This is a genomic window from Stenotrophomonas sp. NPDC078853 (assembly GCF_044901215.1).
GTDB classification, from domain to species: domain Bacteria; phylum Pseudomonadota; class Gammaproteobacteria; order Xanthomonadales; family Xanthomonadaceae; genus Stenotrophomonas; species Stenotrophomonas lacuserhaii.
The window spans coordinates 1-57,671 of sequence record NZ_JBJDOQ010000014.1; the positions used below are offsets into that span (position 1 = coordinate 1).

Annotated in this window: 44 protein-coding genes (1 of these 44 running past the window's edge); 14 read left to right on the plus strand and 30 right to left on the minus strand. The window is 67.0% G+C overall.

What is annotated here, in order from left to right:
• Positions 1-161 precede the first annotated feature (161 nt).
• Both ACI2JH_RS14215 and yihA read right to left on the minus strand, forming a co-directional pair.
• Positions 162-1,526, minus strand: coding sequence for a glutamate--cysteine ligase (locus tag ACI2JH_RS14215; RefSeq protein WP_320504806.1), 1,365 nt, complete (start codon positions 1,524-1,526; stop codon positions 162-164).
• A 487-nt stretch (positions 1,527-2,013) separates the two neighbouring features.
• Positions 2,014-2,613 (minus strand): ribosome biogenesis GTP-binding protein YihA/YsxC, encoded by a 600-nt coding sequence (gene yihA, locus ACI2JH_RS14220; protein WP_042614138.1) that lies wholly within the window; start codon positions 2,611-2,613, stop codon positions 2,014-2,016.
• A 124-nt stretch (positions 2,614-2,737) separates the two neighbouring features.
• Here yihA and ACI2JH_RS14225 point away from each other — a divergent pair, with 124 nt between their 5' ends.
• The 5 genes from ACI2JH_RS14225 (at position 2,738) to fhuE (ending at position 8,393) form a co-directional block, all read left to right on the plus strand.
• Positions 2,738-3,535, plus strand: a complete 798-nt coding sequence (locus tag ACI2JH_RS14225; RefSeq protein WP_404736536.1) for a c-type cytochrome — start codon at positions 2,738-2,740, stop codon at positions 3,533-3,535.
• A 102-nt stretch (positions 3,536-3,637) separates the two neighbouring features.
• A complete protein-coding gene (locus ACI2JH_RS14230) occupies positions 3,638-4,285 on the plus strand; it encodes a thiol:disulfide interchange protein DsbA/DsbL (protein WP_101098947.1) in 648 nt (215 codons plus the stop codon).
• 100 nt (positions 4,286-4,385) lie between these two features.
• Positions 4,386-5,207, plus strand: a complete 822-nt coding sequence (locus ACI2JH_RS14235; RefSeq protein ID WP_182657305.1) for a thiol:disulfide interchange protein DsbA/DsbL — start codon at positions 4,386-4,388, stop codon at positions 5,205-5,207.
• A gap of 52 nt (positions 5,208-5,259) precedes the next feature.
• Positions 5,260-5,997, plus strand: coding sequence for an endonuclease/exonuclease/phosphatase family protein (locus ACI2JH_RS14240; RefSeq protein ID WP_191769632.1), 738 nt, complete (start codon positions 5,260-5,262; stop codon positions 5,995-5,997).
• 236 nt (positions 5,998-6,233) lie between these two features.
• Positions 6,234-8,393, plus strand: a complete 2,160-nt coding sequence (fhuE, locus tag ACI2JH_RS14245; protein ID WP_182657306.1) for a ferric-rhodotorulic acid/ferric-coprogen receptor FhuE — start codon at positions 6,234-6,236, stop codon at positions 8,391-8,393.
• Positions 8,394-8,471: 78 nt separating this feature from the next.
• Here fhuE and ACI2JH_RS14250 read toward each other — a convergent pair whose 3' ends face one another.
• Positions 8,472-11,345 (minus strand): TonB-dependent receptor, encoded by a 2,874-nt coding sequence (locus ACI2JH_RS14250; RefSeq protein WP_182657307.1) that lies wholly within the window; start codon positions 11,343-11,345, stop codon positions 8,472-8,474.
• 209 nt (positions 11,346-11,554) lie between these two features.
• On the opposite strand from ACI2JH_RS14250, the gene ACI2JH_RS14255 reads away from it, so the two are divergent.
• Together ACI2JH_RS14255 and ACI2JH_RS14260 are read left to right on the plus strand one after the other, a co-directional pair.
• Complete coding sequence (locus tag ACI2JH_RS14255) at positions 11,555-13,531, plus strand: transglycosylase SLT domain-containing protein (protein WP_182657308.1); 1,977 nt, start codon at positions 11,555-11,557, stop codon at positions 13,529-13,531.
• A gap of 145 nt (positions 13,532-13,676) precedes the next feature.
• Positions 13,677-14,897, plus strand: coding sequence for a multifunctional CCA addition/repair protein (locus tag ACI2JH_RS14260; RefSeq protein ID WP_404736537.1), 1,221 nt, complete (start codon positions 13,677-13,679; stop codon positions 14,895-14,897).
• A gap of 37 nt (positions 14,898-14,934) precedes the next feature.
• Here ACI2JH_RS14260 and ACI2JH_RS14265 read toward each other — a convergent pair whose 3' ends face one another.
• The 8 genes from ACI2JH_RS14265 to ACI2JH_RS14300 form a co-directional block, all read right to left on the minus strand.
• Positions 14,935-15,369 (minus strand): SseB family protein, encoded by a 435-nt coding sequence (locus tag ACI2JH_RS14265; protein ID WP_042614147.1) that lies wholly within the window; start codon positions 15,367-15,369, stop codon positions 14,935-14,937.
• 102 nt (positions 15,370-15,471) lie between these two features.
• A complete protein-coding gene (locus tag ACI2JH_RS14270; protein ID WP_182657309.1) occupies positions 15,472-16,509 on the minus strand; it encodes a S41 family peptidase in 1,038 nt (345 codons plus the stop codon).
• Positions 16,510-16,647: 138 nt separating this feature from the next.
• Positions 16,648-19,539: an autotransporter outer membrane beta-barrel domain-containing protein gene (locus ACI2JH_RS14275; protein WP_182657310.1), complete on the minus strand. Its 2,892-nt coding sequence runs from the start codon at positions 19,537-19,539 to the stop codon at positions 16,648-16,650.
• Positions 19,540-19,856: 317 nt separating this feature from the next.
• Positions 19,857-20,924, minus strand: a complete 1,068-nt coding sequence (locus ACI2JH_RS14280; protein ID WP_182657311.1) for a heparan-alpha-glucosaminide N-acetyltransferase domain-containing protein — start codon at positions 20,922-20,924, stop codon at positions 19,857-19,859.
• A complete protein-coding gene (nagA, locus tag ACI2JH_RS14285; protein ID WP_101098937.1) occupies positions 20,921-22,069 on the minus strand; it encodes an N-acetylglucosamine-6-phosphate deacetylase in 1,149 nt (382 codons plus the stop codon). The genes ACI2JH_RS14280 and nagA overlap by 4 nt, the downstream gene beginning before the upstream one ends.
• On the minus strand, positions 22,069-23,097 hold the full coding sequence (locus tag ACI2JH_RS14290; protein WP_404736538.1) for an SIS domain-containing protein: 1,029 nt from the start codon (positions 23,095-23,097) through the stop codon (positions 22,069-22,071). Before ACI2JH_RS14290 ends, nagA begins: the two co-directional genes overlap by 1 nt.
• A gap of 8 nt (positions 23,098-23,105) precedes the next feature.
• Complete coding sequence (locus ACI2JH_RS14295) at positions 23,106-24,173, minus strand: LacI family DNA-binding transcriptional regulator (RefSeq protein ID WP_042614153.1); 1,068 nt, start codon at positions 24,171-24,173, stop codon at positions 23,106-23,108.
• 42 nt (positions 24,174-24,215) lie between these two features.
• On the minus strand, positions 24,216-25,505 hold the full coding sequence (locus ACI2JH_RS14300) for a sugar MFS transporter (protein WP_182657313.1): 1,290 nt from the start codon (positions 25,503-25,505) through the stop codon (positions 24,216-24,218).
• 363 nt (positions 25,506-25,868) lie between these two features.
• Between ACI2JH_RS14300 and ACI2JH_RS14305 the strand changes: the two genes are divergently transcribed.
• The 3 genes from ACI2JH_RS14305 to ACI2JH_RS14315 all read left to right on the plus strand — a co-directional run bounded on the left by ACI2JH_RS14305 (position 25,869) and on the right by ACI2JH_RS14315 (position 32,131).
• Positions 25,869-26,888: a glucokinase family protein gene (locus tag ACI2JH_RS14305; RefSeq protein WP_317450765.1), complete on the plus strand. Its 1,020-nt coding sequence runs from the start codon at positions 25,869-25,871 to the stop codon at positions 26,886-26,888.
• A 166-nt stretch (positions 26,889-27,054) separates the two neighbouring features.
• The gene (locus ACI2JH_RS14310) at positions 27,055-29,685 is read left to right on the plus strand and encodes a TonB-dependent receptor (RefSeq protein WP_182657315.1); all 2,631 of its coding nucleotides are present in this window, start codon (positions 27,055-27,057) and stop codon (positions 29,683-29,685) included.
• Positions 29,686-29,806: 121 nt separating this feature from the next.
• The gene (locus ACI2JH_RS14315) at positions 29,807-32,131 is read left to right on the plus strand and encodes a beta-N-acetylhexosaminidase (RefSeq protein WP_404736539.1); all 2,325 of its coding nucleotides are present in this window, start codon (positions 29,807-29,809) and stop codon (positions 32,129-32,131) included.
• Positions 32,132-32,227: 96 nt separating this feature from the next.
• Here ACI2JH_RS14315 and ACI2JH_RS14320 read toward each other — a convergent pair whose 3' ends face one another.
• Positions 32,228-32,614: a VanZ family protein gene (locus ACI2JH_RS14320; RefSeq protein ID WP_182657317.1), complete on the minus strand. Its 387-nt coding sequence runs from the start codon at positions 32,612-32,614 to the stop codon at positions 32,228-32,230.
• Positions 32,611-33,795 (minus strand): class I SAM-dependent methyltransferase, encoded by a 1,185-nt coding sequence (locus ACI2JH_RS14325; protein ID WP_182657318.1) that lies wholly within the window; start codon positions 33,793-33,795, stop codon positions 32,611-32,613. The genes ACI2JH_RS14320 and ACI2JH_RS14325 overlap by 4 nt, the downstream gene beginning before the upstream one ends.
• A 57-nt stretch (positions 33,796-33,852) precedes the next feature.
• Between ACI2JH_RS14325 and ACI2JH_RS14330 the strand changes: the two genes are divergently transcribed.
• Complete coding sequence (locus ACI2JH_RS14330) at positions 33,853-34,590, plus strand: pteridine reductase (protein ID WP_101099032.1); 738 nt, start codon at positions 33,853-33,855, stop codon at positions 34,588-34,590.
• 129 nt (positions 34,591-34,719) lie between these two features.
• Here ACI2JH_RS14330 and folK read toward each other — a convergent pair whose 3' ends face one another.
• Complete coding sequence (gene folK / locus ACI2JH_RS14335) at positions 34,720-35,220, minus strand: 2-amino-4-hydroxy-6-hydroxymethyldihydropteridine diphosphokinase (RefSeq protein WP_404736540.1); 501 nt, start codon at positions 35,218-35,220, stop codon at positions 34,720-34,722.
• Positions 35,221-35,308: 88 nt separating this feature from the next.
• Between folK and ACI2JH_RS14340 the strand changes: the two genes are divergently transcribed.
• Positions 35,309-36,049: a 20S proteasome subunit A/B gene (locus ACI2JH_RS14340; RefSeq protein ID WP_404736541.1), complete on the plus strand. Its 741-nt coding sequence runs from the start codon at positions 35,309-35,311 to the stop codon at positions 36,047-36,049.
• Between the two features lie 152 nt (positions 36,050-36,201).
• Here the strand turns inward: ACI2JH_RS14340 and ACI2JH_RS14345 are convergent, their stop codons facing one another.
• Together ACI2JH_RS14345 and ACI2JH_RS14350 are read right to left on the minus strand one after the other, a co-directional pair.
• Positions 36,202-37,716, minus strand: coding sequence for an ATP-binding protein (locus tag ACI2JH_RS14345; protein ID WP_101098926.1), 1,515 nt, complete (start codon positions 37,714-37,716; stop codon positions 36,202-36,204).
• Positions 37,717-38,245: 529 nt separating this feature from the next.
• Positions 38,246-38,626: a BON domain-containing protein gene (locus ACI2JH_RS14350; protein WP_042614161.1), complete on the minus strand. Its 381-nt coding sequence runs from the start codon at positions 38,624-38,626 to the stop codon at positions 38,246-38,248.
• Between the two features lie 171 nt (positions 38,627-38,797).
• On the opposite strand from ACI2JH_RS14350, the gene ACI2JH_RS14355 reads away from it, so the two are divergent.
• A complete protein-coding gene (locus ACI2JH_RS14355) occupies positions 38,798-39,835 on the plus strand; it encodes an oxidoreductase (protein WP_404736542.1) in 1,038 nt (345 codons plus the stop codon).
• A gap of 88 nt (positions 39,836-39,923) precedes the next feature.
• Here the strand turns inward: ACI2JH_RS14355 and gnd are convergent, their stop codons facing one another.
• From gnd to ACI2JH_RS14395, 8 genes are all read right to left on the minus strand, one after another.
• Positions 39,924-40,829 (minus strand): phosphogluconate dehydrogenase (NAD(+)-dependent, decarboxylating), encoded by a 906-nt coding sequence (gnd, locus tag ACI2JH_RS14360; protein WP_404736543.1) that lies wholly within the window; start codon positions 40,827-40,829, stop codon positions 39,924-39,926.
• A 5-nt stretch (positions 40,830-40,834) separates the two neighbouring features.
• Entirely contained in the window at positions 40,835-42,127 is a 1,293-nt protein-coding gene (locus tag ACI2JH_RS14365; RefSeq protein WP_404736544.1) for a hypothetical protein, read from the minus strand.
• Between the two features lie 2 nt (positions 42,128-42,129).
• Positions 42,130-42,735, minus strand: a complete 606-nt coding sequence (locus ACI2JH_RS14370; protein WP_404736545.1) for a DUF2242 domain-containing protein — start codon at positions 42,733-42,735, stop codon at positions 42,130-42,132.
• Positions 42,736-42,855: 120 nt separating this feature from the next.
• Positions 42,856-45,033 (minus strand): carboxy terminal-processing peptidase, encoded by a 2,178-nt coding sequence (locus ACI2JH_RS14375; protein WP_404736546.1) that lies wholly within the window; start codon positions 45,031-45,033, stop codon positions 42,856-42,858.
• Positions 45,034-45,377: 344 nt separating this feature from the next.
• Complete coding sequence (gene lipA / locus ACI2JH_RS14380; RefSeq protein WP_182657325.1) at positions 45,378-46,391, minus strand: lipoyl synthase; 1,014 nt, start codon at positions 46,389-46,391, stop codon at positions 45,378-45,380.
• Positions 46,392-46,432: 41 nt separating this feature from the next.
• Complete coding sequence (gene lipB / locus ACI2JH_RS14385) at positions 46,433-47,122, minus strand: lipoyl(octanoyl) transferase LipB (RefSeq protein ID WP_319277337.1); 690 nt, start codon at positions 47,120-47,122, stop codon at positions 46,433-46,435.
• Positions 47,123-47,133: 11 nt separating this feature from the next.
• Complete coding sequence (locus ACI2JH_RS14390) at positions 47,134-47,412, minus strand: DUF493 family protein (RefSeq protein ID WP_101098918.1); 279 nt, start codon at positions 47,410-47,412, stop codon at positions 47,134-47,136.
• Positions 47,413-47,626: 214 nt separating this feature from the next.
• On the minus strand, positions 47,627-48,619 hold the full coding sequence (locus ACI2JH_RS14395; protein WP_042615460.1) for a CsgG/HfaB family protein: 993 nt from the start codon (positions 48,617-48,619) through the stop codon (positions 47,627-47,629).
• Positions 48,620-48,971: 352 nt separating this feature from the next.
• On the opposite strand from ACI2JH_RS14395, the gene ACI2JH_RS14400 reads away from it, so the two are divergent.
• A complete protein-coding gene (locus ACI2JH_RS14400) occupies positions 48,972-50,033 on the plus strand; it encodes a lipid A deacylase LpxR family protein (RefSeq protein WP_101098917.1) in 1,062 nt (353 codons plus the stop codon).
• Between the two features lie 218 nt (positions 50,034-50,251).
• Here the strand turns inward: ACI2JH_RS14400 and ACI2JH_RS14405 are convergent, their stop codons facing one another.
• The 6 genes from ACI2JH_RS14405 to mreD form a co-directional block, all read right to left on the minus strand.
• Positions 50,252-51,463, minus strand: coding sequence for a D-alanyl-D-alanine carboxypeptidase family protein (locus tag ACI2JH_RS14405; RefSeq protein ID WP_182657326.1), 1,212 nt, complete (start codon positions 51,461-51,463; stop codon positions 50,252-50,254).
• Between the two features lie 107 nt (positions 51,464-51,570).
• Positions 51,571-52,902, minus strand: a complete 1,332-nt coding sequence (locus ACI2JH_RS14410; protein WP_404736547.1) for a septal ring lytic transglycosylase RlpA family protein — start codon at positions 52,900-52,902, stop codon at positions 51,571-51,573.
• Positions 52,899-54,047: a lytic murein transglycosylase B gene (gene mltB, locus ACI2JH_RS14415; protein ID WP_404736548.1), complete on the minus strand. Its 1,149-nt coding sequence runs from the start codon at positions 54,045-54,047 to the stop codon at positions 52,899-52,901. The genes ACI2JH_RS14410 and mltB overlap by 4 nt, the downstream gene beginning before the upstream one ends.
• A 444-nt stretch (positions 54,048-54,491) precedes the next feature.
• Positions 54,492-55,604, minus strand: coding sequence for a rod shape-determining protein RodA (gene rodA, locus ACI2JH_RS14420; RefSeq protein ID WP_101098912.1), 1,113 nt, complete (start codon positions 55,602-55,604; stop codon positions 54,492-54,494).
• The gene (mrdA, locus tag ACI2JH_RS14425) at positions 55,601-57,652 is read right to left on the minus strand and encodes a penicillin-binding protein 2 (RefSeq protein ID WP_404736549.1); all 2,052 of its coding nucleotides are present in this window, start codon (positions 57,650-57,652) and stop codon (positions 55,601-55,603) included. The genes rodA and mrdA overlap by 4 nt, the downstream gene beginning before the upstream one ends.
• Position 57,653: 1 nt before the next feature.
• Positions 57,654-57,671, minus strand: the final stretch of a protein-coding gene (gene mreD, locus ACI2JH_RS14430) for a rod shape-determining protein MreD (protein WP_101098910.1). It continues 468 nt past the right edge of the window; 18 of the gene's 486 nt are visible here — the last part of the coding sequence; its start codon lies beyond the right edge, outside the window; its stop codon occupies positions 57,654-57,656.

A 57,671-nucleotide genomic window follows, 5' to 3' on the forward strand; every position in this document is an offset into this window, starting at 1 on the left:
AGGGGTTGGTGGGGGCGTTTAGCGCCATGGATGGCGCGAAACGAGGCCCGCAGGAGCGGCTTCTGCCGTCCCCCACCAACCCCTCCCGCCCGGCCCGGTCCAGCCCCCGTAAGCCGCTTCCAGCGACCCACCACGAAGGGCTCCGCCGTTCGCCGCAACGATCAGTACGCGAATTCGCGGAACACGTGGTCCACGTCGCCATTCCAGCGCCCATGGAACAGCGCCAGCTTGCGCTCGGCCGGCGTCAGGCCGGACTCGACGATTTCCTGCAGCACGTCCAGGTAATGGCTTTCATCCATGCCATCTGCGTTCAACGCAGCGCGGCGCTTCAGGCCGCCCACCGCGATCTTCACCGCCTCGCGCGAAAGATCACGCACCGTGCCGTTGCGGAACGGCAGGTTCATCGCATGCTTGGGCACGCCATCGCGCAGCGCGTGGCGCTCGACCAGGGTGAAATCACGCACCAGGTCCCAGGCTGCATCCAGGGCCTCGTCGTCATACAGCAGGCCCACCCAGAAGGCCGGCAGCGCGCACAGGCGACTCCACGGGCCCCCGTCGGCGCCGCGCATTTCCAGGTACTTCTTCAACCGCACTTCCGGGAAGGCGGTGGTCATGTGGTCGGCCCAATCGGTCAGGGTCGGCAGCTGGCCCGGCAGCACCGGAAGCCTGCCGGCCATGAAATCGCGGAAGCTCTGGCCGCTGGCATCGTGGTACACGCCATCGCGGTAAGAGAAATACATCGGCACATCGAGCAGGTAATCCACGTAGCGCTCGTAACCGAAGCCGTCCTCGAACACGAAGTCCAGCATGCCGGTGCGGTCGCCATCGGTATCGGTCCAGATGTGCGAGCGATAGCTGAGGTAGCCGTTCGGCTTGCCTTCGGTGAACGGCGAATCGGCGAACAGCGCGGTGGCGATCGGCTGCAGTGCCAGCGACACGCGGAACTTCTTCACCATGTCCGCTTCGGATGCGTAATCCAGGTTGACCTGCACCGTGCAGGTGCGGGTCATCATGTCCAGGCCGAGCGAGCCGACCTTGGGCATGTAGTTCTTCATGATCTGGTAGCGGCCCTTCGGCATCCACGGCATCTCATCGCGCGTCCACTTGGGCTGGAAGCCCATGCCGAGGAAGCCCAGCTGCAGCTCACCGGCTACCTGGGCCACTTCATTGAGATGGGTGCCGGTCTCCACGCAGGTGTGGTGGATGGTTTCCACTGCCGCGCCGGACAATTCCAGCTGGCCAGCCGGTTCCAGCGTCACCGAAGCGCCATCGCGCAGCAGGGCGATGGTGCGGCCTTTTTCCTGCACCGCTTCCCAGCCGAACCGCTGCAGGCCCTGCAGCAGTGCTTCGATACCGCGATCACCGTCGAAGGTAGGCGCACGCAGGTCGTCCAGCCGGAAGCCGAATTTTTCATGCTCGGTACCGATGCGCCAGGCGGCGCGCGGCTTCTCTCCCGAGGCGATCACCTCCACCAGCTGCGAACGGTCAGTGATGGGCGTCTGCGCGACGTGGCTGGGGCTCGACAAGGGACAGGCTCGCTGGTGGGGTGGCGGATGGAATGGGGCTGCGACCCCGTCATCACAAGGGCGCACTATAGCGTGAGGCCTGCCTGCGTCACGCCCCCGTGACGGACTTCAGCATCCCACCGGCGGGGGCTTGACCCCCGTACACTCGAGGGATGACGTTCGTCCCGACCGCCATGGCCGATTCCGACATGCGTGTCGAGGGTTGTGCCGGCGCGCGCGGCGGCAGGCACAAGCGTGACGACCAACGGTCGTCACCCACGAAGACCAACGGTCGTTGCCTGCCAACCGCCGAAGCAGACGGCCAGCGGACCCGGGCGGGGTCGAGGACCGGTAGCGCCGAGCCATGCTCGGCGAGCGCAGCGGCAGGCACAAGCGTGACGACCAACGGTCGTCACCCACTAAGACCAACGGTCGTCACCCACTAAGACCAACGGTCGTCACCCACCAAGACCAACGGTCGTCACCCATCAAAACTACCGCGCCGGGGTCAGAGACCCAGCCAGCCGCCGATGATGCCGCGCGCTTCGTCCACGCCCAGCCGGCTTTCGCCGGAGAACACCTGCACGCCGACGGTATCGCCGAAGGCCTCGTGCAATTCCTTCTTGACCTTGTTCAACGAGATCATCTGCTGGCTGCGGCTGAGCTTGTCGGCCTTGGTCAGCAACGCATGCGCCGGCAGGCCGCGCTGCACCGCATAGGACAGCATCTGCCGGTCGTATTCCTTCAGCGGATGACGGATGTCCATCACCACCACCAGGCCGCGCAAGGCTTGCCGGGTGCGGAAGTACTGGTCGATGAAGGCCTGCCAGTGCGCCTGCAGGTCCAGCGGCACTTTGGCGTAGCCGTAGCCGGGCAGATCCACCAGGTGCGCTTCGGGGGTGACCCGGAAGAACACCAGCTGCTGGGTACGACCGGGGGTCTTGGACACACGGGCCAGCGCGTTCTGGCGGGTAAGGGCGTTCAGGGCACTGGACTTGCCGGCGTTGGAGCGGCCGGCAAACGCCACTTCGGCACCTTCATCAGGCGGCAGCTGCCGCATGTTGTGGGCCGAAACGAAGTAGTGCGCGCGTTCGATGAGAAGAGACATGGCGCATAGGATCGCATGTTGCGCTGCCGCGCGCCCGACCATTGTTTGACCGTGCCATGAACCGGCGTTGATAATCCGGCGTATCCGGGCGGAGGGCCTGGCCGGACCAGAACGGAGCTTTAGCATGCGCCACGCTCGCGTTATTGCCGTTTCCGCTGTCGCCATATCCATCCTGGGCGCTGCCGCCTGGGCGCAGACCAGCATCACCCCGCTGCCGGACAACGGCCCGATCCAGACCGCATCGCTGGAAATCGACTTCAGCAAGACCCAATGGGGCGATGCCAAGGCCGGCCAGACCAAGGCCGCCGCCTGCGCGGCCTGCCATGGCGCCGATGGCAACGCGAGCATCGAGATGTATCCCCGCATCGCCGGGCAGAGCGAACGCTATTCCGCCCAGCAGATGGCACTGATCGCCACCGGGCAACGCACCTCGGGCGCGGCGGTTGCCATGGTGCCTTTCGTCAAGGATCTCACTGCACAGGACATGCGGGATATCGGCGCGTTCTTCGCCACCCAGAAGGGCGCCGCAGGGATCGCCGATGACACCGTCGTCGCCGATGGCCCCTACAAAGGCCTGAAATTTCACGAGATAGGCCAGCAACTGTATCGCGGCGGCGACGTGGCGCGCGGGCTGCCGGCCTGCATGGCCTGCCACGGCCCGACCGGCGCGGGCAACCCCGGCCCCGCCTATCCGCACATCGGCGGCCAGCACGCCAGCTATGTGTCCCGTCGCCTGCAGGAGTACCAGGCCGGCCGCACCGGGGAGACGGACAAGACCCACTTCCAGATCATGGCCAGCGTGGCATCCAAGCTCACCGAGCAGGAAATCCAGGCGCTGGGCAGTTACCTGCAGGGCCTGCACGACCGCGCCGACGATGTCGCCGCGCAGGCCACCGCAACGGCGCCGACCGCTGCTCCCTGACGACCGTCGATCACCTGCGGTATCCCCCGCAGGCGCTGGCTGAGGTATGTTCATCTCCGCGCCGGCACCCGCCGGCGACTGTTTTCATGGAGATGCGTGTCGATGAGGTTGATTCCCCGTCTGTTGCTGTCCCTGCTGGCGTTGCTGCCGCTGGCCCTGTCCGCCGCGCCCGCCGCGACCGACCTGCAGGAAGGTCGCGATTACGAGCGCATCGCCCAGCCCGGCCCGTTCCAGCCGCTGGCCGGCAGGATCGAGGTCGTCGAAGTGTTCGGCTATACGTGCTCGCACTGCGCGCACTTCGAACCGCAGCTGGTCGCCTGGGTCGCCAAGCTGCCCAAGGACGTGCGCTTCACCCCCGTTCCGGCCGCCTTCGGCGGGCCGTGGGATGCGTGGGCCACCGCCTACTACGCCGCCGACCAGCTGGGCGTCGCCAAGCGCAGCCACGGCGCGGTGTTCAAGGCCCTGCACGAAGATCGCAGCCTGCCGATGCAGAACGTATCGGCCGACGAACTGGCGACCTTCTACAAGCAATACGGCGTAACCGAGGCCGCCTACGTGGCCGCGCTGAAGAGCGAGGCGGTGCAGGCCAAGGTCAGCGCCGCGCGCGATTTCGCCCGTCGCACCCGGGTTCCGGGCACGCCCAGCCTGGTCATCAACGGCCAGTTCCTGGTCAAGGGCAACAGTGCCGAAGACCAGCTGCGCATCGCCTCGGCACTGATCGCACAGGCCCGCTCCGGCAAGGCCCGCTGAACCACATGCCATCCACACGCGGTGCCCATGCACCTGCGTGTCATCATTCGTTCCTGGCTGGCGCTCGACGCCGGCCTCAACCATTGCTGGAGAAGCTTTGATGAAGACCCGTTTCGCCCTGACCCTGCTGGCCCTGCTGCCCGTCCTCGCTGCCTGCAAGGCCGACGACGGCACCGCCAATGTCGCAGCACCGACCGAAGCCACCCCGGCCGCCGAAACCGCTCCGGCAGCCGATGCCGCCGCACCGGCCACCAGTGAACAGGCTGCCGGCACCGAGCAGGCGGCGGGCAGCGAAGCCGCACCGGCGGCCGCCAACGATGCGCCGATGCGCCTGACCGGTCCGGAACCGGTGGCCGGCACCGACTACGTGGTGATCGAGAACGGCCAACCGTTCCAGCCGGTGGCAGGCAAGGTCGAAGTGGTCGAGATCTTCGGCTACGTCTGCCCGGCCTGTGCGGCGTTCCAGCCGCTGGTGGGCCCGTGGAAGGCCGGCCTGCCGGGTGATGTGAACTTCATCTACGTGCCGGCCATGTTCGGCGGCACCTGGGACGACTATGCGCGTGCGTTCTACGCTGCGCAGACCCTGGGCGTGCAGGAGAAGACCCATGAAGCCGTCTACGCCGCCATCCACGCCGAGCAGACCCTGAAGGGCGAGCGCGGCCGTGATTCGGTCGATGACATCGCCGCCTTCTACGGCAAGCATGGCGTGGATGCCAAGCAGTTCAGCGCCGCGATGAGCAGCTTCGCAGTCAATGCCAAGACCAACGCCGCCAAGCAGTTCGCCCAGCGCAGCAAGATCTCCGGCACGCCGTCGCTGATCATCAACGGCAAGTACCTGGTGAAGGGCAACTCCTTCCCGGACTACCTGCGCATCGCCGACCACCTGATCGCGCGTGAGCGTGCGGCCAAGGCCGGCAACTGATCCTGGACAAGCGCATTCCGTCGTGAATTCCCCCACATCACGCACCCTGCGCCTGCTGACGGCCAATATCCAGGCCGGCTCGAGCACCCGCCGTTACAGCGACTATGTGACCCGCAGCTGGTCACATGCGCTGCCGGCGGGTCGCAAGCGCAGCAGCCTGGATGCGATCGCCACGCTGGCCCGCGGGCACGACATCGTCGGCCTGCAGGAAGCCGACCCGGGCAGCCTGCGCTCGGGCTTCACCAACCAGACCCACTACCTGGCCGAACGCGCTGGCTTCAATTACTGGAGCCATCAGCCGAACCGGCGCATGGGCGGGGTGGCCTCCTCGGCCAACGGCCTGCTGAGCCGGCTGGAACCGGTGGAAGTGCAGGACCACGCCCTGCCCGGCCGGATCGGCGGGCGCGGCGTGCTGCTGGCCAAGTTCGGCGATGGTGCCGACGGGCTGGCGGTGGCCGTGGCGCATCTTTCGCTTGGCGCCGGGTCGCGGCTGTCGCAGCTGTCGTTCATCGCCGAGATGCTGTCCGACCACCCCAACGCAGTGCTGATGGGCGACTTCAACTGCCTGGCCGAACGCCCGGAAATGCAGGTGCTGTACCAGAAGACCACCCTGCAGCCCCCCGGCTGCGTAGTGCCCACCTTCCCCAGCTGGCGCCCGGACCGGGCCATCGACCACATCCTGGTCAGCAGCAACCTGCAGCAGCGCAGCATCGAAGCCGTCCCCGCGGCGTTCTCCGATCACCTGGCGCTGGCCATGTCGATCGACGTCCCGGCCAGCGCGCTGCGCTGAAAAAGGGGACGGAGGGGATTAAGTCGTTTTCGGCCAAGCAAGCGAGCCGAAAACGACTTAATCCCCTCCGTCCCCTTTTTCTGCCATTGAAGATGCGAATCAGTCCCATTATCATAGTGTGATCGTGATCGCACAGGATGGTGCGGACGCGCCTTAGCTCTTCCCCACTTCCCGCTCCGCCTGGCCACCAGGGATCCCCGGCCAGGCGCCTGTAGCGACCTGCCTGGTTGATGCCGATGACCCGTCCCGCCCCTCTCGCCCTGCGCCGCCTGCCGCAGGCCCTGATGGTTGCCCTGTGCAGCCTGGCTGCCGCACCTGCGTTCGCGCAGAACACCGACACGCCCGATGGCAGCGCCGCCACCACGCTGGATGGCATCGTGGTCAAGGGTGAGCGCGCCGAAGGGTATTCGGTCCGCCGCACCTCGGCCGGCACGCGCTTCGACCTGGCCCCGCGCGAGATTCCGCAGTCGGTCAGCATCATCAGCCACCAGCGCATCGAGGACCAGAACCTCGACGACATCATCGACGTGCTGGCCAACACCACCGGCGTCAGCAGCACCCAGTCCGACACCGAGCGCACCGAGTTCTACGCGCGTGGCTTCTACATCGACAGTTACCAGTTCGACGGGCTGCCCACCCAGATGGTGCAGAACTGGAGCTACGGCGATTCGGGCCTGGACCTGGCCCTGTACGACCGCGTGGAAGTGGTCCGCGGCGCGACCGGCCTGCTGAGCGGCGCCGGCAATCCGTCGGCTTCGGTGAACCTGATCCGCAAGCACGCCGACAGCGCCGAACTGACCGGCAACGTATCGGTCAACGTTGGCAGCTGGGGCCGTACCCGCAGCACCGTGGACGTGACCACGCCGCTGAATGCCAGTGGCTCGGTGCGCGCGCGCGTGATCGGCAGCTACCTGGACACCGAATCGCAGATGGACCGCTACAACCAGCACAAGACGCTGGGCTATGCGGTGATCGATGCCGACCTGACCCCGGACACCCAGCTCAGCGTGGGCTACGACTACCAGCAGAAGCGCGCCAACGGCGCGACCTGGGGCGGCTTCCCGATGCTGTTCTCCGACGGCAGCCCGACCCCGTTTGACGAATCGTTCAGCGCCAACCCGGGCTGGACCTACTGGGATACCACCAGCAAGCGTGCGTTCGCCACGCTGGAACATGCCTTCGCCAACGACTGGAAGGTCAAGCTCGGCGCGACGCATGACACCACCAAGGCCGACGACAAGCTGTTCTACCCGGCCTACAACGACTGGACCACCGGCGCCTCGCTGCTGGACAGGAACACTGGCGCCGGCGTGACGCCCTCGGCCGGTTTCTACAACACCGAGCGCAAGGTCAACGCAGTTGACGGCTTCGTGGAAGGCCCGTTCCAGCTGTTCGGCCGCGAGCACCAGTTCATGGCCGGCCTGAGCTACAACAAGCGCGAGTTCGCCAATTACGGCGACTACCAGGTCGGCTGGGCGCCGCTGGACAACTATCTGGCCGGCGTGGGCAGCTTCACGGAGCCGAACTGGGCGGCCACCCTGCCGTTGCAGAGCGAAGGCACCATCACCCAGAAGGCCGGTTATGCCGCCACGCGCCTGTCACTGGCCGATCCGCTCAAGCTGATCCTCGGCGCCCGTTACACCGACTGGAAGAGTGAAGGCGAAGGCGACGACCGCTCGCACACGGTCACCACGCCTTACGCGGGCCTGGTGTTCGACATCAACGACACCTACTCCACCTACGCCAGCTACACGGAGATCTTCCAGCCGCAGACCGCGCGCGACCGTAGCGGCGGCTACCTGGATCCGGTGGACGGCAAGAGCTACGAGATCGGCGTCAAGGGTGCGTGGTTCGACAATCGCCTGAACGCCTCGGTCGCGGCCTTCCGCATCGAACAGGACAACGTGGCGCAGGTCACCAGCGAGCCGATCCCCAGCCGCCCGGGCGAGTTTGCCTACGTCGCCGCGCGCGGCACGGTGAGCCGTGGTTTCGAGTTCGAGCTCAACGGTGAACTGGCCCCGGGCTGGAATGCCACCTTCGGTGCGTCGCGCTACGTGGCCAAGGACATCAACGACGCCAACATCAACACCAACCTGCCGCAGACCACGATCAAGCTGTTCACCAGCTACACCCCGCAGTCGCTGACCGCACTGACCGTGGGTGGTGGTGCCAACTGGCAGAACGGCATCTACTACCCGGTGCCGGCTTACGGCCGCATCGAGCAGGACGGCTACGCGCTGGTCAGTGCCTTCGTGCGCTACCGCCTCTCGCCGGAGTTCAGCGTGCAGGCCAACCTCAACAACCTGCTGGACAAGACCTACTTCTCGCAAATCAACGGGTATGGCGCGTATGGCGATGGGCGTAACGGCTCGCTGACGTTCACCTACAACTTCTGAGTCTGGCAAGTGACGACCAACGGTCGTCACCCACCGATGTAGAGCAGGGGCGGATCGAAAGATCCGCCCCTTCCTGCATCAGAAGCGCAGGTCCGCCCTTGCGTACCAGTAACGTCCACGCGGGATGTCATACGTGGAAGCGTCGTAGCCGTTCAACGAGCACGACAGGCAGATCGGCGGATCCTTGTCGAACACGTTGTTCAGTCCCAGGCTCAGCTGCAGGCCCTTCATCCAGTCCACCTTGTAGCCCACCTGCATGTCATGGAAGGTGGTGGCGGCCAGCTTGTTGGTACCAGCGACCTGGTCACTGCAGATCGGGAAGGCGGAGGCGTCGCCGCACTGTTCAGTGAGCTCGGAGATGTGCCGCACCGTCCACGAGGCATTCCAGTTGTCCAGCGCCCACGACACGCTGGCATTGCTGGTCCATTCCGGGATTGAACTATCCGCCACCTCCACGCCCGGCTCCTGCGGCTGCCGCTGGCCGGCCGCGCCGAGTGCCTCGTAACGGCCAACGAAGGTGTTCTGCCAGCCCAGCTTGAACTGACCGATGTCGGTCTGCGGCAGGGTGTAGAACAGGTCCACGTCCCAGCCATCGGTCTTGATCGAACCGAGGTTGGTCAGGCGGTTGTTGAAGCTGCTGATCGCACCGGTGTTGGCGCGGGTGATGCCGTTGCAGTACAGCGGGTCCAGCGAATCCACGCACAGGTCCAGCTGGGTCTGCGCGTTGATGGCCTGGATGGCGCCCTCGATGGTATGGCGGTAGAACGTCACCTCCACGTCGAAGCGCTCGGACCATTCGGTGTTGTTGGCAAACCACGGGCTCCACACGAAGCCGGCACTGAAGCTGCGCGAATGCTCCGGATCCAGCTCGAGATTGCCGCCGGTGGTCACCGAGATCTGCGAATTGGCCGATTGGAACCCGGCCGGCACCCCGAGCGCAGCACAGTTCGCTGCATTGCCGCGCGGTGCATCACCGCCCAGGCCGATCGAGCACGGATCGAAGAGCTCCAGATCCCCACGCGCAGCCGAACCGTACAGTTCGCCGATCGACGGCGCACGGAAGCCTTCGGCATAGCTGGTGCGCAGCACGAAGTCATCGGTCACCTGCCAGCGCAGGCCGTACTTCGGCGTGAACTCTCCACCGAAGGTGGAATAGTCCGAGTAACGTCCGGCCAGGCTCAGGTCCAGCTTCTCGCCCAGCGCGCTCTTGGCGAAGATCGGGATGCTCAGCTCCAGATAGGCTTCGTTGACGTCGTAGGAGCCGGATGTCGGCAGTGACGGAACGCCGTTGTAATGGCCGATCACGGTCAGTGGATCGGGCTGGTAGGAGCCCTCGTACTTGCGGTACTCGTAGCCCGTGGCGAAGGCCACCGGACCGGCAGGCAGGGTGAACAGCTCGCTGGACAGATTGGCAGTGAACAGGCTCAGCTCGTTCTGGCTGCGGTCGCGTACCACCGGCTGGATCCACTGCAGCATGGCGGGGGTGATGCTGCCTTCCCCACTGAAGATATCCAGCGGAACGCACCCGGGAGTGGCCGCGCAGATCGCCGGATCGCCGAGCGCAAGATTTACGTTGTAGATGTTGTAGCTGCCGTAGTTGGTCTGCTCGGCCTTGTTCTTGCTGTACATGCCGTTGACGTCCCAGAACCAGCTTCGGTCAGCCGCTTCGAAGTCACCGACCAGGCCCGTTGCAACGTAGCTGGTAGTGACCTCCTGCTCGAACACGCGCGCACCGCCCTCCACCGGGCGACGGCCAATGAACTGCAGGTTGTCAGAGGAAACCAGATCGAAGCCGAACGGGTTGTAGGGATTCAATGCCGAGACGGTGATGTTGTCCGCCAGCGCGTTGCCAGTACCCGCGTTGGGACCCAACCCGAGTGGCTCCGGCGCGGCCTGGTTGGTCGATTCACGTCGGTTGCCCAGCGCCTTCACATACCACTGCATGTTGTCGGTGATGTCGAAGCGGAACTGACCAAAGATGCCCTTGCGCTCAGAGGGCGTCAGCAGCAGGTTGTACTGCGCGTAGTTGAATCGATCGGCGCTGGTGAAGCAGTGGTAATCATCCGTGCGGCTGCAGCCAGCGCTGCCGTCGTAGGTCGGCGTGCCCGAGCCCACGTTCGGGACCAGATCCTGCGCCGCCCCGGTGTTGGGATCAACGAACTGGAAGCGCCCCTGCGGAATGCTGCCACTGCCGAACGACAACCCTGTGCCCGGCTTCGGCAAGCGTGACTGGTCGCGCGTATTCGCATACACCGGATCCTGCTTGGTATAGCTGGCTCCCAGGAACAGACTGTAACGGTCGCCCTGCGTGCCCCAGGCCAGGTCGATGCCCTTCTGCGTGCCATCGCCCTTGCTGTACTCGCCGTAGTTCATCGTCACCTGGGCGCCATCGAAATTGCGGCGGGTGATGATGTTGACCACACCGGCGATGGCATCGGAGCCGTACAACGACGATGCGCCGTCTTCCAGCACTTCGATGCGTTCGACGATGGCCAGCGGAATGGTGTTCAGATCGGTCGCCGAGCCGACGCCGGAGGCGGACGATTCGTTGACCCAGCGGATGCCGTCAACCAGCACCAGCACGCGCTTGGCGCCGAGGTGACGCAGATCAACCTGTGCCGAGCCGGCCCCTACGCCGCTGCCATCGGGCGGGAAGCCGAAGTTGCCCGACGAGTTGAACTTGGCATTCAGCGCCGAGCCCGATCCGGTGAGCTGCTGCAGCACCTCGCCGATGGAGGTCAGGCCGGTGCGTTCGATTTCAGTGCGGGTGAGGGTCTGGATCGGTAGATGGCCTTCGACCTCGGCACGCTTGATGCGCGACCCGGTCACTTCAACACGATCCAGGTCAGTGGCGACACGAGGGGTCTCCTGCGCCATGACGCTGACGGAGGACATCAGGCCGACGCACAGGGATACGGCGACCGCCAACGGGCGGTAATGCAGGTTGTTCATTCGCTTCTCTCTCTCCAGATGGGCGTGCTAATCAACTGCGGAAATCACACAGCGTCCTAGTTGTAAACAACTTGTAAAACATACGGCGTGACCTGGTCCTCGCTTTCACCTCGGCTGCACAAAACCCACTTGGGAGATGCGATGGCTGGCAAGACCCGACGCGGTTACGTGAACAGCAGAATTCAGGCGTCAGCGGCTATGCTCCCCGGATGACTCGACACTCTCGCCCTGCCCTGTCCCTGATCGCGCTGGCTGCCCTGCTGCCTGCCGTATCCCCGGCTTCTGCCCAGTCCTCCGATGCCCAGCGTGCGCAGCTTAAAGCGGCCATCGCCGATGCCGAGCGCGGCCAGTTCAATGCGGCCCAGGCCGGCACCCTGAGCCGCAACCCGGCCTACGGCTGGCTGGAATATGCCAACCTGCGACGCAACATCGAAACGGTCAGCAACGACCAGGCCCAGGCCTTCCTCAAGCGCTACGACGGCCAGGCCGTGGCCTCCACGTTCCGCAGCGTGTGGCTGCCGGCGGTCGCACGCCGCCAGGACTGGTCGACCCTGCTGGCCAACTGGGCCCCGACTGAGAACGTCGGCCTGCGCTGTGCCCAGCTGACCGCGCGCCAAGCCACCGGCAAGGCCGATGCGCAGTGGACGAGCGAGGCGCAGGACCTGTGGCGCAAGGCCGGCAAGTCGCTGCCCGATGGCTGCGATGCGGTGTTCGCCGTATTGCAGACCCAGGGCGGCATGACCGACGCATTGCGCTGGGAGCGCGTGGACGCCGCCGCCGATGCCGGACAGCCGGCGGTGATGCGCAGCGCCGCGCGCGGCCTGCCCGCGGCCGACCTCGCCCTGGCCACCGATTACGCCGCCTTTGTCGATGCACCCAGTGCCAAGGCCCTGAACTGGCCACGCAACGAACGCAGCCGCCGCATTGCCACCGATGGCCTGCAGAAGCTGGCCAAGGCCAATCCCGACGCCACCGAACAGCAGCTGCCGCAGTACGCGCAGGCGCTGGGCCTGAGCGCGGACCAGCAGGCCCAGGTGCGCTACCAGATCGCGCTGTGGACGGTGGCCTCCTACCTGCCCGATTCCGCGCGCCGGCTCAACGCCGTACCGGATTCGGCGTATGACGAACGCCTGCACGAATGGCGCGTGCGCGAGGCGATGTCGCGCGGTGACTGGCCGGCCACGTTGGCCGCGATCCGCAAGATGGGCCCGACCCAACGGGCGGACTCGCGCTGGACCTATTTTGAAGCCCGCATGCTGGAAAAGACCGGCCAGACCGCGCAGGCCAAGCCGGTATTCGCGCGCGCCGCCAGCTCGCCGACCTTCCATGGTTTCCTGGCCGCCGACAAGCTGGAACAGCCGTACATGCTGTGTCCGTGGAAGCCCAACGACAGTGCATCGGCGCGTGCGGCCGTGTCGGGTGATCCGGCCATCGTGCGTGCGATGGAGCTGTACCGCATCGACCGCGCCAGCTGGGCAACGGCGGAGTGGAACAGCGCGCTGGCCAAGTTCGACGACACCCAGCGCCGCCTGGCGGTGGAAGTGGCACAGGAAAACGGTTGGTTCGATCGCGCGGTGTTCTCCCTCGGCAAGCAGCCGGACGAACAGCGGCTGTACCACCTGCGCTTCCCGCTGCATCACGACGGCAGCATCCGGCGTGAGGCCGCACGCAATGCGATCGACCCGGCCTGGGTGGCGGCGGAAATCCGTGCCGAGAGCATCTTCAGCCCCAATGCGCGCTCGCCCGCCAACGCCATGGGCCTGATGCAGGTTCTGCCCACCACCGGCGCTGCGGTCGCCAGGAACATCGGGCTGACCACCTACGGCGGGGCCGCCAGCCTGTACGACCCGGACACCAACATCGCCATCGGCACCGCCTACCTGCGCCAACTGATGAACAAGTACGACGGCCTGCCCTACGTCACCATCGCCGCGTACAACGCCGGTCCCACGCCCACGGCGCGCTGGCAGACCCAGCGCCCGGGCTTTGATCCGGACCTGTGGATCGAGACCATCAGCTACAAGGAAACCCGCGAGTACGTGGCCCGCGTGCTGGCCTTCAGCGTGATCTACGACTGGCGCCTCAACGGCGATGCGCTGCCGCTGAGCGACCGCCTGATGGGCAAGCTGGTGGACACCCGCAAGAAGTTCACCTGCACCGCCGCGGCGGCTGCCAAGGCGGATTGACCTGCGCCCGGTAATGACGGCCAGTGTCCGCCACTACCGAAGGCGGGGTAGCGCCGAGCCATGCTCGGCGAGCGCAGCGGCAGGCAGAAGCGTGACGGCCAGCGGCCGTCACTACCTGCGGCGAACCCGCCGTATCATGGGGGCCATGAAGATCTATCTCGTCGGCGGCGCGGTGCGCGACCGCCTGCTGCAGCGCCCCGCCGGTGACCGCGACTGGATGGTGGTCGGCGCCACGCCCGCGCAGATGGAAGCCCAGGGCTTCCGGGCGGTCGGGCGCGACTTCCCCGTGTTCCTGCATCCGGACACAGGCGAGGAATACGCCCTTGCCCGCACCGAACGCAAATCCGGCCGCGGTTACCGCGGCTTCGTGGTCGATGCCGATCCATCGGTCACGCTGGAAGAAGACCTGCAGCGGCGCGATTTCACCATCAACGCGATTGCCTGCGACGAAGACAGCGGCACCCTGGTCGATCCGTATGGCGGTGTCGACGATATCGAGAACCGCGTGCTGCGCCACGTCGGTCCGGCCTTCGTGGAAGATCCCCTGAGGGTGCTGCGTGCGGCGCGCTTCATGGCCCGCTTCGCCCCACTGGGCTTCACCATCGCCGATGAAACCATGGCACTCATGCGCGATGTCGCCGCCAGTGGCGAGCTCGACGCGCTGGTGCCCGAACGGGTGTGGCAGGAACTGCGTCGTGCGCTGGCATCGGAGCGTCCGTCAGCCTTCCTGCGCACGCTGCACGATGCGCACGCGCTGGCGCCGATCCTGCCCGAGCTGGACGCGCTGTACGGCGTGCCCCAGCGCGCGGAGTACCACCCGGAGGTGGATACCGGCGTGCACCAGGAAATGGTCAGCGACATGGCCGCGCGACTGGCACCGGGCGATGATCTGGTCGGCTTCGCCGCGCTCACCCACGACCTGGGCAAGGCGCTGACTCCCCAGCAAGAATGGCCGCGCCACATCATGCACGAGCAGCGAGGGTTGAAGCCGCTGAAGGCGCTGTGCGCGCGGTTGAAGGTACCGGCCGAGCACCAGCAGCTGGCCGAGGCCGTATGCCGCGAGCACCTCAACGTGCATCGCATCGACGAGCTGCGCGATGCCACCGTACTGGAGCTGCTGGGCCGCTGCGATGCGCTGCGACGACCGGAGCGCATCGCCCGCATCGCGCTGTGCTGCGAAGCGGACAAGCGCGGCCGGCTCGGCTTCGAAGAAGGCGACTACCCGCAGGCCGAAACCCTCAAGCGCCTGCACCAGGCTGCGTTGTCCGTGCAGGCCCGTGTCCTGGACACCACCCACCTGCAGGGCCCGGCGATCGGCCAGGCGCTGGCCAGGGCGCGCATCGCAGCGATTGCGGCGGCACGCTGAGCCGCCAGCACCGGCCAGCGCCAGCCAGCGGCGATCCTCAGCGGGCTTCGCCGCGGGTGAACGCGTCGGCGCGCTGCTTCAACTGCACCACCGCATCGGGAATCATCTCCATGCCCAGGTCGAAACCGGGATTGAGTACGATGCCGACGCCATCTGAAATCGCGCTCAGCAGCCAGCGCACTTCCACCTGCAGGGCGTTCTCGAACTGCGGCAACTGTTCGCTCCACGCGCTGGCACGTTCGACGGCGGAGAAGATCGCGAACATCGGCTCGTCCGCTTCGCTGGTCAGTACCAGCGGATTGATCGATTCATCCCAGTCCGCGTCCGGGCCGACCGGCTTGTCCAGCAGCACGAACACCTGGTCGCCCAGCAGGCTGTCCAGGAACGCCGGCGCCTGCAGGGTGCCGTCCTGCGCCTGCACCAGGCGCACTTCCAGATCGTTCAGCGGTTCAAAGGGGGCTTCGGCTTCCACGGTTACTCCTGGTTGCGTGCTGACACGCGTGATCGATACCGCGACTTTAACAGGCCGTGACGTTGTCATCCTGTGGACTGGCGCCGCCCCGCGCCGATGACCTCACCCAGCACGCGGAGCCGCCTTGGCCTGTGCGACGCAGCCCGGTTGCGAGAGCAGCCAACGCTGGGCCGCGGCCAGCGTCGCGGCATCGCCGTCGGTGACCTGGTCCGGCACGATCGGTCCACCATCGCCCACGCCATTGCGGTCGGCCATCAGCGTGTCGGTCAGCAGGAAAAGAGTGCCATCGGGCAGGCGGATGGAGGAGTTGGAGGTGGCAAAGCCGGCGGTCGGCGCGCCGAAGCTGCGCGAATCCGGACGCCCACGAAAGGCCAACGCCGTGGCTTCGCCGGAACTGGCCGTGCGTTCTCCCAGCAGCACGGCCACCGGCCCGCCCGGCTCACGCAGGCGGTATCCGGCCTGGCCAAACCCGAGCATGGGACGGCCTTTCACCATCAGCGTGCCGTCGTGCGATTCCCACGGCACATTCGGCCCCGCGCCACGCAGCATGCCAAGCACCTGGATGCCATCGCCGGGGATCCGCAGCAGCGGCTCCACGCCCAGCAGCATCGGCCACATGTTGCCGCCGCTGTTGTTGCGCAGGTCGACGATCCAACCACAGCGCGGGCTCGAATCGCCATCGCGCACGCGCCGCTGCAGGTCCACCGCGCGCTGCACCGACTGCCGCGCCTGCTCGGCCGGGGAGCTGGCCAGGGCCGGGGAAAAGCGGTCGACCGCTACCCAGCCAAGCCGGCGATCCAGCGTGGCAGGCAGCCCGCCGCGCCCTGCTGCGGTGCCCGCGCCAGGCACCGCGTCGAGCGGCACGGGCAGCTGCACGGTGTCGGTGGCCAACCAGCGTCCATGGCCCTTTGAACTGCGCTGGATGGCAGCATCCAGCAAGGAGCGCACCCGTGCGGGATCGCCGTGCGCGCGGGCGATATCGGCGCGCGCGGCCTCCCAGTCCACGGCTTGGCGGTACAGCGCCCGCTGTTCCATCAGGTCAAGCATCTTCGCCTGTGATTCGGCGGAAGGAAGGTCCACCGCCTGCGCGGCGGCAGGCACCAGCATCATCGCAACCACCCACGCATGCCTACCGGCCATCGCGCTACATCCATGTAGAGGAAGCCGGATGATACGTGAACGCAGGGCGGGACCGCGATGGCTGGGGGATCCCGCCGAGCATGGCTCGGCGCTACCGATATGCCCATGGCAACGCCGGGCCGTGCCCGGCGGAATGCCTCACCAGTCGAAGCGCAGGCCGATATTCCCCTCCACGCTCCTGCGTTCGCGGTTGCGGTCCTCCAGGTCACGCGTGTAATCAGCCACTGCGTACGCGCTCACGTTGCGGTTGAATCGCCCTACCACGCCCACGCCGACTTCCCACGCGCTGGTCTCCTGCCCCGCCACGATGCGGTTGCTGCCGAAGTCCACGCGGTTGTCACCGTCCAGGGTCTTCCAGTAATTGAGCGTGAAATACGGCTGCCAGCCGTTGTCGGCCAGTCCATGATCGCCGGCCAGGCGCAGGCCGATACGGCCGGTCCAGGCGTTGTCGGCACCGAAGCGGATCGCCGCCACCGCGTCGGCCGCATCGTCCAGCGACTGCCGCTGCCAGATGACCTGCAGCTGCGGTTCCAGCCACCACGACGACTGCCCCAGGCGCAGCAGCGGCTTGCCCGCTTCCAGCGAGGCACTGGTGCCATCGCCGCGGACGTCGATGCCCAGCCCGCGGGTCGACCACGCCTGCCCGCGGTAACGGCTCTGCATCACCACCGCATCCAAGTAGCCACCGGCAGTGCCGACACCCGTCCAGCTCAGCCCCACGTGCTTGTCATCCAGCCGGGTCTGGCCCACGTGCACGTTCTCCCAGCCCAGCGCCAGGCCGGTGATGCGCCCGGTGGCGCGGGTGCGGCCGACGAATACGCCCCACTGGCTGCGGAGGGTGCCAGCGTCGCTGGCATGCAGATCGATGCCGGCCTGCAGTCCCTGCAGGTCGCCGTCGAAGCCGGTCAGCGCATCGCCGTTCCAGTGCTGCTCCTCGCTGCTGCCGATCAAGCGGCCCCAGGCGGCGCGCGCGACGCCCTCGCCCGCCAGCAGGCGCTGTTCGCCCTGGCGCTCGTGGAAGGTTCCCAGCGAGGCCTGCGATACCGTGCGCAGCAGCGACGGAACCACCGTGTACGCCGGTGTTTCCAGCCGGTAGATCGGGGTCACCTCGGCCTGCGACGGGCGCGCGCCGGGCGTGGGCGGGCTGGCCAGCGGGCCGGGCACCACAGCGACCTCATCGGGCACCGGCGGCGGCGGGGTAAGATCCGGCGGGTCGACCGGCTCCGGCTCCGCTGGCGGTGCCGGCGGTGCCGGTTCGGGCGCCGCCGGGTCCGGATCCGGCGCACCCGGATCGACCGGCACATCGGGCGGCGGCGGTGGCGCCGGCGGCAGGACCGAGGGCGGCGTGCCGAGGTCTTCCGGCGGCGGCGGCTCCGGCAGTGGCGGTGTGGTCGGCGCGGGCGCCGGGGCAGGATCCGCGCTTGCCACGAGGGTCGAGCGCAGGTACCAGTTTTCCGCGGTGCCGCCGCTGACGCCGCCCTTGAACAGGAAGTACTCGTAGGCACCGGCAGCCACCGGCGAGAACAGCGCGAAGGCCTCCGCGCTGGTGGTGGCGCGGTTGCCTGCCTGCACCAGCAGGATGCCATCGGCGATCGTCGCCCCGCCGGCGCCACCGGCGTTGATCACGCCGATACCGGTGGTGCCGGTACCGGCGCCACCGGAGATCACCAGGCGGTCACTGGCCGAGCTGTCATCGCCCAGCACGGTGTTGAGGTACAGGCCACCGCCGTTGCCGGTGTAGTTGCCGTTGATGGTGAACACATCGCCGGGCGCATCATTGCTGCTCATGTCGATGCGCCCGGCATTGAGCACGCTTGCCAACGACCCGGCAGCGAAGGCGGATACGCCGTTCGCCCCGCTGGAAAACAACGCACTGGTGGCATCGATATCCAGCGCCCCGGTGGCGGTGCCCGCATCGCCCAGCACCAACGTGCCATCGAACGTCATCTGGCTGTCGTTGGCCAGCGCGATGCGTTCCCAGCCGGTGTAGCGCGCTACTGCGGAGGTCTTGACGTTGTCCATCGCCAGCGCGTCGGTGCCGCTGCCTCCGTCCAGCCGCGGCACCGCGCCGAGGTGCGATTCGTTGAGGTCGGACAGACGCGCGGTGTCGTCGCCCTCGCCCATGTCGATGAGGTCGTGCACAACCCCGCCACCACTCCAATCGAGGACGTCGTTGCCCACGCTCATGCGGATTTCGCCGCGCACCGTGCCGCCGGTAAGGGTCACCCTGTCATCGCCGCCACTGACACTGATGTTGCCGCCGATGTAGCCATCGGACAGGATGATCGTGTCGCGGCCGAAGCCGGTGACCAGGTTGCCATCGATGGTGCCGCCGGACATGTCGAACACGTTGTTGTCCAGCTTCATGTTGACCCGGCCGATGCGACCGCCGGTCATTTCGGCGTAGTCGCCATCTTCGAACGCCCCGACGATGCGGCCACCGGTCATGCGGAACGAATCGAAATTGTCTCCCTGCAGCAGCGCCCCGAGGCTGCCATCGGTCATCAGGAAGCTGTCGATGCCGTTGCCCTGCTGCACGGTGCCGGTGATGCTGCCACCGCTGACCTGCAGGCTGTCGGCACCGTCGCCCTGGTCCAGCGAGGCGAGGCTGCCCGCACTTATCGCCGCCACATCGTCACCGCTGCCCTGCGTGGCCGCGCCTGTCAGCGTACCTCCCCGCAGCTCCAGCCGGTCGTTGCCGGCACCCTGCGCCAACGTGCCGCTGATGCTGCCTCCCGCACGCAGGATGGCGGTGTCGTTGCCACCGCCCTGGGCGACATTGCCGATGATGGCCCCGGAGAGGTCGACCAGGTCGTCCCCTTCGCCCATCACCACGGCATCGGCGTTGCCCACATCGACCACCGCACCGGCCAGCAGTCGTACCGAGCCGCTTGCGGTGGCGCTGCTGCCGGTACCCAGCGTGCTGGTCCACGGCGTGGGCGGGGCCGCGTCGCAGACCGTGCTGGTGCCGATGGTGATGCAGTCGGCACTCGCATTGAGCGTGACCAGCAGCAGCGCGGTGCCTGCCATGGCCCGCGAGTGGAGGAGATCTGAGATGCTGAATGCAAGCCGGGAAGGTGCGGGAGGGTGCAAGGGACGTTCTCCATCATCATGATCGGAAGATACGAAATGCCGCTGGATGTATCGGCACCGACACCCATCCCGTGTCCGCCTGGATGCGGCGGTTGTCCCGGAATGTCCCCTGCGTCAGGTGCCGCCTTGAATGCACTGCAACCGCAGTCTGCCACCGGGTTCTACGTATATTCCACATTTTAAATGCGAGGCCATTCACACATTGGATGTGGACAGGCCTTGGGCTCCCGCGCCGCGAACATGACTTAACAGGTTCAGATCTTCAGGTAGATGCGGCGTGCGTCCAGCCACCACGCCACCGCCCACCATGCAGCGACAAAGGAAACCGCGATCAGCAGCGAGGCCGTCGCCAGCTGCGTCGGCATTGCGCCAGCGGCAGCGTTCCAGGCCGCCTGCCAGAGCCCGCTGGCGCCCAGCAGCACCGACATCACTGATGCGCCGAGATAAACGGTAATGGCGTTCACGCCGAAGCGGCGCCCCAATGCCGGCCAGCCGCGCTGGTCGATCAGCCAATGCGCGGCGAGCAGGGCGATGATCGCCAGGCCCCCCGTCCAGAGCACATACGGGGGCGTCCACAGATTCTTGTTGAGTGGCAGCCACACTGCCGCCGCCAGGCCGATGGCCAGCAGCAGCGCGCCGCAGATGGCCAGCCGCAGCGCCGCGGCGGCACGCAGCATCTGCCCCGCCAGCAGCCCCAGCAGCGTGGTCGCCAGCGCACCCAGCGTGCTCATCAATCCTTCTGGATCATGGCCCAGTCCGCTGGCCGCCTCGTACTGGTAGATCCATGGGGCGAACAACGCGGTGTCCAGCCGGCTCACCGGGTTGAGCAGCGGCACCAGCGTATCGGCGCCCAGCAACAGACCGGAATAGCCTGCAAGCAGCAGCACCAGCGCCGCCCACTGCAGCCGCTGGCGCGCGTACACCGCCAGCAACCCCACCAGCGCCGAGCACACCGCGATGCGCTGCAGGACGCCCCAGAGGCGGTAGTGCGGCAGCTCCAGCAGCCACCACGCAAGCGCGTGCAGCAGCAGGCCGGCCAGCAGGATCCGCAGCGCACGGGTCAGCACGCCGCGCGCCAGCGCAGGCCGTGCCGCTGCATTCGCTGCGCGTGGCACCACGCTGAACGCCATCGACACGCCGACCAGGAACAGGAAAAAGGGAAACACCAGGTCGGTCGGCGTGCAGCCATGCCATGCCGCATGCAGCAACGGCGCATGCACATGGCCCCAGTCACCCGGGTTGTTGACCAGCAACATCGCCGCCACCGTGATCCCGCGCAGTGCATCGATCGATGCCAGGCGCGTGGCGGCGGCCGTGCTCATGCCGCTTCGTACTGCCCGGCAATCCAGGTGCCGCGCACCTGCAGGGCATCGTCCAGCAGCACCAGGTCGGCCTGGAAGCCCTCGGCGATATGTCCCATCCGGTCATCCACGTTGAGGAAGCGCGCCGGGTAGGTGGAGGCCATGCGTGCGGCTTCGGCCAGTGGCTCGCCGAGCAGCTGCACGGTGTTGCGCACCGCCGTGGCCATGTCCAGCGCGGAACCGGCCAGCGAACCGGCCGCGTTGCGCACCACGCCGTCCACGGCGGTGATGATCTCCCCGTACAGCTCGTAACTGGGGTCATCCGCACCGACCGGCGGCATCGCATCGGTCACCAGCAACAGGCGGCCGCGCGGCTTGGCGGCCAGCGCCACGCGCAGGCTGCCCGGATGCACGTGCACGCCATCGACGATGATCCCGACCCAGCTGTCCCGGTCTTCCAGCGCAGCGCCCACCGCACCCGGCTCACGGCCCTGCAGCGGTGACATCGCGTTGTACAGGTGGGTGAAGCCGCGGATACCGGCATCCAGCCCGGCGCGTGCTTCTTCGTAGGTGGCCGCGGTGTGCCCGGCCGCCACGATCACGCCACGCTCCACCAGCGCGCGGATGGTCTCCAGCGGCACCCGTTCCGGCGCCAGCGTCAGCAGGGTCACGCCATTGTCCAGCGATGCCGCCAGCGCGACCTCATCGGCGTCCGGCACGCGGAACTTGCTGACGTCGTGCGTGCCTTTGCGGGCCGGCGCGATATAGGGACCTTCCAGGTGGATGCCGATCACGCCGGGCACCCCCTGCGCGATGGCATCGTGGGTGGCAGTGATCGCAGCGCGCATCACCTGCAGGTCATCGCTGATCAACGTCGGCAGCAGCGCGGTGGTGCCGAAGCGGCGATGCGCCGCGGCGATCGTGCGCAGGGTCGGCACGTCCGGCGTGTTGTTGAACAAGGCGCCGCCGCCGCCATTGACCTGCACGTCGATGAAGCCCGGCAGCAGCCAGCCGCCACCGAGGTCCACCTGTTCGTCGGCCGGTCCCAGCTGCGGTGCCGCATCGGGCAGCACCGCGCTGATGCGGCCCTCTTCGATCACCAGCGCGAGGTCATCGCGGAACTCTTCGCCCACCAGCATCCGGGCATTGCGCAGCACCTGCTTCATCAGACGGTCTCCGTGACCTTGTTCAGATGCGGCGGCAGGTCCGGGTTGTGCCCGCGACGCAGCGCCAGCGCGTTGATTGCGCGGTAGAAGCTCTGCACCGTCAGCAGCGGTGCGCACAATGGATGCGGCGCGGCGGCCAAGGGCAGGTCTCCGCCGGCGCCTGCCAGCCACACCTGCGCACCCCGCGCGGCGAATTCATCGGCCACCGCGCGCGTACCGGCGCCTGTTTCGTCCGGCTGGGCGAAGGCCAGCACCGGGAAGCCCGGCCCGACCAGCGCCATCGGTCCGTGCTTGACCTCCGCCGAGCTGTACGCCTCGGCATGCAGGCCACAGGTTTCCTTGAACTTCAGCGCCGCTTCCTGCGCCGCACCAAGACCGAGGCCACGCCCCAGCACGAACAGATTGGAGGCCTCCACCAGGCCCTCGGTGACCGCGCTCCAGTCCGCCTGCCAGGCCTCGCGCAGGGCCGCCGGCAGCGCGTCCAGCGCCGCGCGCAGCGCGCTGTCCTGTTTCCAGTACGCGGCCAGCTGCAGCACGGCGGCCAGCGAGGCGAGATAACTCTTGGTCGCCGCGACGCTGCGCTCGGCCCCGGCGTGCAGCGGGATCACCGTCTCGGCCAGCTGCGCCAACGGCGAATCCTCCACGTTGACCAGCGCCACCACGCGCGCGCCGGCGGCCTTGGCCGCCTCCGCATTGCGCAGCAGGTCCGGGCTCTTGCCGGACTGCGAGATCACGATGAACAACGCCCCGCGCAGCTGCAGCGGCGCGGCGTATACCGATCCCACCGATGGCGAAGCCGACGCCACCACAAGGCCAAGCTGGGTCTCCAGCAGGTACTTGGCATAGGTCGCCGCATGGTCCGAACTGCCGCGCGCGCAGGTCACCACGAACGGCGGCGGCGCAGCGCGCAGGCTGGCTGCCAGCGTTTCCATCACGCCATGATTGCGCGCGAACTGGGCGGCGATGACATCGGCCGCCTCGGCGGCTTCGCGGAACATCAACGTGTCGACAGGGGCTGGCAGGGTCATGGCGGTACTCAAGGAGGATCGGAAGGAAGGGCACGCGCGGCGGCCGGACGCATCGGCGCGGTCGAACCACGCACCACCAGCTGTGGCACGAAGCCCTGGTTGTGCAGCGGCGACGGCGCATCGTCATACGCATCGCTGCGCAGCTGTGCGATCAGCAGGCGCGCGGCATGCCGGGCGATGTCTTCGGTGGCCTGCTTGGCGGTGGTCAATGGCGGCCAGGACTGGCGCGAAAACGGACTGTCCTCGAAGCCGGCGATGGACAGGTCATAGGGCACGTTCATGCCGGCCGACTTCGCTGCCGCCAGTACGCCGGCGGCGATTTCGTCGTTGGACCCGAAGATGGCGGTCGGCGGCTCGCGCAGCGCCAGCAGGCGCCGTGCACCGCGGAATCCATCGTCGAAGGTGTAATCACCCTGCACCACCAGGTGCTTGTCCACGGTCATGCCGTAGTCCTTCAACGCCGCTTCGTAGCCGGCATGGCGCTCCACCGATGAACGGTGTGAACTACCGCCCCACAGGAAGCCGATGCGCTGGTGGCCAAGCTGGATCAGGTGCTCGGTAACCTCGTAGGCGGCCTCGCGGTCGTCGACGAACACGCAGGCCCCGTCGGCGGGATCTTCGGTAGCGGCGATGATGCGCACCAGCTTGATGCCACGCGCGGTCAAGGCCTGCACCAGGTCGCGGCGCTCGGACATCGGCGCGGTCAGCACCAGCCCGGCCAGTCGCGAACGCTGTACCCAGTCGGCCAGCTCTTCAGCCAGCAGCGGCGAACTGGAATCGCAGGGGTGGATCTGCAGGCCGAAGCCGGTCTCGCGGCAGGCCGCCAGCACGCCGTTCTGCACGCCGATGATGTGGTACGGGTTGGGGTTGTCATACACCAGCCCGACCACGAAGGTAGTGCCGCTGCGCAGGTTGCGCGCCGAGGGATCCGGCTCGTAATCCAGCTCGGCCACCGCACGCAGCACCCGCGCGCGGGTGGCCTGCATCACCGACGGTTCGTTGTTGATGACGCGCGACACGGTCTTCAGCGAGACCTTGGCCTTCTCGGCGACGTCCTTGATTGTGGCTCTGCGCATTGCCGTTCCCCGCGGTTGATCCGTGGCGTCCATGATCGCCGATCAGGCAGCGTCGCGCGGCAGGCCCGCGCGGTGCCCGATGGTCGAATAGAACAGGATGTACAGGTAGCACGGGACCATCAGCAGCAGGAACACCAGCTGGAAGTCGACATGCTGCTTGAGCACGGCAAAGGCCTGCGGAATGATCGCACCGCCGGCGATGCCCATCACCAGCAGTGCCGAACCGGTCTCGGTGAAGCGCCCCAGGCCGCGGATCGCGAGCGGGAAGATCGCCGGCCACATCATCGCGTTGGCGAACCCGAGCAGTGCCACGAAGGCGACCGACGCATAGCCATGGGTGAAGTAGGCGCCCACGCAGAACAGCACGCCGAGCGAGGCGGAAATGCTCAGGTAGCGCGACTGGGAAACAAAACGGGGGATCAGCAGCAGGCCCACCACGTAGCCCACCAGCATCGCCCCCAAGGTAAGGGAGGTGAACATCTTGGTCTGGTCCAGCGGCAGGTCGAATCCGTGGCCGTAGGTGCCGATGGCATCACCGGCCATCACTTCCACGCCCACATAGACGAACAGGCACAGCACGCCCAGCCACAGGTGCGGGAACTGGAAAATGCTGCTGCGTTCGATCCCCCCCTTGCCCGCCGGTGCGGCATTGGCCTCGGAGGATTTCAGTTCGGGCAGCGGCGAGAACAGCACCGCCACCGACAGCACCACCAGCAGCGCGGCCATGCCCAGGTAAGGCGCATGGATCTTGGCGGCGAAGTCGTTGAGCAGTGCCGCGCGGGTTGCCACGTCGGCCTGCTCCACCGCAGTGGAGAGATCGCCGACGCCATGCAGTACCAGCGTGCCGATCAGCACCGGCGCGAGCATGCCGGCGATCTTGTTGCAGATGCCCATCAGCGCGATGCGCCGCGCTGCGGTTTCAATCGGCCCCAGGATGCTGATGTACGGATTGATCGCGGTCTGCAGCAGTGCCAGGCCGCTGCCGATGATGAAAAGACCGCCCAGCGCGCCCGGATACCAGCGCTGGGTAGCGAACTCACCGAAAGTGGCTGCACCGGCGGCCATCACCAGCAGGCTCAGGCTCAGCCCTTTCTTCATGCCGGTACGGCGCAGAATCCACGAGGACGGCAGCGCCAGGAAAAAGTAGGACAGGTAGAACACCATCAGCACCAGGAACGCACCCACCTCGTCGAGCTCGAAGGCCAGTTTGACGAAGGTGATCAGCGGTCCATTGAGCCAGGTGAAGAAGCCGATCAGGAAGAACAACACGCCGACGATGGCGATGGACGTGGTGACGCTGGTACGCGCACCTGCAGCGTGGACGGCGGACATCGGCAAGGCTCCTGCTGCGACTCCGCGCAGGGCGTCGTCGACGAGTGGCTGGGAACAACGTTGTCACATTCTTTCGACGGGCATAGGGACTTTGTCAACTCACAAAATCCTCCGCCCTATATTTGCTGCGATGCCGCATCCTTGGGGCTGTCGAACACGCTGAACACGCTGGACCGCTCAAGCGCCTGCGCTGCGGATGTTTCCCCGGAGGACGCGGTTCCGGCATGTAATCGTTTTCTGCGGAAACCATCTCTTGCGATGCAGCAACGAAAAATTCACGAAGCCGTTGACATCGTTGTCAACACGGCTTCATATTCCGCTCAACGGCGGGCCACCCATGGCCCGCACTCCGCAGGAGCCCGCGTGACCGCTGCCAGCCATCCCGCACCCACCCACGTCCTCTCCACTGCAGCGCCGGGCTTTCTGGCCGCGGACGTCGGTGGCACCCATGTCCGGGTGGCCCGCGTAGAGGCAAGCGGCGACGCCGCGCATCCGGTACGCGTGCTGGACTACCGCAAGTACCGCAATGCCGATCACCCCGGCCTGGGCGCGATCCTTTCCGACTTCCTCGGCGACGGCATGCGTCCGGCGCATTGCGTGGTGGCCACCGCCGGCTACGCCCGCGAAGACGGCACGGTGATCACCGCGAACGTGCCCTGGCCGCTGTCGGCGCGCCAGCTGGAAACCGAGGTCGGGGTGCAGCACGTGCACATCGTCAACGATTTCGAAGCCGTGGCCCACGCGGCGGCCCAGGTCGATGCGAGCGGCGTGCTGCAGCTGTGCGGGCCGGACAGCGCGCCGGTCGGCCCCACGCTGGTGGTGGGACCAGGCACCGGACTGGGTGCGGCATTGTGGATCCCGACCGCGCATGGTCCGGTGGTGCTGGCGACCGAGGCCGGCCAGGCCAGCCTTGCCGCCAGCGATGAACTGGAAATGGCGATCCTGCGCCACATGCTGCGCGCACGCGCCCACGTGTCGGTGGAACATGCGCTGTCAGGCCCCGGCCTGATCAACCTGTACACCGCGCTGTGCGCACTGGAAGACCAGCCCGCCGTGCTGGGCACCCCCGATGCGGTGACCGCTGCCGCCATCGCGGGCACCGACGCATTGGCACGCAGGGCATTGGACGTGTTCTGCGGCCTGCTCGGCAGCACCGTTGGCGACATGGCCCTGCTGTACGGCGCCCATGGTGGCGTCTACCTGGCCGGCGGCATCCTGCCGAAGATCCGTGATTACCTGCGCGCCAGCACCTTCGTGGCGCGCTATCTCAACAAGGGACCGATGAGCGAAGCGCTGCAGCGGATCCCGGTGAAGGTGGTCGAACACGGTCAGCTGGGCGTCATCGGCGCGGCCAGCTGGTATCTCGGCCAGCAATCCCGCTGACCGCGCGGCGCGCTGGAGCGCGTGGCGGCCTGAACGAACGACGCGGTACCCGGAACACGCAGCACGCTGTACCCGGAACACCCGACCCGCCGGCCGCGGCGAGGTCGTACGACAGCAACAACCACGCGCCGACGCGGCGAAACTTCGTGTGATGAGGAGAGACATCATGAACACCCGCAAGTCCGTACTTTCGGCCGCCATCGTCGGCTGCCTGGCCTTCAGTGCCCACGCCCAGCAGACCCAGACACCGCAGGACCTGGACACGATCACCGTGGTCGGCATCCGCGCCAGCCTGGAAAAGTCGCTGGATACCAAGCGCAACAACGTTGGTGTGTCCGAAGCGATCACCGCCGAGGACATCGGCAAGTTCCCCAGCACCAATGTCGCCGAAGCGCTGTCGCAGATTCCCGGCGTCACCCTGGACCGCCGCTTCGGCCAAGGCGAGCGGGTCAGCATCGACGGCACCGATCCCAGCCTCAACCTGTCCTTCCTGGATGGCCACCCGGTCGCGCAGGCCATCTGGCTGTATGGCGAGCAGCCCAACCGCGGCTTCGACTACACCCTGCTGTCTCCGCAGATCCTCGGCCGCGCAGAGATCATCAAGTCTTCCGAAGCACGCCTGACCGAAGGCAGCCTCGGCGGCACCGTGCTGATGCACACCCGCCAGCCGCTGGACCTGAAGAAAAACGAAGTGGCCGCCTCTGTAGGCTACAGCTACAGCCAGCAGGCCAGCGAAGGCAAGCCGAACGCTTCGGCGCTGTACAGCTGGAAGAACGACGACGAAACGTTCGGCATCGCCGTTTCCGCGCAGCATTACGAAGAAGCGATCGACCGCCAGGGCATCGAAGTGTTCGGCTACGCCAAGGCCAGCAGTTTCACCAACGCAACGGGCGTGGCCGGCGATGTCGACGTGCCGAACTCGATCAATGCGGCCTGGTTCCAGCAGGAGCGCAAGCGCGACAGCGCCGTGGTCAACCTGCAGTTCAAGCCGAACGAAGACCTCGAGTTCAACCTCAGTGGCCTGTACATCAAGGAAAACTTCGACAACTACAACCAGTCGATGTACTCCTTCCTGACCTGGAACGACGGCACCCGCAACGCCATCGACCAGCTCGGCGGCGTGCGCAACGGCGTGGCCACCAGCGGCCACTCCAATGCCAATGCCGATGCCACCAGCGGCACCGTCATCTATGACAACAACGTGCGCGAATCCGAAGTCACCACCAAGGGCCTGGATCTGCGTGGCGCCTGGAAGGGCGAAGGCTGGGGCGTCAACGGCCAGGTCGGCCAGAGCAAGTCGGAAAACAAGAACCTGGCGCAGTACTTCATCGAACCGGTCTACAACGGCGCCTACAGCTGGAGCGTCGACGATGGCCTGACCTTCGACGACCCGGCCGGCGCGCGTGATCCGGCCAACTGGGGCGCCCCGGGCGGCTGGCTCGGCAACAACGGCATCTTCGCCACCGACAGCAAGGACACCTACGCGCAGCTGGACTTCAACGTGCAGTTCGACAGCGTGTTCAACCAGCTGCAGTTCGGCGTGCGCCACGGCAAGCACGAAGAAAACTTCGAGCTCAACGTGTACGGCGGCGTGCGTACCGGCACCCTGGCCGACGTCGGCACCATCGGCCTGACCGACGGCATCCAGGGCTTCGGTGACGACCAGTCCCGCCACATCCAGGTGGGCCGGGACAACGTGCTGGCCTGGGTCAAGGGCAGCCCGCTGGACTTCGCCAACCCGGATCCGTCCAGCTACCTCAACAACAGCTGGGCGCTGGAGCAGACCAACAACGCCGCCTATGCGCAGTTGAACTTCTCCAACGGCCCGCTGCGCGGTAACGTCGGCGTGCGCTACGTCGACTCCAAGACCGACGGCAGCGGCTTCGTCTACGGCGGCACGCCGACCCTGACCGACCTGGACAGCAAGTGGCAGACCCGGAGCAAGAAGGAAGACTTCGTGCTGCCCTCGGTGAGCCTGGCCTGGGACACCGACAGCGACTGGGTGTTCCGTTTCTCCGGTGCGAAGGTGATCGCCTGGGCGCCGTACAACCAGATGGTCAACAACACCTTCCTCAACGATACCCAGCTGACCGGCTCGGGCGGCAACGCCGACCTGTCGCCGTATGAGTCGTGGAACTTCAACGCGTCGGCCGAGTACTACTTCGCGCCGCAGGCGGTGGTGGCGTGGTCGATCTTCTACAAGAAGATCGAGAACTACATCGACACCTCGGCCACCATCGAGCGCCAGTACAACTCGATCCGCGATACCTCCCCGCTGACCTGGGACAGCATCGTCGGCACCAACGGCTGCACCGCCGATGGTTACTGCGACTACAGCATCCAGCGTCCGCGCAATGCCGGCAGCGGCCACGTCAAGGGCTTCAACCTGAGCTTCCAGCAGCCCTTCGGCGAGAGCGGCTTCGGTCTGACCGGCAACTACACCTACGCCAACGGCGAGAACAACACCGGTGATCCGCTGCCCTACCAGTCGCGCAATGCCGTGGCCTTCAGCCCGTACTACGAAAAGGGCCCGCTGAATGCCCGCCTGACCTACAACTGGCGTGACAGCTACCTGGCCGGCGGCTATGTGGCCGGTGCCGCGCCGGCAAGCGTGGACGACTACGCCGAACTGGGCGCCAGCATCGGTTACACCTTCAACGAGAACTGGTCGCTCAACATCGACGCACAGAACCTGCTGGACGAGACCTACTTCCAGTATCTGGGCGACAAGGAGCACCTGGCCGGCAAGTACAAGAGTGGCCGCCGCTACATGGCCACGGTGCACTTCAAGTTCTAAGCTGCAGCTGGCAATGTCCCATCGCAACGGGCCCGGTCATCCGGGCCCGTTGCATGATGGGGACGGTAAAACGGGAGGCACCGGCCAAACGTCGGCGCCCCGCCACCACAGGAGTCACCTGATGCGCTTCACCTCCCTGGCCCCGCTGCTGCTGTGCCTGGCCATCGCGCCGCTGGCGCGCGCCGCCGATGCACCGGCCATCGACAACGCCCCCGGCCCGTTGCTGCGCGACGGCAGCCTGCCGCTCATTCCCGCACCGGCCCACGTGGAACGCCTCGATGGCGCGCCCTTCAAGGTGGAAGCCAGCACCCCGGTCTGGGCGCGCGGCGACACGGCCACGCGCGTGGCACGCCAGTTCAGCACGCTGTTGCGCGACAGCGGCGGCCCCACCCTGCCGGTCAAGAACGGGAACGGCAAGAACGGCGTCAACTTCGTGCTCGACACCGCGCTGAAGACCGGCGCCGAAGGCTACCAACTGCGCTCCAACGGCGACGGTGTGACCGTTGCCGCAGCTACCGAAGCCGGCCTGTTCTACGGGGCGGCGACGTTGTCGCAACTGTTCACCAGCAACACCGACGGTGCCCTGCAGGCCCTACGCATCGACGATGCCCCGCGCTTCAGCTGGCGCGGCCTGATGTTGGATTCGGCGCGGCACTTCCAGAGCCTGGACGAGATCAAGCAGGTGCTCGATGCGATGGCCGCGCACAAGCTCAATACTTTCCACTGGCATCTCACCGATGACCAGGGCTGGCGCATGGAGATCAAGCGCTACCCGAAACTGACCGAGGTCGGCAGCTGCCGCATCCCGGCCGGTGACGGAGGCCGCGATCCGGCCACCGGTGCACCGCGTCCGTATTGCGGCTTCTATACCCAGCAGCAGATCCGCGAGGTCATCGCTTACGCCGCCGCGCTGCATATCCAGGTGATCCCGGAGATCGACGTGCCGGGCCACGCGACCGCCGCCATTGCCGCCTACCCGGAGCTGGGCGTACTGGATACGCCGTTGCAACCGCTGAGCGAATGGGGCGTGTTCCCCAATCTGTTCAATACCGAGGAAAGCACGTTCACCTTCCTGGAAAACGTGCTGGAAGAAGTCATCGCCCTGTTCCCGTCGAGCTACGTGCACGTGGGCGGCGATGAAGCGGTGAAGGACCAGTGGATCGCCTCGGCGCGTGTGCAGCAGCGCATGCGCGAACTGGGCGCCAGCGATGAAATGCAGATGCAGAGCCATCTCATCAAGCGGCTGGAAACCTTCCTGGAACAGCACGACCGGCGCCTGATCGGCTGGGATGAAATCCTCGAAGGCGGCCTGCCGCCGCAGGCCACGGTGATGTCCTGGCGCGGTACCGAGGGTGGCCTGAAGGCGGCCAGCGAAGGCCACGACGTGGTGATGTCGCCGGTCACCGACATGTACATGGATTACCTGCAGACCTCATCGCCGAACGAGCCGCCGGGCCGCCCGTTGCTCACCACGCTGGCCCGCACCTACGCCTTCGAGCCGGTGCCGGCCACGCTGGCGGCGGACAAAAAGCACCACATCCTCGGCCTGCAGGCCAACATGTTCACCGAACATACGCGCAGCTACGCCCGCCTGCAGCACAACCTGTTCCCGCGCCTGGCCGCAGTGGCCGAAACCGGCTGGAGCCCGGTGCAGCAGCGTGATTTCCGCGACTTCCTGGCCCGCCTGCCTGCGCAGCTGCAGCGCTACCGCGCATGGGGGCTTGCGTATGCGCAGACCCCGTTCGAGGTAGCCGTCGAGCATCAGGACGACCGGCGCGCCGGCAGCGTGCGGGTCAGCCTGGCCAACCCGCTGGGCTACGAAGTGCGTTATCGCACCGATGGCCTGCCGGTGACCGCAGACTCGACGCTGTACAAGACGCCGCTGCAGGCCACGGTGCCGGTGACCGTGCACGCTGCCGCGTTCTTCAACGGCAAGCCGTTGGCTGCCGCACCCAGCGTGGCCGCGTTCACTGCGCAGTCGCTGCTGACCCGCCGCGACGACGAACTGCTGACCTGCCCCGGCCCGGGCCAGCTGCTGCTGCGACTGGAAGATGACGGCCCGGCTGATGGTGCGCGTGCGGTGTTCAACGTCAACATCTTCAACCCGTGCTGGCGCTGGGCCGATGCCGATCTCACCGGCATCCGCACGCTGAAGGTCCGTGCTGGCCGCATTCCCTACTACTTCCAGCTGGCCCACGACGAACCGCAGCGCAAGTTCGAAGCGGCCAGGCGGGCACACGGTGAAATGAAGGTCCGCCGCGGCGACTGCACCGGCCCGGCATTGGCCGAAGTGCCGTTGCCCGCCCAGGTGGGTGCCGATGGATTCGTCACCCTGGAAGCGGCATTGCCCAAGCAGGCGGCCGGCAAGGGCGACCTGTGCATCAGCTTCACCGGTGACACCCGTCCGGCGATGTGGGTGCTGGATGAAGTGACCCTGGCCCGGTAGCGCCGCGGACCCGGTAGCGCCGAGCCATGCTCGGCGAACGCAGCGGCGCTTCAGGCAGCCCGCCGAGCATGGCTCGGCGCTACCACCCGTCCGGCATCAGCCGCGCAGGCGCAACAACAGGTCCCGCCACGGCGTCAGCGCCGTGGCGAGGCCGACCACGACGCCGATGGTATTGGCCAGCGCATCGGCCGGATCGGCCATGCGGGTTTCGGTCAGCGCGCCCTGCGCGATCTCGATACCGACTCCCATCAGCACCAGGCCCGCGGCCACCCACAGCAGCGCGCGCCCGCGCTGGAACACCTGTACGGCACTGCCCCCCAGCAGGAAGTACGCGAGGAAATGCTCTACCTTGTCACTGCCCTGCGGCAGCGCCAGCGGCGGCGGCGGGATCAGGCAGACCACGATCACCGTCACCACCGCGGCCAGCCACACGCACAGCCAGAACCGCCGATGGCGCAGTGGCTTGAGCCACTTGCCGCTCACAGCCGCCAGCTCAGGTCACCGAGTTCGAAGGACGGTTCGAAATCCACGTCGCGCTGCAGGCCGATCACCTGGAAGCGCTCGCCCATGCCACTGGGCAGGGTGAGCTTTTTCACCTCCTCACGCAGCTGCACGCGACCTACGTCGTCGGTGCGCTCATCGGCCAGCGCAAGCACCTGGTCCAGCCCGTTACCGAGCAGGAAACTGGCCTGGCTGCAGTAACCGGCCAGGTCGAAGCCGGCATGCAGGCCCGCTTCGGCCATGGCAGTGAAGTCCACCGAGGCGGTGATGTCCTGCAGGCCCGGCCACAGGTACACCTCGTTGTGTACGTGGTGGCGATAGAACGCACGCACGGTACCGTCATCGCGCTCCGGCAGGTAGTACTCGCCGCGGCTGTAACCGTAGTCCACGAACAGCATCGCGCCGCGTTTCAGTCCGCCGGCCACCGCCTGCAGCCAATAGGGAAGCTGCGGCAGCAGTTCGGACCGGTAACCATCGGCGAACGGCTTGTCCAGGTAACGCTCCAGGTGCCGTACCGCGCCGTTGAGCAGCATGTCCGCTGGTGCCGTGGCGCGCACGAACTGGTCCTCGGCGTCCAGCGCCACGGTTTCCTCGTACACCTCACCGGCGTTGATCACGAAGCGCGGCGTAGGCAGTGCATCGATCACCTCGTTGGCGAACACCACGCCTTCCCAGTCATCGTCGAACGGCCGGTCCAGCCATTCCACGCGCCCGCCGATCTCCGCCGGCAGGTTCTGCTGCAACCGCTCGCGCTGGCGCTGGCGCAGGTCGGCGCTGGGCTCGAGGATCGCATAGCGCGCCGGCAGCGCCTGCAGTTCCGCCAGCCGCAGCAGCAGCGCTTCGGCGAAGGCACCGGTACCCCCCCCGAGTTCAAGCAGGCGGGCCTGCGGTCCCAGCTGGCCGAACACCGGGGCCAGCGCATTTGCGACCGTGGCGGCGAACAGTCCGCCCATTTCAGGCGCGGTGGTGAAATCGCCGCTGGCGCCGAACTTGCTGGCGCCGGCGCTGTAATACCCCCAACCGGGTGTGTACAGGCACAGCTCCATGAAGCGCGAGAACGGGATCGCACCGCCCTGCGTACGGATTTCATCGCGCAGGGCGGCCGCCAGCTGTTCGCTATGGGCCAGGGCGTCGGTATCGGGCAGCGGAAGGGTGGACTGCATGGCGTCTTCAAATGCGGTGACAATGGTGCACAGGATAGCCGAGCCATGGAGTACCCGATGACCCCTACCGCCCCCGTGGCCCTGATCACCGGCAGCGCGCGCCGCATCGGTGCGGCCATTGCCGGTCATCTGCACCAGGCTGGCTACAACATCGTGCTGCACGCCAACCGCTCCAGCGACGAGCTGCAGCAGGCCGCTTTCGCGTTTGAACTGGCCCGGCCGGGCAGCGTGCTGGCGCTGCAGGCCGACCTGCGCCAGGCTGATGCCCTGGCCGACCTGGTCGAACAGGCAGCGGCCCATTTCGGCAGGCTGGATGCGCTGGTCAACAATGCCTCCAACTTCTTCGCTACCCCGCTTGGGCAGATCACCGCCGAAGCCATCGATGACCTGTACGCAGTGAACGCCCGGGCGCCGCTGCTGCTGGGGCAGGCCGCCGCGCCCCACCTGCGTCGCAGCCACGGCAGCATCGTCAACCTCACCGACCTGCACGGCAGCCAGCCCATGCGCGACCATCCCGCCTACTGCATGGCCAAGGCCGCGCTGGAGATGGTCACCCGCTCACTGGCGCTGGAGCTGGCGCCCAAGGTCCGGGTGAACGCGGTGGCCCCCGGCGCCATCCTGTGGCCGGAAAGCGGCAAGGATGATTTTGCCCGCGAGGCGCTGCTGGCGCGCACCCCGCTGGCGCGCATCGGCACGGTGGAAGAGATCGCCGAAGCGGTGCGCTGGCTGATCGCCGATGCCGGCTTCGTCACCGGCCATACGCTGCGGCTGGATGGCGGGCGCACGCTGTCCTGAGCCGCCGGCTTCGGTCGTGACGACTGCGGTGGCTGACCACTGGGGTGGGTGACGACTGCGGTGGGTGACGACCGCGGTGGGTGACGACCGTTGGTCGTCACCGCCTTTGCCGCTGCGCTCGCCGCTGCATCAGCCCTCTTTGTCCGGACCCAGTTCCACCACTTCGAAGGCGTCGCCGAACTGGCGGTGGGCCCGCCACAGCGCCGCCAGGGTCAGCCCGCTGACCGGATCGACGAAGTCCGGTGCGATGTCGGCCAACGGCTTGATCACGAACGCATGCTTCAATTCCGGACGGGGAATGCGCAGGTGCCCCGGTCCTTCCACGATCAGATCGCCGTAGAACACCACGTCGATGTCCAGGGTCCGGTCGGAAAAGCGCGGCCCGCTGCGATCACGCCCGTGCCGGTCTTCCAGCGCATGCGCCCACGCGTCCAGCGTGTCCAGGTCCAGATCGGTTTCGATGGCCACCGCATTGTTGAGGAACGCCGGGCCGTCAAAGCCCACCGCCGCGGTGCGGTAGGCCGGAGATATGGCGATGGCGCCAAAACGTTCCGCCAAGGCGGCCACGGCGGCATGCAGGTGACGGCGGGGCTGGACATTGCTGCCCAGGCTGAGGAGCACGGTGGTCATGCAGGTCATCGGGAGACAAGGGGGGGAGGTAATGTCTTCATCACGGCATCACCCGTACCATTGGACCGCACTTGATGGGACGATGCCAATGACTTATTGCGTCGGAATCGACGTGGACGAGGGGCTGGTCTTTGCGGCCGACACCCGCACCAATGCGTCGGTGGACGATGTACGCGTCCATCGCAAGCTGCATGTCTTCGAATACCCCGGCCAGGCGGTGTTCGTGCTGATGGCCAGCGGCAACCTGGCCACCACCCAGCTGCTGGTTTCGCGTCTGCAGCGCGACGTGGAAGAGCAGCGCACGCCGAACCTGCGCGGCCTGCGCCACCTGTTCGAGGTGGCCGAGTATGTCGGCGCGCTGCTGGTCGACAGCCAGGTCAAATGCCGCGACGTGGAACACGGCCACGATGGGGTGAACACCCAGGCGACCTTGATCCTCGGCGGGCAGATCGCCGGCGAGCGGCCTGGCCTCTATATGGTCTATCCCCTTGGCAATGCCATCTCCGCCTCGCCCGAAACGCCGTACCTGCAGATCGGTGAATCCAAGTACGGCAAGCCGATCCTGGACCGCATCATCCGGCCGCGCACGCGACTGGACGATGCGGCGCGCACCGCGGTGGTGTCACTGGATTCCACCATCCGCTCGAACCTGTCGGTGGGCCTGCCGCTGGACCTCGCGCTGGTGCGCCGCGATGAACTGCGGATCGGCGGACAGCTGCGCCTGAGCGGCGATTCGCCGTTGTATGCCGATATCCACCGCAACTGGGCGCATCGGCTGGAACAGGCAGTGGCCGCGCTTCCGCGCTTCGCGTGGGAACAGCAGGCGTGATGCCAGGCCAGCGCCGCGCCATGCCCGGCGAGCGCGAAGGCGTGACGACCAACGGTCGTCACCCACCCGTAGCAGGAAGCGGTCGTCACCCACTCGTGGCAGGAAACCGTCGTCACCCACCTGCAGACGGGGCAGACGGCCAGCGGCCGTCACTACCGGTGCGAGCGCAGCGCCTTGGCCACGGAACCGAACACCTGCTGCATCTCCAGCGGCTTGCGTAGCGCGTGCAGCGTAATCCCCGGTGGCGCGACAACCGGCGACACGCAGGCCTCATCGCGCAGCAGCAGTGCCGCGCCGCGGTACCCGCGTGCCGAGAGCTCCGACAACAGCGCGCTGGCGCTCAGCAACTGGGCGCCACCATCGAGAATGATCAGCGCCGGCATGGCATCGGGCCTCAACGCGCGCAACGCCGCTGCGCCGTCGGATGCCAGTTGCAGCTCATACCCTTGGCTGGACAAGGCGTTACCCAGCAGCGACAGGCGGGTTGCCTCGGCATCCACGATCAGGATGGACTGCCCCGTGCCGGCGGCCTGTGGGGTGCTGGGCGGCACCGGCAGCCCGCCCTGCTCGCTGACCGGCAGGTGCAGATCGAAACGCGTCCCCTTGCCCACGGCGCTGGTCACCACGATGCGTCCGCCGCAGCTTTCCACGATCCGTTTGCAGGACACCAGGCCCAGGCCGGTGCCGTCCGGCTTGGTGGTGAAGAAGGGACTGAACAGCCGTTCCAGCGTTTGGGCATCCATGCCGATGCCTTCGTCGATCACCGAAATGACCAGCCACTGCCGTCCCTCGCGGCTGCCGTCCGGGCCCACCCGCAGGGTGAGCCTGCCACCATCGGGCATCGCCTGCAGGGCATTGAGCGCAAGGTTGAGCAGCACCTGTTGCAGCTCGGTGTAATTGCCGTCCACCGCTGGCGCGCCATCCGCCGCCTCCACCTGCAGCTCGACATCGCTGGGCAGGGTGCCGCGCAACAGCAACTGCACCGCCTCGAACAGATGGTGCACCGGGACCCGCTCGCTCGGCTTGCGCGAGCCGCGCACGAAGGACAGCATCGACTCCGCCATCTCATGCCCGCGCCGCCCGCATTCGGCGATGACCTCGGCCATGTGCAGCAGTTGCGGATCCTGCGTCCGGGCTTTCAGCAACTCCGGCACGATCAGCAGAGGCTGCAGGATATTGCGCAGGTCGTGGCTGAGTCCGGCCGCGAGCAGCGACAGGCTTTCCAGCCGCTGCGCGCGCATCAGCTCCCCCTCCACCCGCTGCCGTTCGCCCGTCGCACGCGCATCGCGCACGGCACGGGCGACCGCCGAAGGCAGCCGCGCGGGCTGGTGTTTGAGGATGTAATCACTTGCGCCGCGTTGCAGCGCGGCCACCGCCGCGTCTTCGCCAAGCGTGCTGGACAGGAACAGGAACGGCAGGTCCGGTTGCGCCAGGCGCACGATGTCCAAGGCCTGGAAGCCCGAAAAAGCAGCCATGTTCAACTCGGCCAGCACCACGTCCGGCTGGAAGGACTGCAGCGCAGCCAGCAGCTGGCCTTCTTCGTCCACCCGCTGGAAACTGGCGCGCATGCCTGCAGCGAGGATCTGCGCGATGACGCGCTCGGCATCGTCGGGCATGTCCTCGACCAGCAGGATACGCAGATCGTCCACCTCAGTTTTCACTGGCATGGTCTCACCCTGGCCATCCACATTGCCGATCCCCCAGCAGACTCCAGAACGCCGCCCCCCGCGCCGCGCGACCATGGGGGCCGCGAAGGGCGCGTGAAGCCACTATAGTCCAGCGGGGGTGTGTCCGGCCATGGGGTAGCTGCGTCAACCCAATGCCCGGCGCAGGATCCTGTCCACGGCCGTCCCGGCGACCGCTTTTTCCGCTCCTGCCGCCGGTGTATCCGGATCGCCCGAAGGTGACAGGGCCAGAAAGACGGGCTTGCCGAACGTCCCGTACATCACCGTACCCACGCTGCATCAACTGGCGGACGCGGGGGCCTGGCGCGTACGCACAGGAAGCGCGGCGCCGTCGTCATGGTGGCTTGGGAGGGCGGCAGCGCGGCCACGTCCATCGCGTGCATCATCACGTCAGTCCTTGAAGGTCAGCAGCGGACGATTGCACCAGCTCGATGCCGCCCAGGCCAGAGCCAGACACGGCAAAGGCGCCCACCTGGAGCGCCTCCGCCACTACCTCTACTGGACTGCCGACTTACTTCGTCGAGGCGGTGCCAGCGACCTTCAGCTGGCTGGAATCAACGCGGGTAACGCCCTTGATCCCCTTCGCCGTGTTGACTGCCTTGTCATGCTCGGCCTTGTTGGCCACGTTGCCCTGCAGGGTCACCACGCCGTTGACGGTGGTCACGCTGATATCGGTGGCCGGCACATTGCTGCTGACGGCCAGGTCACCCTTGACCTTGGTGGTGATCCACGTATCGGTCACCGGCTCGTTGGAGTCGTGGTTCGCCGCATGGGTCCGGTCCTGGGCCATCGTGCCGCCCTTCTTCGCCGGATCGTTCGCCATCGCCAGCGGTGCAGCCAGCAGCATGCCCAGGCCAATGGTCGCGGTAAGCAGCTTGGAATTCGTCTTCATCGTACGGTCCTCCTCGTTGGTGGATGGAGTGTCCCGTAACCGGCGTCCAGTTCGCGTGCCGGTACTGTCATGCCGGGGTGAACCAAGATGCGGGATGCGACATCCATTCATGTTTTGCACCGCGTGGACGAGCCGCTAGGCTGGTCATCCCCACCCAACGCGGAGCGCGCCATGCCTGTCGACCTGCAGCTTGCACTGATCGGCTACGGCCTCGCCGGGCGGGTTTTCCACGCGCCGTTGATCCAGCACACGCCGGGCCTTTTCCTGCACAGCGTGGTCAGCTCGCGTCGTGATGAACTGCGCCGCCACTTCACCGACGTGCACGTGCGCGCCGCACCCGCTGAGGTGTTGGAAGACCCCGCGGTGGACGCGGTGATCATTGCAACGCCCAACGAACAGCACGCGCCATTGGCCATCGCCGCACTGCGCGCTGGCAAGCACGTGCTGGTGGACAAGCCCTTCGCGCTGGACACCGCGCAGGCTGAAACCGTGCTGCGCGCCGCAGAAGACAACGCACGGGTGGTGACTGTTTTCCAGAACCGGCGTTTCGATGCGGACTTCCTCACTCTGCGCCACCTGCTGGCTACCGACGTGCTGGGCGATATTGCCGAATGCCATTCCCATTTCGACCGTTTCCGCCCGCAGGTCCGCGACCGCTGGCGCGAGCGTGAGCAACCCGGTGGCGGCCTGTGGTACGACCTGGGACCCCACCTGCTTGACCAGATGCTGCAGCTGTTCGGTTGGCCGCAGGCGATCACCGCAGACCTGGATCGCCAGCGTAGCGAAGGCAGCACCGACTACCTGCATGCGGTGCTGCACTACCCCCGCATGCGCGCCATCGTGCATGCAGGTTCGCTGGTCAGCGCAGCAGCGCCGCGCTTCACCGTGCACGGCAGCAAAGGCAGCTGGATCAAGCACGGACTGGATGTGCAGGAGGCACAGCTGGCGGCAGGCAAGGCACCCGGCGCGCCGGGCTGGGGACTGGATCCGCTGCATGGCGTCCACTCGGCCTTCGACGAGGCGGGTACGTTGCAGCACACCACCGTGGACAACGTGCCCGGTGACTATCGGCGGCTGTACAGCGCCTTCGCTGCGGCGATCCGTGGCGAAGGGCCGGCCGAGGTCACCCCGGGGCAGGCGCTGCAGCTGATGCAGCTGCTGGATGCCGGCCGCCGCAGCGCGCGCGAGGGCCGCACCATCGCGCTGTGACGCCTCTGGTGTAGCGCCGAGCCATGCTCGGCGGCTTTTTTCGGTTCGCCCCGCGTCCGCCGAGCATGGCTCGGCGCTACCACAGCCATCAGGTCTTCTTGATTGCGTGCCCGCCGAATTCATTGCGCATCGCCGCCAGCAGGCGATCGCTGAAACTGTTCGACTCGCGCGAACGCAGCCGCTCCAGCAGTGCCAGCGTGATCACCGGCGCAGGCACGTCCAGCGCGATGGCTTCGGCCACGGTCCAGCGGCCCTCGCCGGAATCCTCCACGTAGGGCGCGATGCCGTCCAGCGCCGGATTGCGCTGCAGCGCCTGCGCGCTCAGGTCCAGCAACCACGAACGCACCACGCTGCCGTGGCGCCATACCTCAGCGACCTGGCCCAGGTCGAGTTCCATTTCTTCTTTCCGCTCCATCAACGCGAAGCCTTCGGCATAGGCCTGCATCATTCCGTACTCGATGCCGTTGTGGATCATCTTGGTGTAGTGCCCTGCCCCGCTCGGGCCCACCCGTGCCCAGCCGCGGTCGGCAGCCGGAGCCAACGCCTGGAACAGCGGGGCCAGCTGTTCCACGGCGGCCGCCTCGCCACCGATCATCAGGCTGTAGCCCTCCTGCAACCCCCACACGCCGCCGCTGGTGCCGCAGTCCAGATAGAAGATGTCATCGTCGGCGAGCGACCGCGCGCGGCGGATGGAATCCTGATAGTTCGAGTTGCCGCCATCGATCACCACATCGCCTTCAGCGAGATGCGGTACCAGCTGCGCCAGTGTCTGGTCGACGGTATCGCCGGCCGGCACCATCAGCCACACCACGCGCGGCACCGGCAGCGCGGCGACGGCCTCGGCCAGCGTGGCGAACACTTCCATCCCCGATTCCGCCGCCCGCGCGCGTGCCGCTTCCATCGGGTCATGGCCCACGACGCGGTGGCCGCCACGCTGCAGCCGCTGGGCCATGTTGGCGCCCATCCGGCCGAGGCCGATCATTGCGATATCCATCTGTTTCACCTTTGCGTTGAGGGACGGCGACCGGCGTCGCCGTCGGGTCCGGAATCAGAAGTCAGGCTGCCCGGCAGTCCGGTTGCCGCGCAGTGGCGCAGCTGCGCCTGCTGCCAGCGCCGGTACAGCGTGGTAGGCAGATTGTGCACCGTGAGCTCCACCGTGAACGGCGTGCGCGGGTTGCGGTCCAGCAGGCGTGCGACATGCAGGCCGATGGGCTTTATACCGCGCGGATGTACGTAGATCAGGAACTGCCGGTAGAACGGATCGTCCAGCACGGCGTCCATGCGCTCCAACAGCACCGCTTCATCATCGGTGAGCGATGCGCGCAGGGCAGGATCGCGCTCGGCCAACAAGCGTTCGAAGAAGCGTACGCCACGGCGTGGCAGCTGCCGGGACAGTTCCCAGAGTTCCCGGTTGCGCTGGTCGTACCAGCCGAACCCGCCGTGCCGCCGCAGCGCCTCGGCCGCCTCGGCGCCCACGTCCACCACGATGAAATTTTCGGCCTGGTTGTTCAGGTCGTCCAGCGTTTCCCGGCCGAGCGCGTGGGTGAGGTAACCCGGCGCACCCATGAAGGCCTGGCGGCCCATCGCCGAGGTGCGTACCGCCTTGCCGTCGGCGAACAGGTCGCCAGCGTGCGCGCCGAGCAGGATGCTGTTGGTGTCGTGCAGGCCGACGAACGTGCCGATGCCGAGCTCATCGTTGTCGAACGCCGTGTCGAACGAGGCGTCCCCGTGCAGCTCGCGCTGGGTGGCCAGTTGGGCGACCTGGCGGCCGACGCCGCATTCGCTGCGCACCTTGCCGCTGTAGAACGCCGCCAGTGCCTGGCTGTTGCTGGCCGCCGGCCGGTAACCCCGCCCCAGGCTGCGCGTACGCTGCCAGCCCTGTGCGTGCGCCCCGCGCGCGCCGAAGCCGATCCATCCCAGCTGCAGGCCTGAAAACCGATAGCCCGGATTGGTCTCCAGCGCGTGGGCCGCCCGCCGCGCTGCTTCGCCCACCCGCATCGCATAGGCGCAGACACTGGCCGGATCGTCCAGCAGCTGCTGCATGAATTCCGCGCGCTCGGCAGGCTGCCATTGGCGCGGAAGCGTGGCGCGCAGATCGCCCTGCGCGTGCGCCTGGCGTAGATCCTCGCGGGTGCAGACAGGGCCGCCGTGCACGTCGGGTGTGGTCACCGCCGCCGACTCAAATCGCCATCCCAGGCGTTCCAGCAGCCCCTGCGTGCACTCCGGCGCGGCCGACAGCGCCGTCCCCGGAAGGACCAGCAGCGCCCCCAGCAGCGCGACGCCTGCACGCATGTTCAGCGCAGCCCGTCGTCCGTGCTGTCCGTCGGCGGCGGATCCGCTGCGGGTGCCGCGGCCGCGGCCGGGGCCGGGGCCGGGGCCGGGGCCGCCGCCACCGGCAGGTACTGCTGCAACCGCTGGAAGAAGCGGCCATAGAACTCGCCGTCCTGCACCGTGCTGCTGGCGACCTTCACCAGCGAATCGTCATTGCTGCCGAACGGCAGCGACACCGAGCCCAGCGCACCCACGCCGACACTGGCGGAGGTCGGGCTCTTCTTCAACGCGTAACGGTCCTGCACCGCGCTGATGAACACCAGCGCCTGCTGGCCGCGTGGCGCACAGGAAATACGCAGCACCAGCTGTTCGTGGTCGTCATCGCGCGGCTGGAAATTCTTGCTGCCTTCCACGCCGGTCCCGTCGGCACGGGCGATCGCATAGCCCTGGCTGAGCAGGGTGCGCCGGGCGGCCTCGCAAGCCTCGGCCGGCGAACCGTCCACGGTGCGCGAGTACATGTCGCCGGAATCAAACGATTCCCGCAGCAAGGTACTGTCGGCCGCACGGCCACCACAACCGGACAGGCCGGCCATCAGCACTACGGGAGTAAGGAAGACGGCAGTCCGCATGGACGTTCCTGCAACGATTGACTCGTCGCAGCATAACGCGCGGTGCGTAAGCGGCAGGTTTACGCCCATGGCGCGCCGGCTGGCGGCGCGCCATGGGTTGGCGATGGTTCAGCGGCTGCTTCAGTCGGCCCAGCGGCCTGCGCCGGTGGACTGCGGCAGCACCTGGGCGGACAGCGGGCGGTCCTCTTCCAGCAGGTTCACCGCGTCGGCCAGGATCGCCGCCGATTCGCGCAGCAGCGGGTCCGGACGCTTTTCGGCGGCCTTCTCGCGGGCGGCATCCTTGACGATGTCGCGCTCGTTGCCGGTCAGGCCATCGTCGTTGCTATCATCGGCGAGCGGATCCAGGTCCAGGCCCAACTGCTTGCGCACGGCCTGGCGGTCGGCGCGCTGCTTGTCCTGGCGCTCACGTTCGGTGCGGCGCTCGGCCTCGTTGAGCGAGATGTACTTCTTGGCCTTCTCTTCGCGGAACTGCTGCACGTCCTCGTTCCACCACTGGAACTCCTTGTCAGCGGCAATGCGCGTGTCGTGGCGGCTTTCCAGCTTGGGCAGCAACGGGCCGAAGTTACCGTACTGGGTATGTGGCACGGCGGCGATACGGGTCCACGGCAACGCGTTGTCGTAGGTGCTTTCGCCGAACTCACTGGCGTCCACGCTGGCCGGGAAGGCCAGGTCGGGCACCACGCCCTTGTGCTGGGTGCTGCTGCCACTGACGCGGAAGAACTGCGCGATGGTCAGCTTGACCTGGCCGAAACGCTGGGCTTCGCCGCTCGGCCAGCGGTCCAGGTCGACGATGTTCTGCACGGTGCCCTTGCCGAAGGTGGTCTCACCGATCACCAGGCCACGACCGTAGTCCTGGATGGCACCGGCGAAAATCTCCGAGGCCGAGGCCGAACCGCGGTTGATCAGCACTGCCAGCGGACCATCCCACGCCACCGCTTCGCTGCGATCGCTGTTGACGGTGACGCGGCCACCGGATTCGCGCACCTGCACCACCGGGCCCTGCTCGATGAACAGCCCGGTCAGCTCGATGGCTTCATCCAGCGAACCGCCGCCGTTGTTGCGCAGGTCCAGCACCACGCCGTCCAGCTTGTCGGTCTTGAAACCGGCCAGCAGCTTGGCCACGTCGCGGGTCGCCGATGCATAGTCGGTCGCGTTGCGGCGACGGCCTTCGAAATCCTGGTAGAACGTCGGCAACTTGATCACGCCGACCTTGCGCTCCGGCGCTCCGTCCTTGGCCGGGATGGTCAAGGTCTCGCCCTTGGCCGCCTGTTCGGCCAGGCGCACTTTCTGGCGTGTCAGTACCAGGGTGTGATGCTTGCCGTCCACGCCCTCTTCGGCCGGGATGAACTCCAGCCGGACCTGGGTGTCCTTGCTGCCGCGGATCTTGGCGACCACGTCATCGATGCGCCAGCCGATCACATCTTCGATCGGACCGGAGGTGCCCTGTCCGACGCCGACGATGCGGTCACCGGGCTTGAGTTTGCCGTTCACCGCCGCCGGGCCACCGGCGATGATCTCGCGGATCACCACCATGTCGTCCTGGCGCTGCAGCTGGGCGCCGATGCCTTCCAGCGACAGCGACATCGCCTGGTTGAAGTTTTCGGCGGTGCGCGGGGTGAAATAATCGGTGTGCGGGTCAACGGCACTGGTATAGGCGTTGAGGAAGAACTGGAACACGTCTTCGCCCTTCAGCTCGTTGACCGACTTTTCCAGCGTGGCGTAGCGCTTGTCCAGCGTGGTGCGGATCTCGTCCGGCTTCTTGCCGGCGAGCTTCAGGCGCAGCCAATCGTTCTTCACCGACTTGCGCCACAGTTCATCCAGTTCGGCATCGCTGGCCGCCCACGGCACATCCTTGCGGTCGTACTCGAACTTCTCGTCGGTGCTGAAATCCGGCTCGCGCTTCAGCAGATTGCGTGCATAGCCCACCCGCTGGCCGACGCGCTGCTTGTAGACGGAAAACACCTGGAAGGCCGGCTCCAGTTCGCCGCCGCGGATGGCCGTGGCGATGCCGGCCTCGAACGGGGCGAACTTCGCCACGTCGGCCTGCGTGAAGAACTGCTTGCCGCCATCGAGGGTCTCCAGGTAGCGCTTGAAGACGTCCTTGGAGGTAGCCTCATCCAGCGCGCGCGGCCGGTAGGCATAGCGGCTGTCGGACAGCAGCCCGTAGACCAGCTTGGAGGTGGTCACCTGGTCTGCGGTGGCGGCGGCCGGCAGCGCCGGCCCGTCTGCCTGCGCCGACAGCGCCAGCGGTGCGGTGAGTGCCAGGGCAATCAGGAATGCGGGGGCTTTGAATTTCATGGAATTGCTCAGGGCACCTTGCCGAAAGGAAGACTGCGTGCATTACAGACACCACGACAGTGCCGAAAGTTGCGCGCTTTGTCACCCGCGTTCATGGAACGCGTGTTTCCAGCGTAGACGGGGGCCTGTAGCAGCATGTGAACGAGGATCTGGCCCCTGGTAGCGTTGAAGGCAGCGGCAGGAGCCGCTGCCAACGTCGCTTGCGATGGCCCGGAGGGTGCCGGTCAGGAGGCCGGCATCGCCATGCTCGGCGAACGCAGCGGCGAAAGCGAAAGCGTGACGACCAACGGTCGTCACCCACCCGGTAGCGCCGAGCCATGCTCGGCGAGCGCAACGGCAACCGCTCAGGCGACGCCGGCGCCCTTGGCCTGCACGTCGGCGTGGTACGACGAGCGCACCATCGGGCCGGACGCCACGTGGCTGAAGCCGAGCTCGTAGCCGTAGTCTTCCAGCGCCTTGTAATCTTCCGGCGTCCAGTACTTGAGCACGGGGTGGTGGTGCGCGGTCGGCTGCAGGTACTGGCCGATGGTGATCATGTCCACGTCGTGGGCGCGCAGGTCGCGCATGGTGGCCTTGATCTGCTCGAACTCTTCGCCCAGCCCCAGCATGATGCCGCTCTTGGTCGGCACGCCCGGGTGCTGCGCCTTGAAGTTCTTCAGCAGGGTCAGCGACCACTGGTAATCCGCGCCCGGACGCACGTTGCGGTACAGGTCCGGCACGGTTTCGATGTTGTGGTTGAACACATCCGGCGGGTTCTGCGCGAGGATTTCCAGCGCGCGTTCCATGCGGCCCTTGCCGCGGAAGTCCGGGGTCAGCACTTCGATGCGGGTGCCCGGCGACTTCTCACGGATGGCGGTGATGCAGTCGACGAAGTGCTGCGCACCGCCGTCGCGCAGGTCATCGCGGTCCACGCTGGTCACCACCACGTACTTCAGGCCCATGTCGGCCACGGTCTGGCCAAGGGTGGCCGGCTCGTTGGCATCCGGCGGCTTGGGCCGGCCGTGGGCCACGTCGCAGAACGAGCAGCGCCGGGTGCAGACCTCGCCGAGGATCATGAAGGTCGCGGTGCCGTGGCTGAAGCACTCGTGGATGTTGGGGCAGCTGGCCTCTTCGCAGACCGTCACCAGACGGTTCTCGCGCAGCTTGGCCTTCAGGTTCTGCACCGCATTGCCGGAGGGAATGCGCACGCGGATCCAGGACGGCTTGCGCAGCACCGGCGCGTCGGCGAACTGCACCGGCGAGCGGTTGATCTTGTCACCGCCCAGCTGTTTGACGCCGGCCTGCAACGGCGCGGCGGCGGGAGCGGAATCGCCCTGCAGCATCTGCAGGGGAATGGTGCGGGCAGTCTGTTCGGTCATGGTGTTCCCGGCGGCAACGGGGCCGCGTGGTATGGGTTCGGTCAGGCAGACAGGTCCGGCTGCGTGGAGGACGGCTGCAGGTGCAGGCCGAACTGGCGCGCCAGGTTGTCCAGCAGGACGGGCTTGACGGCTGCCATGCCGGAGGGCCCGCCCAAGTCTACCATCGTGGTCACCTGCAGCCCCTGGTAACCGCAGGGGTTGATGCGGCGGAAGGGCTCCAGGTCCATCGCGACGTTGAACGCCAGGCCATGGAACGTGCAGCCGCGGCGGACCCGGATGCCGAGCGCGGCCACCTTGGCTCCTCCCACGTACACGCCCGGGGCGCCATCCTGGCGTTCCGCGCCGATGTTCCACTCGGCAAGGGTATCGATGATGGCCTGTTCGATCCGGCATACGTAATCACGCACGCCGATGCCCAGCCGCGGCAGGCGCAGCAAGGGGTAGACCACGATCTGGCCGGGGCCGTGATAGGTCACCTGGCCGCCGCGGTCCACTTTCACCACCGGGATGTCCCCGGGGGCGAGCACGTGTTCGGGCTTGCCGGCCTGGCCCAGGGTGAACACCGGGTCGTGCTCGACCACCCATAGTTCGTCGGCGGTATCGTCGTGGCGCTGGTCGGTGAAGCGCTGCATTGCGCGCCAGACCGGTTCGTAGGGCTGGCGGCCGAGGTCGCGGACTACGGCGGGCTGGGATTGACGGCCCTGGGGCGATTGATGGCCAGCGGCCGTCACTACCGCCGGTGCTACAGCGTCCACTTTACTTCCGGATGCTCGCGCAGCACCTCGTGGGCGAGGTCGTACTGGGCGCGGTCGCGGGCGGTGAATGCCATGCGCACCGAGACGTACTTGCCGTTGGAGGAGTGCTTCCAGCTGATCTGCTCGTTGAGCACGTCAATGCCGGCGGCCATCAGCAGCTTGGGGAGTTCCACTTCCAGCCCGGAGTTGGCCGCGCCCATGGCGCTGAGCTCGAACTGCCCGGGGAACTGGAAGCCGTGTTCGGGATTGTCGGACTTGATTTCCATCCGCCCATTATCGGGCCGCCGCAGATCAAACCCAAGGGGGTCCGATCGGTAGTGACGGCCGCTGGCCGTCCTGCCTTTGGCCTTGGCCCCGGCCCAGGTGGGTGACGACCGTTGGTCGTCACGCCTTTGCCCTTGCCGCTGCGCTCGCCGAGCATGGCTCGGCGCTACCGCTCCGGCTTCGGTGAATGACGGCCGGTGGCCGTCACTCCCCGCCTTACTTGGCCAGCTGCATGGACGTGGAATTGACCCAGCCCTTGTTGCCCATCTCGTCTTCCACTTCCCACATCGTGCCGTCCTTCTGGCCGGTGGGGTACAGCAGCATGCCCGGTTCCAGGTCACGCACGGCCGCGCCGGTGCCCTTGGAATTGGCCAGCAGGCGACCGGCCTTCAGCATGGTCACGGCCTGGCTGCTGTTGGCGGCGGAGGCGTCGGCCGGCAGGCCGCCCAGCTCGTTCACCATGTTGGTGTAGGCCTGCAGGTAGGCCAGGGTGATCACCTGGCCCAGTTCGGTGTTGGCATAGCCGCCCACGCCCATCGCGCCGATGCCGCCACCGCCGAACAGGCCGCCGCCGGCGCCCCAGCCCAGGTCGGTCTTCTTCGAGTTGCCTTCCACGATCGCGACCTGCTCGGAGGAACGCACGTCGGTCAGGGTCAGGGTGACGTCCGCGGTCTTGCTGCGGAAGTTCAGCCCACCCACCACGGCACCGGCCTTGCCGCCGATCAGCCCGCCCAGCAGGCCACCGATCGCGTTGCCGCTGGCATTGCTGTTCTGCGAGATCAGGTCGGGCACCAGCACGTAATCGGCCGCGCGGATCTGGCCCTTGCCGATGTTCGAACGGCCACGCAGCTCACCTTCCGAAGCCAGCGCGCGCTCGGCCTGGGCGGCGGCCATGCCGACGCCACGGTCGACCAGGGTGAAGCACTTGGACTTGTTGACGAACACCTTGATCAGCTTGGAAGGCGCCGGCAGCTGCTGCCCGGTCCACCAGTTCACCACGTCTTCCGGTTCGATCACCGAAATCGAGCCCAGCGGCTTGGTGCAGACCGGGATCTGCGCCTGGCCCTGCTTGCTCTGCTCCTGCGCGGAGGTACGGCTGGAGCTGAAGCTGTCGCGCAGGCCGGCCGAGGCAGGTGCACTGACGGCCATCAGGCCAACGCCCAGCACGGCGGTGACCACGAGGGTGGCGAACGAATTCTGTTGGGTCATGTCTGTTGTCCAGCGCGCCTGCCCGTTGCAGGCGGCGCGCAATCCATTGGTTTGAGAGAGGCCGGTGGTGGCAGGCCGGAATCCTTGAACAGCGCCCTCTGGCGCCGGCGCAGAGGATAAAACACCGCTGTGCCAACGGCAACCGCGGCTGAACAACGGTCCAATTGGATGCGAGGGAGGCAAATTATCGTGACGCTCATCACTTTTTCCAACCCGCCGACGGGACGGTACGAACGCGCGGCGTAGAAGTCCACGTGCGGAACGGACCAGACCGGCCACGGCCGTCGATCCGAATTCACATCGGCGCTACCGTATTTAGGAGAAAAACGTCAAAACAGCCCTCTGGACCTCCATGCACCCTACGCGTATCGCGGCAGCCCTCGGGCTGACCAGCCTGATGGCCCTCGCCCTCCCTGCCCACGCCGCCGATCAATGCAGCCAGAGTGCGCTGGCCGATCATCCCCCGCAGATCAATTTCCGCGTGGACAACGACCTGTTCGGTGGTGCCGACCAGGACCAGGGCTATACCAACGGCGCGCAGATCACCTTCGTATCCCCGAACCTGGTGGACTTCACCGACGACCCCTGCCTGCCGCGCCTGGCGCGCTGGGTCAACAGCCACCTGGAAGCGCTGCATCCGGGCGAGTTCGAGCAGCAGAACATGATCTTCAGCATCGCCCAGGGCATCTTCACGCCGAGCGATTTCACCCGCAAGGACGTCATTGAAGATGACCGTCCCTACGCAGGCGTTCTGGTCGGCAGCTTCGGCTACAACGCGCGGCGCGGCAATTACCTGCAGACCACCCAGCTGACGCTGGGCGTGGTCGGCCCCTGGGCACTGGGCAAGGAAGTCCAGGACGGTGTGCATGACCTGCTGGGCGATGACAAATTCCAGGGCTGGGACAACCAGTTGCACAACGAGCCGGTGGTGATGCTGACCCACGAACGGATGAACCGTTGGCCGCGCGATGCCACCGACAACGCCAGCGGCTGGGGGTGGGATGCGATCAGCCACTACGGCGGCGCGGTCGGCAACCTGGCCACCCACCTCAATGCCGGTGGCGAAGTGCGCTTCGGCTGGAAACTGCCGGATGATTTCGGCAGCACACCGCTGCGGCCCGCAGGCGAGAACACCGCGCCCTCGCGTGGTGGCCGGCCCAGTGGCTGGTCGTGGCACCTGTTCGCCACCACCGATGCGGCCTGGGTGATCCGCGATATCACCCTGGACGGCAACACCTTCCGCAACAGCCACAGCGTGGACAAGAAGCCTGTGGTGGCACAGGGTGGCTACGGCGTGGCGGTGATGCGCGGGCGCTGGAAGTTCGCTCTGGCGCGCTATCACAGCACCAAGGAGTTCGACGGACAGCGGCAATCGCCGATCTTCGGCAGCTTCACCATCAGCCGTTCGCTGTAAGCCGGCGGGAAGGCCACCGGCGGATCACAACCTGCTGCCGCCTAGGCACGCGATCCTGCGCAGCCGGCGCCGTATCTCCACCAGACGCGACTGCCGGTGGGTGACGACCGCTGGCCGTCATGCGTCTGCTTTGGCAGCAGAAAGCCCGCGATTCGCATCGCGGGCTTTCTGGGGTAGACAGGGGGATGACGGCCAGTGGCCGTCGCTACCGCCGTCGGTTATTCCGATTCCCACCACATCCAGAAGCTGTGCCACAGACGCTTGAAGAAGCCGGCTTCTTCGACCGCAGCGATCGCCACCAGCGGTGCCTGTGCGACCACCTTGCCATCGAGCGTCACCTTCAGCGTGCCGATCTGCTGGCCCGCGGTGAACGGCGCCACCAGCGACTTGGGCACATCGATGCTCGGCTTCAGGTCGTTGTAGCGGCCACGCGGCAGGCTGACCAGCATCGGCTGCGCTACGCCCAGCTGCACGGTGTCGGCGGTGCCCTTCCACACCTTGTGCTCGGCGACGACCTTGCCGGGCTCGTACAGGCGATGGGTTTCAAAGAAGCGGAAGCCCCAGTTCAACAGCGCCAGGCTGTCATCGGCACGCTGCTTCTCCGATGCGCCGCCCAGCACCACTGCGATCAGGCGCTGGTCACCGCGCTGCGCGGAGCTCATCAGGCAGTAGCCTGCGGCGGAGGTGTGGCCGGTCTTGATGCCGTCCACGCTGCCATCGCGCCACAACAACAGGTTGCGGTTGGGCTGCTTGATGTTGCCCACGGTGAATTCCTTCACCTTGTTGTAGGCATAGGTTTCCGGGTAATCGCGCACGAACGCGCGGCCCAGCAGTGCCAGGTCACGCGCGGTGCTGTGGTGGCCTTCGGCGGTCAGGCCGTGGGCGTTGACGAAGTGCGAGTTGGTCATGCCGATCTTCGCGGCATAGCTGTTCATCAGCGAGGCGAACGCTTCTTCGCTGCCGGCCACGTGTTCGGCCAGCGCGATGGCAGCATCGTTGCCGGACTGGATCGCCATGCCCTTTTCCATGTCTTCCAGACGCGCGGTCTGGTTGACCGGGAAGCCGCTGTAGCTGCCGTCGGTACCGGCGCCGCCTTCGCGCCATGCGCGTTCGCTCATCATCACCTGGTCGTCGGGCTTGACCTTGCCGTTCTTCACTTCGGCGGCAACGACGTAGCTGGTCATCACCTTGGTGATGCTGGCCGGGGCGAGCTGGGCGTCGACGTTCTCACCGGCGAGGACCTGGCCGGACGCGTAGTCCATCAGGATCCAGGCTTTGGACACGCTGGGGACCGGGGCCGGCGGCGTCGCAACGGCGGTCGGTGCAGTGGTCGCAGCCGGAGCGGCCGGGGTCGGCAGCGGGGTCTGGGCATGGGCCAGGCCCACCAGCAGGGTGGCGGCCAGCGCAGTGGCGGCAAAACGGAATTTCATGGGCGGGCAGGCTCCTGGAGCGGCCAAGGTCGGAAGGGGAAAACGACCGCCATTGTAGGCGGTCGGCAGGCGCGGCGCGGCAGGGCGTCAGGCCACGCCGGGGAGTGTCATTCCTTGACGATCTGCGGGGCGCCGAAACCCAGACCGGCAATGCGGCCGGCAAGTTCCGTCGCATTGGCGTGGTCGTTGGCCGGCACCCGCAGGCGCCACAACGTGCGGCCGCCAGCGGCGATGTCGCTGATGGTCGCACCGACGATGCCGGCAGCGGTCAACTGGCCCTGCGCACGGGTGGCGTTGTCGCGGCTGGCGAAGCTGGCCACCTGCAGGAGCACGTTGCCGAGGACTTTTTCGGACAGCGTGGGCGGCTGCGCCGCGACGGCTGCGGTTGCCATGGCAGTGGGGCGGGCGGCTGAGGAGGGTTTATCGGGTTGACGGCCAGCGGCCGTCACTACCGGGGCGGCGGGTTTGCCGGTGGCAACGCGCACGTTGTTGTCGCGCATCCAGCGGTCGAAGTTGTCGGCCGAACCGGGCTTGGCGCTGTCGGCAACGCGGTAGCGGTAGGCCTCCGCGCCAGTGGGGGGCTTTGCGGCGGCGGCCACCGCTCGCGGTGCCGGTTCCCGGGTGGCCGCAGCCGGTGCTTCGGCCGGCAGGCGGTTCACCAGGGCATCGATGGCCGATGGCGCCGCCGCCGTGGCCGCCACCATGGTAGTGGCGCGGCGCTCGGCACGGGTCGGTTTGGCGTCGGCCAGCAGGTTGCCCTCGCCCGGCTGCAGCGCGCGCACTTCCACGTTGCCGGTGCCGCGCTGGGTGATGCCCAGGCGCACCGCAGCCGCGTAGCTGAGATCAATCACGCGGCCGTCGTGGAACGGCCCCCGGTCGTTGACCCGCACGATCACCGATTCGCCGTTGTCCAGGTTGGTCACCCGGGCGAAGCTCGGCAGTGGCAGGGTCTTGTGCGCGGCGGTGAACTGGTACATGTCATAGACCTCGCGGTTGGAGGTCAGGCGCCCGTGGAACTTGGCACCGTAGTAGGAGGCCGTGCCCTTTTCGGCATAACCCCGGGTGCTGTCCATCACCTTGTACTTCTTGCCCAGCACCTCATAGGGGGACCGGTTGCCGATGGCCGAGCGCGCCAGCTCCTGCACTTCCGGCTCCGGGATGCAGGCCACGTTGGGGATGTAGCTCGGCGTGGTGTCCTTCACCCCCGGCTTGTACAGGCCGCCAGCGGTGTAGTTGCCGCGGGTGGCGAGGTCTTCCGACGCGGCCGCGTACGGCGACCCTTCCGGGCAGTGCGCGGGACGGCCGCCGCCCTTGCCCTGCACCACCGTGGTGGCCGGCTTGCCGCCCGTGCTGGCGGTTCCACCGGGTTTCTTGGGCGCGCTGCTGCATGCGGCCAGCGCAAGGATCAACGCTCCGGGGACCCACCATCTGATGTTCATGCCGGTGGCAGCTCCTGTCCTGCGATGGCCTGCGACAGCTGGAACACGGCCATCGCGTACATCTTGGAGATGTTGTATCGGGTGATCGCGTAATAGTTCTGGAAGCCCAGCCAGTACTGCTTGCCGGTGCTGCCTTCCAGGGTGATCGGGGTGGCGGTGGCGCCGGGCTGCACGGCCGCGTTGGGCGTGTAGCCGCGTGCAGCCAGATCCTGCAGCGACCAGCTCGGGGTCCATTCGGTCGGATTGAATTCTTCGCGCCCGGCCGCCAGCGTGGCGGGCACGGCAACCTGTCCGCCGCGCACCCAGCCGCCCTTCTTGACGAAGTAATTGGCGATGGACGAGAACACGTCGTCGTAGCTGTTGAAGAGGTCGCGGCGACCGTCACCGTTGCCGTCCACGGCGAAATCCAGGTAACTGGACGGCATGAACTGGCCCATGCCCATCGCCCCGGCATAGCTGCCCTTGAGCGTGGTGATGTCCAGCTTTTCGTCGCGCGCCAGCACGAAGGCCTTGGCCAGTTCGTCGCGGAAGAACAGTTCGCGGCGGACTTCGCGTTCCAGCTTGGCCGGGTCGCCGCTGCGCGGGTAATAGAAAGCCAGGGTATACAGCGCATCCAGCACGCGGTGGTTGCCGGTGTTGCCGCCGTAGCTGGTCTCCACGCCGATGATGGCCACGATGACTTCGGCCGGCACGCCGGTGCGCTGCTGCACACGCATCAGCTCGTCGCGGTGTTGGGCGAGGAACTTCCTGCCGCCGTCGATGCGCGCCTGGCTGATGAAGATCGGGCGGTACTCGTTCCACGGCTTCACCCGCTCCGCTGGGCGCGACATGGCGGCGATGATCGGCTGGCGTACCTGCGCCTGGTCGAGCACGCTGGCGATGTAGGCGGGAGCGAGCCCGTGCGCGGCGGCGGTGTCGCGAATGAAGTTTGCGCGGGCTGTTTCAAAGGGGACCGGAGTGAGGTCCACCGGCGGTGCGCTGGACGCAGCCGATTCGGGCGCGGCTTCAGCCGGTCCCTTGTTCTGTCCGGATGCCGGCTTGTGCGGCGCCACGGTTGCCTGCGAAGGCGGTGGAGGACTCGACGGCTGGGTCGCGCAGGCGACCAGGCCGAGGGTGAGCATGCAGGCCAGAGTACGTCGGATCATCGCCGCAGGTTAGCAGGTCATGGATGAAATAAAACCCCTAACACCATGAATAGCAAAGGATTGGTTAATCCGCTGCTGCTTTGTAAAACCAGCGTGAAGGCCGGCAACGAACAAGCCGGTTGCGCCCCCATCCCCCGACGGGCGCAACCGGCCTGACGGACCATCCAATACTGCCCCTGCATCTCCCCAGAGCAGGCGGCAAAACGTGAGGTCGTGCTGCGGTTCGCCAGGTGGTCGGCGTAGAAGATGAACGCGCCCTGCCTGACGGGCGCCATTGTGCAGGCCGTTTGCGTCAAAACCATTGATCCGGATCAACAGTGTTCGGAAATGTGACGCAATGCGCACTTGAAGTGTGAAATCTTCATCGCAGGGAAACGAATCGTGGAGGGGTCAACACGGCGTCAGCGTCCTTTTCCGCAGGAAACGGACGCTGCCCCCTGGCGGCTACCGATAACCACCGTGAACAGGGTTGTGGCTGCGCACGGCCATCACCAGCCCGAAGCCGGCCAGCAACGACACTGCCGAGGTGCCGCCGTAGCTGATCAGCGGCATCGGCACGCCCACCACCGGCAGCAGGCCGGAGATCATGCCGCCGTTGACCAGCACATAGACGAAGAACGCCAGGCCGGTGGCGCCGGCGAGCAGGCGCGAGTAGGAATCGCGTGACTGGCTGGCGATCCACAGGCAGCGGCCGATCACCACCAGATACAGGGCCAGCACCAGCGCCACGCCGATCCAGCCGAACTCTTCGCTCAGCACCGAAAATGCGAAGTCCGTCGTCTGCTCGGGGATGAAGTTCAGGTGCGACTGTGAGCCCTGCCCCCAGCCCTTGCCGTCCAGCCCACCGGATCCGATCGCGATCTTGGACTGGATGATGTTCCAGCCGGCCCCCAGCGCATCCATCTCCGGGTCCAGGAACATCATGATGCGATCCTTCTGGTACGGCATCAGCAGCCAGAACCAGGCCACCGGCGCGACCGCGGCCACGCCCCCCACGCCCAGCCCCACCCACCACCATGGCAGGCCGGCCAGCAGCAGTACGAACACCCCGCTGGCGGCGATCAGCACGCCGGTACCGAAGTCCGGCTGCAGCATCACCGCGGCAGTGGGCGCGCCGATGATCAGCATGCTGACCAGCACGGTCGTGAAGCGCGGCGGCAGCGGCATGCGGTGCAGGTACCAGGCCACCATCATCGGCAGGCTGACCTTCAACAACTCGGCCGGCTGCAGGTAGAACAGCTTGAGGTCCAGCCACTGCCGCCCGTACTTGCCGGTACCGATGGCGAACACCGCCAGCAGCGGGATCATCGAGATGGCGTAGATCATCGGCGTGGCCGAGCGGATGCGCAGGATAGGCACCCGCGAAATGCCCCACATCGCGGCCAGACCGACGGCGAAACGCGCCCCCTGGGCGAATACCAGGCCATCGCCCCCGGCGCTCTTCAGCGTGGCCAGGCCGATCAGCATCAATGCGCCGAGCGCCGCACACAGCATCCAGTCCAGGGTGCTGAAGAAGCGCACCAGCATGTCGCCGGCCCAGCGCAGGAAGTCCTTCATCGGGCGGGCTCCGGGGAGAGCGTCCGCTGATCATGGATCGGCGCTGCCGGGGTGGCGGGCTCCGCGGCCGGCGGCCCGACCTGCACCGGCAGCTCGCCGGCTTCCATCGCCGCAGCATCGCCATTGGCGCGGGCGCTGCTGTCTTCGTTGTCGAAGGCGGTGGCACCGAAGGCCACGCTGCCGCGCTCCACGTCCAGCGGCAGCACGCCCTCGGGCATCTTGCCCAGCAGCCACGCATCGAACACCTTGCGCGCGATCGGAGCGGCCGCCGAGCCGCCGTAGCCGCCACCCTCCACCGCCACCGCGATGGCGATGACCGGGTTGTCGGCCGGCGCGAAACCGACGAACAGCGAACGATGGCGCAGGTGCAGCGGCAGGCTGCGCGGATCGACGGCTGCAGTGCCCTTGCGACTGATCACCTGTGCGGTGCCGGTCTTGCCGGCCATGACATACGGCGCCCCGGCGGCCATGCGCGCGCCGCTGCCGCCCGGCTGCATGGTCGCCATCATGCCTTCGCGCACCGCCTGCACGTTGTTCGGGTTGGGGCTGAGGGGCTTGGCTTCACTTGCCGGCGTCATGGTCCAGTCGCTGTCGAAGCCGGCGCGCTGCTGCATCACCAGGTGCGGCGTGCGCAGCTGTCCGCTGGCGATGCCACTGACGCCGCGCACCAGTTGCAGCGGCGTCACTTTCCAGTCGCCCTGGCCGATGCTCACGTTCACCGTGTCGCCGGGGTACCAGCGCTCCTTGCGGGTCTTGGCCTTGTACGCCGGCGAAGGCAGGATGCCGCCGATCTCGCCGGTCAGGTCGATGCCGGTCGGCTTGCCAAAGCCGTAGTACTCCATGTAGTGGTCGAAGCGCTCGATCCCCAGGTCCAGCGCCAACCGGTAGTAATACGTATTGACCGACTGGGCGATGGATTTGCGCAGGTCGGTCCAACCATGGCCCCCACGGTGCGCATCACCCCAGCCACGGCTGGTACCGGGCAGGTAGAACATGCCGGTGGAAAGTACCTTGTCCTCCGGCTTGCGCACCCCGGCATCCAGCCCGGCCAGGCCGATCAGCGGCTTCAGCGTCGAACCCGGCGCCACCCCGCCCAGCACCAGCCGGTTGAACTGCGGCCGCGAGGGGTTGTCGTTGAGCGCGCGGAAATCCGCGTGCGAGATGCCGTTGACGAACAGATTGGCGTCATACGAAGGCAGGCTGACCATCGCCAGCACTTCACCGGTGCGCGGGTCCATGGCCACCGCCGCGCCTTCCTGCACGCCGAAGGCGGCCACCATCGCGCGCTGCAGGTCGGCGTCGATGGACAGCCGCAGGTCGGTGCCGGACTGCGCCGCCACCCGGCCGACGGTGCGGATCGCGCGGCCCTGCACGTTGGTTTCCACCTGTTCGTAGCCGACCCGGCCGCGCAGTTGTTGTTCGTAGTAGCGCTCCAGCCCGGATTTGCCGATGTGGGTCAGGGCCGCGTTGCCCTCGCCCAGCATCTCCAGGTCCTTGTCATCCACCCGGCCGACATAGCCGATGACATGCGCGAACAGATCGCCGAAGGGATAGCGCCGGGTCAGGTAGGGCTCCAGCTCGACTCCGGGGAAGCGCCAGCGATCCACCGCGAAGCGTGCCATCTCCTCTTCGCTGACGCGCAGTTTCAAGGTGACCGGCAGGAAGCTGCGACGCGCCTTGCGTGATCGGTTGAACGCTTCGATCTCTTCCTCGCTGAGCGGGAAGATCTTCGCCAGCCCGGCCAGGGTGGCGTCCATGTCCTTGACCTTGTCCGGGGTGACGTCCAGGCGGAACGCCGGCACGTTCTCGGCCAGCAGGCGGCCGTTGCGGTCGTAGATCATGCCGCGCCCGGGCACCACCGGACGCGGCTTGATGCGGTTGGCCTCCGAGCGTGTGGCGTAGATCTCGTGGTCCATCACCTGCAGCTTGAAATACCAGCCGCCCAGCCCACCCAGGCACAGCAGCACGCCGAGGAACCCCAGTGCCGCGCGACGGCGGAACTGTTCGGCCTCGGCATGCGGATTCTTGACCGCGCGGCGCGAACTCATGTCAGCGTCCGCGCCGTCC

Excerpts from the sequence above, each read along its gene's own strand:
- gnd (WP_404736543.1), bottom strand. The coding sequence starts at position 40,829 with ATGGATATCGCAATGATCGGCCTCGGCCGGATGGGCGCCAACATGGCC.
- nagA (WP_101098937.1), bottom strand. The coding sequence starts at position 22,069 with ATGAAGCAGGTGCTGCGCAATGCCCGGATGCTGGTGGGCGAAGAGTTC.
- ACI2JH_RS14355 (WP_404736542.1), top strand. The coding sequence starts at position 38,798 with ATGCCTGTCGACCTGCAGCTTGCACTGATCGGCTACGGCCTCGCCGGG.
- ACI2JH_RS14250 (WP_182657307.1), bottom strand. The coding sequence starts at position 11,345 with ATGAACAACCTGCATTACCGCCCGTTGGCGGTCGCCGTATCCCTGTGC.
- ACI2JH_RS14315 (WP_404736539.1), top strand. The coding sequence starts at position 29,807 with ATGCGCTTCACCTCCCTGGCCCCGCTGCTGCTGTGCCTGGCCATCGCG.
- ACI2JH_RS14345 (WP_101098926.1), bottom strand. The coding sequence starts at position 37,716 with ATGCCAGTGAAAACTGAGGTGGACGATCTGCGTATCCTGCTGGTCGAG.
- ACI2JH_RS14390 (WP_101098918.1), bottom strand. The coding sequence starts at position 47,412 with ATGGAAATCAAGTCCGACAATCCCGAACACGGCTTCCAGTTCCCCGGG.
- ACI2JH_RS14280 (WP_182657311.1), bottom strand. The coding sequence starts at position 20,924 with ATGAGCACGGCCGCCGCCACGCGCCTGGCATCGATCGATGCACTGCGC.
- ACI2JH_RS14325 (WP_182657318.1), bottom strand. The coding sequence starts at position 33,795 with ATGCAGTCCACCCTTCCGCTGCCCGATACCGACGCCCTGGCCCATAGC.
- ACI2JH_RS14350 (WP_042614161.1), bottom strand. The coding sequence starts at position 38,626 with ATGAAGACGAATTCCAAGCTGCTTACCGCGACCATTGGCCTGGGCATG.
- ACI2JH_RS14340 (WP_404736541.1), top strand. The coding sequence starts at position 35,309 with ATGACTTATTGCGTCGGAATCGACGTGGACGAGGGGCTGGTCTTTGCG.
- ACI2JH_RS14400 (WP_101098917.1), top strand. The coding sequence starts at position 48,972 with ATGCACCCTACGCGTATCGCGGCAGCCCTCGGGCTGACCAGCCTGATG.
- ACI2JH_RS14405 (WP_182657326.1), bottom strand. The coding sequence starts at position 51,463 with ATGAAATTCCGTTTTGCCGCCACTGCGCTGGCCGCCACCCTGCTGGTG.
- ACI2JH_RS14290 (WP_404736538.1), bottom strand. The coding sequence starts at position 23,097 with ATGACCCTGCCAGCCCCTGTCGACACGTTGATGTTCCGCGAAGCCGCC.
- ACI2JH_RS14300 (WP_182657313.1), bottom strand. The coding sequence starts at position 25,505 with ATGTCCGCCGTCCACGCTGCAGGTGCGCGTACCAGCGTCACCACGTCC.
- ACI2JH_RS14410 (WP_404736547.1), bottom strand. The coding sequence starts at position 52,902 with ATGAACATCAGATGGTGGGTCCCCGGAGCGTTGATCCTTGCGCTGGCC.
- lipA (WP_182657325.1), bottom strand. The coding sequence starts at position 46,391 with ATGACCGAACAGACTGCCCGCACCATTCCCCTGCAGATGCTGCAGGGC.
- rodA (WP_101098912.1), bottom strand. The coding sequence starts at position 55,604 with ATGAAGGACTTCCTGCGCTGGGCCGGCGACATGCTGGTGCGCTTCTTC.
- mrdA (WP_404736549.1), bottom strand. The coding sequence starts at position 57,652 with ATGAGTTCGCGCCGCGCGGTCAAGAATCCGCATGCCGAGGCCGAACAG.
- ACI2JH_RS14270 (WP_182657309.1), bottom strand. The coding sequence starts at position 16,509 with ATGGCCGGTAGGCATGCGTGGGTGGTTGCGATGATGCTGGTGCCTGCC.
- mltB (WP_404736548.1), bottom strand. The coding sequence starts at position 54,047 with ATGATCCGACGTACTCTGGCCTGCATGCTCACCCTCGGCCTGGTCGCC.
- fhuE (WP_182657306.1), top strand. The coding sequence starts at position 6,234 with ATGACCCGTCCCGCCCCTCTCGCCCTGCGCCGCCTGCCGCAGGCCCTG.
- ACI2JH_RS14370 (WP_404736545.1), bottom strand. The coding sequence starts at position 42,735 with ATGCGGACTGCCGTCTTCCTTACTCCCGTAGTGCTGATGGCCGGCCTG.
- ACI2JH_RS14295 (WP_042614153.1), bottom strand. The coding sequence starts at position 24,173 with ATGCGCAGAGCCACAATCAAGGACGTCGCCGAGAAGGCCAAGGTCTCG.
- ACI2JH_RS14235 (WP_182657305.1), top strand. The coding sequence starts at position 4,386 with ATGAAGACCCGTTTCGCCCTGACCCTGCTGGCCCTGCTGCCCGTCCTC.
- ACI2JH_RS14275 (WP_182657310.1), bottom strand. The coding sequence starts at position 19,539 with ATGGCAGGCACCGCGCTGCTGCTGGTCACGCTCAATGCGAGTGCCGAC.
- ACI2JH_RS14260 (WP_404736537.1), top strand. The coding sequence starts at position 13,677 with ATGAAGATCTATCTCGTCGGCGGCGCGGTGCGCGACCGCCTGCTGCAG.
- ACI2JH_RS14375 (WP_404736546.1), bottom strand. The coding sequence starts at position 45,033 with ATGAAATTCAAAGCCCCCGCATTCCTGATTGCCCTGGCACTCACCGCA.
- folK (WP_404736540.1), bottom strand. The coding sequence starts at position 35,220 with ATGACCACCGTGCTCCTCAGCCTGGGCAGCAATGTCCAGCCCCGCCGT.
- ACI2JH_RS14365 (WP_404736544.1), bottom strand. The coding sequence starts at position 42,127 with ATGCGTGCAGGCGTCGCGCTGCTGGGGGCGCTGCTGGTCCTTCCGGGG.
- ACI2JH_RS14230 (WP_101098947.1), top strand. The coding sequence starts at position 3,638 with ATGAGGTTGATTCCCCGTCTGTTGCTGTCCCTGCTGGCGTTGCTGCCG.
- ACI2JH_RS14225 (WP_404736536.1), top strand. The coding sequence starts at position 2,738 with ATGCGCCACGCTCGCGTTATTGCCGTTTCCGCTGTCGCCATATCCATC.
- ACI2JH_RS14395 (WP_042615460.1), bottom strand. The coding sequence starts at position 48,619 with ATGACCCAACAGAATTCGTTCGCCACCCTCGTGGTCACCGCCGTGCTG.
- ACI2JH_RS14310 (WP_182657315.1), top strand. The coding sequence starts at position 27,055 with ATGAACACCCGCAAGTCCGTACTTTCGGCCGCCATCGTCGGCTGCCTG.
- ACI2JH_RS14255 (WP_182657308.1), top strand. The coding sequence starts at position 11,555 with ATGACTCGACACTCTCGCCCTGCCCTGTCCCTGATCGCGCTGGCTGCC.
- ACI2JH_RS14330 (WP_101099032.1), top strand. The coding sequence starts at position 33,853 with ATGACCCCTACCGCCCCCGTGGCCCTGATCACCGGCAGCGCGCGCCGC.
- yihA (WP_042614138.1), bottom strand. The coding sequence starts at position 2,613 with ATGTCTCTTCTCATCGAACGCGCGCACTACTTCGTTTCGGCCCACAAC.